This is a genomic window from Pseudomonas sp. F(2018) (assembly GCF_005508865.1).
GTDB lineage: Bacteria > Pseudomonadota > Gammaproteobacteria > Pseudomonadales > Pseudomonadaceae > Aquipseudomonas.
Genome location: NZ_SCOM01000005.1, coordinates 109485 through 163919, shown reverse-complemented (window position 1 = coordinate 163919; position 54435 = coordinate 109485). Strand labels below are relative to the sequence as shown.

58 protein-coding genes (2 of these 58 running past the window's edge) are annotated in these 54435 nt (G+C 67.6%); 26 read left to right on the top strand and 32 right to left on the bottom strand.

The window, feature by feature from the left end:
• Positions 1-921, bottom strand: partial view of an ATP-binding cassette domain-containing protein gene (locus FFS62_RS20210; protein ID WP_137974651.1) — the beginning only. Its footprint begins 993 nt before the window's first position; 921 of the gene's 1914 nt are visible here — the first part of the coding sequence; its start codon is at positions 919-921; its stop codon lies off the left edge, out of view.
• Positions 922-971: 50 nt separating this feature from the next.
• On the opposite strand from FFS62_RS20210, the gene FFS62_RS20205 reads away from it, so the two are divergent.
• On the top strand, positions 972-1415 hold the full coding sequence (locus FFS62_RS20205; protein WP_137974650.1) for a TIGR02444 family protein: 444 nt from the start codon (positions 972-974) through the stop codon (positions 1413-1415).
• Here the strand turns inward: FFS62_RS20205 and FFS62_RS20200 are convergent.
• Positions 1412-2605, bottom strand: coding sequence for an AlgP family protein (locus FFS62_RS20200; protein WP_137974649.1), 1194 nt, complete (start codon positions 2603-2605; stop codon positions 1412-1414). The two genes, FFS62_RS20205 and FFS62_RS20200, sit on opposite strands and share 4 nt — an antisense overlap.
• 116 nt (positions 2606-2721) lie before the next feature.
• Here FFS62_RS20200 and FFS62_RS20195 point away from each other — a divergent pair, with 116 nt between their 5' ends.
• Positions 2722-3360, top strand: a complete 639-nt coding sequence (locus tag FFS62_RS20195) for an FKBP-type peptidyl-prolyl cis-trans isomerase (protein ID WP_137974648.1) — start codon at positions 2722-2724, stop codon at positions 3358-3360.
• A gap of 63 nt (positions 3361-3423) precedes the next feature.
• Here the strand turns inward: FFS62_RS20195 and rsd are convergent, their stop codons facing one another.
• The 8 genes from rsd to FFS62_RS20155 form a co-directional block, all read right to left on the bottom strand.
• Complete coding sequence (gene rsd, locus FFS62_RS20190; RefSeq protein WP_137974647.1) at positions 3424-3900, bottom strand: sigma D regulator; 477 nt, start codon at positions 3898-3900, stop codon at positions 3424-3426.
• Between the two features lie 185 nt (positions 3901-4085).
• A complete protein-coding gene (locus FFS62_RS20185) occupies positions 4086-4577 on the bottom strand; it encodes a disulfide bond formation protein B (protein ID WP_137974646.1) in 492 nt (163 codons plus the stop codon).
• A gap of 121 nt (positions 4578-4698) precedes the next feature.
• Positions 4699-5931: a heme biosynthesis HemY N-terminal domain-containing protein gene (locus FFS62_RS20180; RefSeq protein ID WP_137974645.1), complete on the bottom strand. Its 1233-nt coding sequence runs from the start codon at positions 5929-5931 to the stop codon at positions 4699-4701.
• Positions 5928-7073: a uroporphyrinogen-III C-methyltransferase gene (locus FFS62_RS20175; RefSeq protein ID WP_256662315.1), complete on the bottom strand. Its 1146-nt coding sequence runs from the start codon at positions 7071-7073 to the stop codon at positions 5928-5930. Before FFS62_RS20175 ends, FFS62_RS20180 begins: the two co-directional genes overlap by 4 nt.
• Positions 7074-7087: 14 nt before the next feature.
• Positions 7088-7870: a uroporphyrinogen-III synthase gene (locus FFS62_RS20170; RefSeq protein WP_137974644.1), complete on the bottom strand. Its 783-nt coding sequence runs from the start codon at positions 7868-7870 to the stop codon at positions 7088-7090.
• Positions 7867-8799, bottom strand: coding sequence for a hydroxymethylbilane synthase (gene hemC / locus FFS62_RS20165; RefSeq protein ID WP_137974643.1), 933 nt, complete (start codon positions 8797-8799; stop codon positions 7867-7869). Before hemC ends, FFS62_RS20170 begins: the two co-directional genes overlap by 4 nt.
• Positions 8800-8891: 92 nt before the next feature.
• Complete coding sequence (locus FFS62_RS20160) at positions 8892-9641, bottom strand: LytTR family DNA-binding domain-containing protein (protein ID WP_137974642.1); 750 nt, start codon at positions 9639-9641, stop codon at positions 8892-8894.
• The gene (locus tag FFS62_RS20155; RefSeq protein ID WP_137974641.1) at positions 9638-10720 is read right to left on the bottom strand and encodes a sensor histidine kinase; all 1083 of its coding nucleotides are present in this window, start codon (positions 10718-10720) and stop codon (positions 9638-9640) included. Before FFS62_RS20155 ends, FFS62_RS20160 begins: the two co-directional genes overlap by 4 nt.
• A gap of 207 nt (positions 10721-10927) precedes the next feature.
• On the opposite strand from FFS62_RS20155, the gene argH reads away from it, so the two are divergent.
• Genes argH through FFS62_RS20140 form a run of 3 tightly spaced genes read left to right on the top strand, consistent with a single transcriptional unit; the run spans position 10928 to position 13107 of the window.
• Positions 10928-12322, top strand: a complete 1395-nt coding sequence (gene argH, locus FFS62_RS20150) for an argininosuccinate lyase (RefSeq protein WP_137974640.1) — start codon at positions 10928-10930, stop codon at positions 12320-12322.
• Positions 12323-12347: 25 nt separating this feature from the next.
• Positions 12348-12608: a hypothetical protein gene (locus FFS62_RS20145; RefSeq protein WP_256662314.1), complete on the top strand. Its 261-nt coding sequence runs from the start codon at positions 12348-12350 to the stop codon at positions 12606-12608.
• 19 nt (positions 12609-12627) lie between these two features.
• Positions 12628-13107: a GNAT family N-acetyltransferase gene (locus FFS62_RS20140; RefSeq protein ID WP_137974855.1), complete on the top strand. Its 480-nt coding sequence runs from the start codon at positions 12628-12630 to the stop codon at positions 13105-13107.
• Between the two features lie 22 nt (positions 13108-13129).
• Here FFS62_RS20140 and FFS62_RS20135 read toward each other — a convergent pair whose 3' ends face one another.
• Positions 13130-13789 (bottom strand): glutathione S-transferase, encoded by a 660-nt coding sequence (locus tag FFS62_RS20135; protein ID WP_137974639.1) that lies wholly within the window; start codon positions 13787-13789, stop codon positions 13130-13132.
• A gap of 130 nt (positions 13790-13919) precedes the next feature.
• Here FFS62_RS20135 and FFS62_RS20130 point away from each other — a divergent pair, with 130 nt between their 5' ends.
• The 4 genes from FFS62_RS20130 to FFS62_RS20115 all read left to right on the top strand — a co-directional run bounded on the left by FFS62_RS20130 (position 13920) and on the right by FFS62_RS20115 (position 18249).
• The gene (locus tag FFS62_RS20130) at positions 13920-14204 is read left to right on the top strand and encodes a hypothetical protein (protein WP_137974638.1); all 285 of its coding nucleotides are present in this window, start codon (positions 13920-13922) and stop codon (positions 14202-14204) included.
• An 81-nt stretch (positions 14205-14285) separates the two neighbouring features.
• Entirely contained in the window at positions 14286-14528 is a 243-nt protein-coding gene (locus FFS62_RS20125; protein WP_137974637.1) for a TIGR02647 family protein, read from the top strand.
• 147 nt (positions 14529-14675) lie between these two features.
• A complete protein-coding gene (locus FFS62_RS20120) occupies positions 14676-17540 on the top strand; it encodes a class I adenylate cyclase (RefSeq protein ID WP_137974636.1) in 2865 nt (954 codons plus the stop codon).
• 16 nt (positions 17541-17556) lie between these two features.
• A complete protein-coding gene (locus tag FFS62_RS20115; RefSeq protein ID WP_137974635.1) occupies positions 17557-18249 on the top strand; it encodes a hypothetical protein in 693 nt (230 codons plus the stop codon).
• Positions 18250-18259: 10 nt separating this feature from the next.
• On the opposite strand, the gene FFS62_RS20110 is transcribed toward FFS62_RS20115, so the two are convergent.
• On the bottom strand, positions 18260-19063 hold the full coding sequence (locus FFS62_RS20110) for a lipase family protein (RefSeq protein WP_137974634.1): 804 nt from the start codon (positions 19061-19063) through the stop codon (positions 18260-18262).
• Positions 19064-19248: 185 nt separating this feature from the next.
• Between FFS62_RS20110 and FFS62_RS20105 the strand changes: the two genes are divergently transcribed.
• Entirely contained in the window at positions 19249-19434 is a 186-nt protein-coding gene (locus FFS62_RS20105) for a hypothetical protein (RefSeq protein ID WP_137974633.1), read from the top strand.
• 3 nt (positions 19435-19437) lie between these two features.
• On the top strand, positions 19438-19668 hold the full coding sequence (locus FFS62_RS20100) for a hypothetical protein (RefSeq protein ID WP_137974632.1): 231 nt from the start codon (positions 19438-19440) through the stop codon (positions 19666-19668).
• On the opposite strand, the gene rnk is transcribed toward FFS62_RS20100, so the two are convergent.
• From rnk to FFS62_RS20080, 4 genes are all read right to left on the bottom strand, one after another.
• Positions 19665-20072, bottom strand: a complete 408-nt coding sequence (rnk, locus tag FFS62_RS20095) for a nucleoside diphosphate kinase regulator (RefSeq protein ID WP_137974631.1) — start codon at positions 20070-20072, stop codon at positions 19665-19667. The two genes, FFS62_RS20100 and rnk, sit on opposite strands and share 4 nt — an antisense overlap.
• A gap of 120 nt (positions 20073-20192) precedes the next feature.
• A complete protein-coding gene (locus tag FFS62_RS20090) occupies positions 20193-20396 on the bottom strand; it encodes a DUF1289 domain-containing protein (protein WP_137974630.1) in 204 nt (67 codons plus the stop codon).
• Positions 20368-20700, bottom strand: coding sequence for an iron donor protein CyaY (gene cyaY / locus FFS62_RS20085; protein WP_137974629.1), 333 nt, complete (start codon positions 20698-20700; stop codon positions 20368-20370). The genes FFS62_RS20090 and cyaY overlap by 29 nt, the downstream gene beginning before the upstream one ends.
• A gap of 10 nt (positions 20701-20710) precedes the next feature.
• Complete coding sequence (locus FFS62_RS20080) at positions 20711-21763, bottom strand: AraC family transcriptional regulator (protein ID WP_137974628.1); 1053 nt, start codon at positions 21761-21763, stop codon at positions 20711-20713.
• A 163-nt stretch (positions 21764-21926) separates the two neighbouring features.
• On the opposite strand from FFS62_RS20080, the gene FFS62_RS20075 reads away from it, so the two are divergent.
• The 6 genes from FFS62_RS20075 to FFS62_RS20050 are packed head-to-tail and all read left to right on the top strand — an operon-like array spanning position 21927 to position 26496.
• Entirely contained in the window at positions 21927-22064 is a 138-nt protein-coding gene (locus FFS62_RS20075; protein ID WP_021700061.1) for a lipoprotein, read from the top strand.
• A gap of 9 nt (positions 22065-22073) precedes the next feature.
• Positions 22074-23321 (top strand): diaminopimelate decarboxylase, encoded by a 1248-nt coding sequence (lysA, locus tag FFS62_RS20070; protein WP_137974627.1) that lies wholly within the window; start codon positions 22074-22076, stop codon positions 23319-23321.
• 10 nt (positions 23322-23331) lie between these two features.
• On the top strand, positions 23332-24162 hold the full coding sequence (gene dapF / locus FFS62_RS20065; protein ID WP_137974626.1) for a diaminopimelate epimerase: 831 nt from the start codon (positions 23332-23334) through the stop codon (positions 24160-24162).
• A complete protein-coding gene (locus FFS62_RS20060) occupies positions 24159-24854 on the top strand; it encodes a DUF484 family protein (protein WP_137974625.1) in 696 nt (231 codons plus the stop codon). The genes dapF and FFS62_RS20060 overlap by 4 nt, the downstream gene beginning before the upstream one ends.
• Positions 24855-24898: 44 nt before the next feature.
• Positions 24899-25792, top strand: coding sequence for a tyrosine recombinase XerC (gene xerC / locus FFS62_RS20055; RefSeq protein WP_137974624.1), 894 nt, complete (start codon positions 24899-24901; stop codon positions 25790-25792).
• On the top strand, positions 25789-26496 hold the full coding sequence (locus tag FFS62_RS20050; RefSeq protein ID WP_137974623.1) for an HAD family hydrolase: 708 nt from the start codon (positions 25789-25791) through the stop codon (positions 26494-26496). The genes xerC and FFS62_RS20050 overlap by 4 nt, the downstream gene beginning before the upstream one ends.
• Before the next feature lie 128 nt (positions 26497-26624).
• Here the strand turns inward: FFS62_RS20050 and sutA are convergent, their stop codons facing one another.
• The 5 genes from sutA to glnK all read right to left on the bottom strand — a co-directional run bounded on the left by sutA (position 26625) and on the right by glnK (position 30666).
• Positions 26625-26951: a transcriptional regulator SutA gene (sutA, locus tag FFS62_RS20045; RefSeq protein WP_137974622.1), complete on the bottom strand. Its 327-nt coding sequence runs from the start codon at positions 26949-26951 to the stop codon at positions 26625-26627.
• Positions 26952-27029: 78 nt separating this feature from the next.
• A complete protein-coding gene (locus FFS62_RS20040; protein ID WP_137974621.1) occupies positions 27030-27473 on the bottom strand; it encodes a secondary thiamine-phosphate synthase enzyme YjbQ in 444 nt (147 codons plus the stop codon).
• A gap of 155 nt (positions 27474-27628) precedes the next feature.
• Entirely contained in the window at positions 27629-28879 is a 1251-nt protein-coding gene (locus FFS62_RS20035) for an ammonium transporter (protein WP_137974620.1), read from the bottom strand.
• A gap of 96 nt (positions 28880-28975) precedes the next feature.
• Positions 28976-30292 (bottom strand): ammonium transporter, encoded by a 1317-nt coding sequence (locus FFS62_RS20030; protein ID WP_137974619.1) that lies wholly within the window; start codon positions 30290-30292, stop codon positions 28976-28978.
• Between the two features lie 35 nt (positions 30293-30327).
• Positions 30328-30666: a P-II family nitrogen regulator gene (gene glnK / locus FFS62_RS20025; protein ID WP_021700071.1), complete on the bottom strand. Its 339-nt coding sequence runs from the start codon at positions 30664-30666 to the stop codon at positions 30328-30330.
• A gap of 412 nt (positions 30667-31078) precedes the next feature.
• On the opposite strand from glnK, the gene FFS62_RS20020 reads away from it, so the two are divergent.
• Positions 31079-31339, top strand: a complete 261-nt coding sequence (locus FFS62_RS20020; RefSeq protein WP_137974618.1) for an accessory factor UbiK family protein — start codon at positions 31079-31081, stop codon at positions 31337-31339.
• 34 nt (positions 31340-31373) lie between these two features.
• Positions 31374-32867, top strand: coding sequence for a YifB family Mg chelatase-like AAA ATPase (locus tag FFS62_RS20015; RefSeq protein ID WP_137974617.1), 1494 nt, complete (start codon positions 31374-31376; stop codon positions 32865-32867).
• A 50-nt stretch (positions 32868-32917) separates the two neighbouring features.
• On the opposite strand, the gene FFS62_RS20010 is transcribed toward FFS62_RS20015, so the two are convergent.
• Together FFS62_RS20010 and FFS62_RS20005 are read right to left on the bottom strand one after the other, a co-directional pair.
• Positions 32918-33715: a gamma-glutamyl-gamma-aminobutyrate hydrolase family protein gene (locus FFS62_RS20010; protein WP_137974616.1), complete on the bottom strand. Its 798-nt coding sequence runs from the start codon at positions 33713-33715 to the stop codon at positions 32918-32920.
• 372 nt (positions 33716-34087) lie between these two features.
• Complete coding sequence (locus tag FFS62_RS20005; protein ID WP_137974615.1) at positions 34088-35014, bottom strand: LysR substrate-binding domain-containing protein; 927 nt, start codon at positions 35012-35014, stop codon at positions 34088-34090.
• Positions 35015-35152: 138 nt separating this feature from the next.
• On the opposite strand from FFS62_RS20005, the gene FFS62_RS20000 reads away from it, so the two are divergent.
• Positions 35153-36541 carry a NorM family multidrug efflux MATE transporter gene (locus FFS62_RS20000; RefSeq protein ID WP_137974614.1) on the top strand — a complete coding sequence of 463 codons (1389 nt, stop codon included), beginning with the start codon at positions 35153-35155 and terminating at the stop codon, positions 36539-36541.
• A 129-nt stretch (positions 36542-36670) separates the two neighbouring features.
• On the opposite strand, the gene FFS62_RS19995 is transcribed toward FFS62_RS20000, so the two are convergent.
• Positions 36671-38344 (bottom strand): bifunctional diguanylate cyclase/phosphodiesterase, encoded by a 1674-nt coding sequence (locus FFS62_RS19995; protein WP_137974613.1) that lies wholly within the window; start codon positions 38342-38344, stop codon positions 36671-36673.
• A gap of 294 nt (positions 38345-38638) precedes the next feature.
• On the opposite strand from FFS62_RS19995, the gene rep reads away from it, so the two are divergent.
• Together rep and FFS62_RS19985 are read left to right on the top strand one after the other, a co-directional pair.
• Positions 38639-40648, top strand: a complete 2010-nt coding sequence (rep, locus tag FFS62_RS19990) for a DNA helicase Rep (protein ID WP_137974612.1) — start codon at positions 38639-38641, stop codon at positions 40646-40648.
• Positions 40649-40719: 71 nt separating this feature from the next.
• Positions 40720-43284: an SEL1-like repeat protein gene (locus tag FFS62_RS19985; protein WP_137974611.1), complete on the top strand. Its 2565-nt coding sequence runs from the start codon at positions 40720-40722 to the stop codon at positions 43282-43284.
• A 61-nt stretch (positions 43285-43345) separates the two neighbouring features.
• Here the strand turns inward: FFS62_RS19985 and FFS62_RS19980 are convergent, their stop codons facing one another.
• From FFS62_RS19980 to dadA, 5 genes are all read right to left on the bottom strand, one after another.
• A complete protein-coding gene (locus FFS62_RS19980; RefSeq protein ID WP_137974610.1) occupies positions 43346-43768 on the bottom strand; it encodes a cytochrome c5 family protein in 423 nt (140 codons plus the stop codon).
• A 120-nt stretch (positions 43769-43888) separates the two neighbouring features.
• Positions 43889-44437: a cupin domain-containing protein gene (locus tag FFS62_RS19975; RefSeq protein WP_137974609.1), complete on the bottom strand. Its 549-nt coding sequence runs from the start codon at positions 44435-44437 to the stop codon at positions 43889-43891.
• Between the two features lie 103 nt (positions 44438-44540).
• The gene (gene alr, locus FFS62_RS19970) at positions 44541-45614 is read right to left on the bottom strand and encodes an alanine racemase (RefSeq protein ID WP_137974608.1); all 1074 of its coding nucleotides are present in this window, start codon (positions 45612-45614) and stop codon (positions 44541-44543) included.
• A gap of 58 nt (positions 45615-45672) precedes the next feature.
• Entirely contained in the window at positions 45673-46026 is a 354-nt protein-coding gene (locus FFS62_RS19965; RefSeq protein ID WP_137974607.1) for a RidA family protein, read from the bottom strand.
• Positions 46001-47299: a D-amino acid dehydrogenase gene (gene dadA / locus FFS62_RS19960; protein WP_137974606.1), complete on the bottom strand. Its 1299-nt coding sequence runs from the start codon at positions 47297-47299 to the stop codon at positions 46001-46003. Before dadA ends, FFS62_RS19965 begins: the two co-directional genes overlap by 26 nt.
• A 219-nt stretch (positions 47300-47518) precedes the next feature.
• Here dadA and dadR point away from each other — a divergent pair, with 219 nt between their 5' ends.
• Both dadR and FFS62_RS19950 read left to right on the top strand, forming a co-directional pair.
• The gene (gene dadR, locus FFS62_RS19955; RefSeq protein ID WP_137974605.1) at positions 47519-48007 is read left to right on the top strand and encodes a transcriptional regulator DadR; all 489 of its coding nucleotides are present in this window, start codon (positions 47519-47521) and stop codon (positions 48005-48007) included.
• A gap of 102 nt (positions 48008-48109) precedes the next feature.
• Positions 48110-49444 (top strand): FAD-binding oxidoreductase, encoded by a 1335-nt coding sequence (locus tag FFS62_RS19950; RefSeq protein ID WP_137974604.1) that lies wholly within the window; start codon positions 48110-48112, stop codon positions 49442-49444.
• A gap of 118 nt (positions 49445-49562) precedes the next feature.
• Here FFS62_RS19950 and FFS62_RS19945 read toward each other — a convergent pair whose 3' ends face one another.
• Entirely contained in the window at positions 49563-49787 is a 225-nt protein-coding gene (locus FFS62_RS19945; RefSeq protein WP_137974603.1) for a DUF1127 domain-containing protein, read from the bottom strand.
• Positions 49788-49965: 178 nt separating this feature from the next.
• Here FFS62_RS19945 and FFS62_RS19940 point away from each other — a divergent pair, with 178 nt between their 5' ends.
• Together FFS62_RS19940 and FFS62_RS19935 are read left to right on the top strand one after the other, a co-directional pair.
• Positions 49966-51390, top strand: a complete 1425-nt coding sequence (locus tag FFS62_RS19940) for a PLP-dependent aminotransferase family protein (protein ID WP_137974602.1) — start codon at positions 49966-49968, stop codon at positions 51388-51390.
• A 58-nt stretch (positions 51391-51448) separates the two neighbouring features.
• Entirely contained in the window at positions 51449-52999 is a 1551-nt protein-coding gene (locus FFS62_RS19935; RefSeq protein ID WP_171016383.1) for a phospholipase D family protein, read from the top strand.
• Between the two features lie 5 nt (positions 53000-53004).
• Here FFS62_RS19935 and FFS62_RS19930 read toward each other — a convergent pair whose 3' ends face one another.
• Complete coding sequence (locus FFS62_RS19930) at positions 53005-54156, bottom strand: MFS transporter (protein WP_137974601.1); 1152 nt, start codon at positions 54154-54156, stop codon at positions 53005-53007.
• A 135-nt stretch (positions 54157-54291) separates the two neighbouring features.
• Positions 54292-54435 carry the 3' portion of an aldehyde dehydrogenase gene (locus tag FFS62_RS19925; RefSeq protein WP_137974600.1) on the bottom strand. The gene runs 1350 nt beyond the window's last position, so 144 of the gene's 1494 nt are visible here — the last part of the coding sequence; its start codon lies beyond the right edge, outside the window; it ends in the stop codon at positions 54292-54294.

Below are 54435 nucleotides of genomic sequence, written 5' to 3'. Positions count from 1 at the left end.
CTTGTCCGCCTCGCGGAAGACGAAGTCGAACGGCGAATCGACATGCGCCGGCGCCAGCTCTTCCAGGCGTTCCAGGGCCTTGATCCGGCTCTGCGCCTGGCGTGCCTTGGTGGCCTGGGCCTTGAAGCGGGCGATGTACTTTTCCATGTGCGCGCGCTGCGCCTGCTGCTTCTCGTAGGCCTGCTGCTGCTGGGCCAGGCGTTCGGCGCGGGTGCGCTCGAAGGCCGAGTAGCCGCCGCGATAGAGGGTCAGCTTCTGCTGCTCCAGATGCGCCACATGGTCGACCACCGCATCGAGGAAGTCGCGGTCGTGGGAGATCAGCAGCAGGGTGCCGGGGTAGCTCTTCAGCCACTCTTCCAGCCAGAGGATGGCGTCGAGGTCCAGGTGGTTGGTCGGCTCGTCGAGCAGCAGCAGCTCGGATGGGCACATCAGCGCCTGGGCCAGGTTGAGGCGCATGCGCCAGCCACCGGAGAAGTCGCCGACACGCTTGTCCATCTGTTCGGCGGTGAAGCCCAGTCCGGCCAGCAGCTTGCGGGCACGGGCATCGGCCGTGTAGCCCTGAGCATTATCCAGCTCGGTGTGCAGACGGGCGATGGCGCTGCCGTCATGCGCTGCCTCGGCCTTGCTCAGCTCGGCCTGAATGGCGCGCAGCTGGACGTCGCCATCGAGCACATAGTCCGTGGCCAGGCGTTCGAGGTTGTCCACCTCCTGGCGCATATGGGCGATGCGCCAGTCGGCCGGCAGCAGGCAGTCGCCGGCGTCAGGGCCGAGCTCACCGCGCAGCAGGGCGAACAGGCTGGATTTGCCGGCGCCGTTGGCACCGATGAGGCCGACCTTCTGGCCGGCGTGCAGGGTCAGCTCGGCGCCTTCGAGCAGGCGTTGCGGACCACGTTGCAGAGTAAGATTGAGCAGTCGAATCATGATGGCGGCGGAGTCTACCAGCTTCGCCCCACCATAGCCCGGAGAGCCGCATGCCGTCTGACCTGTGGAGTTTTGCCAGTTATTGCTACGCGCGCCCCGGCGTGGAACGGACCTGTCTGCGCCTGCAGGACGAAGGTGCCGATGTCTGCCTGCTGCTCTGCGCGCTATGGCTGGAGCGGCGACGAGTCGCCTGCGACGCGCAGCTCCTCGAACAGCTGCGCGGTATCGCCGATCCCTGGCAGCGCCAGGTGGTGCAGCCACTGCGCGAACTCCGGCGTGGCTGGAAGACCGACAGCGTGAGCGACCCGGCCCAGGCGCGGCTGCGCGAGCAGGTCAAGGCACTGGAGCTGGAGGCCGAGCAGGAGCTGCTCAGGCGGCTGGAAGGGGTAGCGCAGAAATGGCAGGCCACGGACGAAGCCGTGGCCTGGTTGGAGCAGCTGGTCAGCGACCGCGACGCGCGCGAACTGCTGCGCGCCGCGGCCAACCCGGCTTAGACGCCGGGCGGGGTGGTGCCGTTGCCGGCGACCGGTGCGACAGGCGCCGGAGTCGGCGTGGCTGCGCTGGCCGGTGCGGCCGGTTTCGCCGCTGCAGGCTTGGCCGCCGGTTTGGCTACCGGCTTGGCGGCAGGTTTGGCGGCCGCCGGCTTGGCTGCGACCGGCTTCTTCACAGCGGGTTTCGCCGCAGGTTTTGCAGCCGGTTTGGCGGCAGGCTTCGCCGCGGCTTTCACTGCCGGCTTGGCCGCAGGTTTGGCCGCCGCTGGCTTGGCAGCGGGTTTCGCCGCAGCCTTGGCCGCCGGTTTGGCTGCGGGCTTCGCGGCCGGCTTGGCGGCAGCGGCCTTGGCCGGAGCCTTGGCAGCAGCAGCTTTGGCCGGGGCCTTGGCGGCCGGTTTAGCGGCGGGTTTGGCCGCTGGCTTGGCTGCCGGTTTTGCGGCGGCCTTCGCAGCAGGCTTGGCCGCAGGTTTGGCGGCGCTCTTCGCAGCAGGTTTGGCAGCGGGCTTAGCGGCTGGTTTGGCTGCAGGCTTGGCGGCGGGTTTGGCTGCACTGGCGGCCTTTTGCGCGACCGGCTTGGCAGCCGGTTTTGCCGCAGTCTTGGCAGCAGGTTTGGCGGCGGCTTTGCTGGCCGGTTTGGCCGCGGCTTTTGCAGCAGGCTTAGCGGCCGACTTCGCAGCAGGTTTTGCAGCGGCCTTGGCGGCAGATTTGGCTGCAGCCTTGGCGACGGGCTTGGCGGGGGCTTTCTTCGCCGCCGGTTTGGCTGCCGGCTTCACCACAGTCCTGGCGACGGCGCGGCTGCTGAGTGCCTTGTTCGCCGCCTCACGTACCTTGCCCACACCCTGGGCGAGCTTCAGGCTCTCCTGGGCATCGCGCTTGAGCTGCACGATGTAGGCGCGGGTCTCGGCCTGACGGGTCTTGAGGCTGGCGAGCAGGTCTTCCAGTTCGGCCACGGCGGCCTTGGCCTTGTCCTGCGCCTTGGCCTTGCCGGCCTTGGCAGCGTCCTGCAGTTTGGTGCGAGTGTCGTGGAGTTTTTCTTGCGCCTTGCCGCGCTGCTTTTCCAGTTTGGTGAGCAGTTCTTCGGCGTCGACCAGAGCTTGCGCGCAGGCCTTTTCCAAATGTTCGAGCAGGCTGTGGGAGAGTTGCTGAAGCAGATGCAAAGGGGTGCTGACGGACTTCTTATTGTTGGTCGGCATGGCGTGCCTCCTAACGGACGTTGGTGCTCCCCATACTAGACGGCTGACTCGCCGGTCGCTAGCACCCGCTTCGGCAACAGGCATAATCGCCGACAAATTCTGCGGAGACTCCCACCATGTTGCGTCATTCGTTGTTGCTGTTGTGCCTGCTTCCCGCCCTGTCGCCGGCCGCGAATCAGGACGAGGATCTGGCCTACAGCCTGGGTGCGCGACTGGGCGAAAGACTGCACGGCGAAGTACCGGATCTACCGCTGGATGCCCTGCTCCAGGGCCTGCGCCAGGCCTATCGCGGCGAGGCTCTGCGCCTGCCGCCGGAGCGCATCGACGCCCTGCTCGAGGCCCACGAACAACGCATGGCGCAGAGCCGCGAAGAGCAGACGCGAATGGCCGAAGGGCGCTTCTTCGCCAAGGAAAAATCCCAGTACGGCGTACGCGAGCTGGAGGGTGGCGTACTGGTGCGCGAGCTACGCGTGGGCAGCGGACGCAAGCCATCGGCGAACAGTCGGGTGAAGGTGAATTACCGCGGCGAGCTGGCCGACGGCAGCCTGTTCGACCAGAGCGAAGGCGCGCAATGGTTCCGTCTCAGCGCCCTGATTCCCGGTTGGCAAACGGCGCTGCGGCAGATGCCGATCGGCGCGCGCTGGCGTGTGGTGATTCCCGCCGCGCAGGCCTATGGCGAGGAAGGCGCCGGCGATCTGATTCCGCCGAATGCGCCCCTGGTGTTCGAGGTGGAACTGCTGGATGTGGCCGAATGATGGTGATCGCCCGACCATGAAAAAGCCGCCTGAAGAGGCGGCTTTTTTTGTGCGGCTCGCTATTCAGAGCGGAGTCGCAGTGACCTGGTGTTGATGGGAGTTGTGCAGCACTTCGATCAGGCAATCTTCCAGTTCGAAGCGCTCGTGCAGCAACTGCCCGAGGCGTTTCAGTTCGGCATTGAGGGAGGCGGCGTCGCGGCAGTCGCCGTTGTCACAGCGATCATTGAAGGCCAGCGCCACTTCGGTGATGGCTTCGATGCGCGGGTAGATCTGCTTGGCCAGTTCCAGGCCACGCTGATCACCGAAGGCCTTGGCCTCGACGGTGAGCTGCTCGTAGACCTCGAAGTGCCCGGCGGAGACATAGTCCACCAGAATCTCGCAGAAGCGCTGCACGTCCTGGGTGTTGTTGGCGACGCCCTGAGGTTTGTCGCAGAGCCCACCGAAAGCGCTCACCAGCTCATGACGTTCCTGCAGCCAGCGGTCGATCAGCTGGTGTACACCGCCCCAGCGTTCCTGGGCGTTCTGGCAGCTCTCGAGCATGATGTCCTCACTTCCCTTACTGGTGAATGCTGAATACGCCAGCCCCGAGACATTTTATTGTCAGCTCGCGGGTTCTCGGAGAACGCCTCGCCGAAAACGGCGGATTACTGGCGAGGCGTAGGGCCAGAGTATGCCCACTCGACGCGGGCATCAAGTCATGCCGATCGGAAAAACTCAGACGCGCTTCAGCGACGACGCAGCAGCTGGAACAGCGCGAACAGGATCATGCCGATGAAGGCCAGCAGGCTCCACTCCGGCACGCTCAGGCCGAACAGGGTCCAGGTCACTTCGGCGCAATCGGCGGTGCCATGGAACACCAGGCGCACGATCTCCTGCAGCGGCAGGGCCTCCATCATGAACTCCAGGCTCGGCAGGCAGGCCTCCAGCTGATCGGCCGGCACGTTCTGCAGCCACACCTGGCGCGCCGCGGTACCGGCACCGCCGGCGGCGAACAGCAGGGCCAGCACGGCGTACACGCGCTGCCCGGTGCGTGCCGGACCATGGATGGCGGCGATCAGGCAGACCAGGGCGAAGAGGATGACGAACACGCGCTGGACGATGCACATCGGGCAGGGGTTCAGGCCGACCGCATGCTCCAGATAGAGAGCTCCGCCCATCAGGGCCAGGCAGCCGAGGAAGGCGAGCAGGAACAGGGAACGCGGGGTGGCCAGCGCCATGGGAACTCCGATGCGGGGCGAGAAAGGCGCCTACGGTAGAGGAAAGCTGACTGGCCTTTCAAGGCACCGACAGGCGCCCCGTCAGCGACAGGGCGCCGCACGTCAGCCGGGCGGCGGTAGGCTAGTGTGCGGGTTGCGGCAGCTGCGGCAAGCGCTGGCCCTGCAGCACGAGCATCTCCTGCAGCAGGCGATTGCTGCCCTCGACGTCGCCCTGGCTGGCCAGCAGGCGCGCCAGCTCGGCACAGGTCTCGGCGCTGCGGGAAAACTCCAGGCTGATCTCGAAATACTCGCGGGCCTTGCCCCACAGGCCGTTCTGCAGGCACAGGCGGCCCAGGCTGAGCAGCAGCAGCGGGTCCTGCGGATGCTGCTTGAGCAGCCCCTCGGCCGTCTGCAGCTGACGCGCCGGATCGCGCCCGCGCAGCTGGCCGTAGAGGCGCATCAGGCGCGCGTCGTAGCCCTGCTTGAGGGCTTTGCGCAGCACCTCCTCGGCCTCTTCCTGAGCCCCCAGTGCACGCAGCTGACCGGCGTAGGCCAGGAGCAGTTCCACATCCTGACGCTGCGCCGAGGACAGCTGCTGCCAGGCTGCGGTGAGCGGCTGCAGGGCGACCTCGCCCTGGTTCAGCCCTTGTTCACCGGCGGCATGCAGACGGGCGATCCACACCTTGTGCTCCAGCTCGGCCAGCGCCTCGCCTTCCAGCACCTTGGCCTTGCGCAGCTCCGGCAGCAGGTCGAGCAGCGCCGCCCAGTCACCGCGTTCGAGCAGGGTGCGCTGCAGCTGCTCCAGCACCAGATGGTGACGCGGATGGCGCTCGCGCATGGCCTGCAGGGTGTCCAGCGCGCCCTGCAGATTGCCCTGCTCGCGCTGCAGCTCGGCATGGGTCAGGGCGATCGCCAGCTCGGCCTGGGGCTGGCGCTGCAGGGCGTGCTCCAGCAGCTCCTCGCTTTCTTCCACACGGCCCAGCTTGTGCGCCGCGCGTGCCGCCCCCAGGTAGTACATCAGCGGCTGGCGCTCGCCTTCGGCGGCCAGGCGCAGATGGCGCACGGCGCGCTCCCAGCGGCCCTCGATCAGGTCGAGCAGACCCTTGTCGGCGGCCAGTTGCTGACGGCGGCCGCGCTGGCGGCGCGACCAGGGATTGACCAGCCCGCCGGACACCAGCAGCAGGCGCACCAGCCAGCGCAGCGTCCACAGCAGCAGCACGCCAACCACGATCAGCAGCAGGAACACCCACAGGCTCGACTCGTAGCGCAGGCCTTTCCAGGCAATCAGCACATAGCCGCTGTGTTCGACGATGGCCAGGCCGAGCGCGGTGGCGGCGGCCACCACCAGAATCAGCAGCAGAGCGGCGCGAATCATTGCCCGCCCTCCTCGATCGCCTCGATATCGGGTTCGAGCGCGGGCTCGGCTTGGGCCTCGGGCATCAGCTCGGCGGCTTCGCGACGCTTGAGGTAGGCCTGCAGGCCGGTCAGGGCGTCATCCAGCTTGGGCATGCTGGCGACCACCTTCTGCCCGCTCAGCTCGCCGATGCGTTTCTGCATGGCCTGCACGGCCTGGTTGTCGCGATCGAAGTAGCTGTCCAGCACCTCGCTGGCGGAGGCCAGGGCCTGGCGATAGACCTCCTGCTCGCCATTCAGCGCACCCCACTGGGCCTGTTCCAGGGCCAGCGCCAGGGTCAGGCGCACCTGCGCCAGGCTCTGCCCGGCCAGCTGTGGGCGCACGTCCTGGTCGGCATGCAGATCGATGCGCACATAGCGCGACAATTCCTCCCACAGCGCCTCCCAGCGGCTGCTGTCGCTGGCGTTGACGCTGCTCTGCACTTCCGTTGGCAGGATGTATTCGGGGGCCAGCATCTGCAGCTGGGCGACCTGGCCGCGCAGGGCGGCCAGTTGCAGGAACAGACCGCTGCGGTCCACCTGGGGCAGGCTGCGCAGCGCCTCCAGCACCTTGATCAGCTCGCCACGGGCGGCGAAGGCCTGCGGATCGTTCTGCGCACGCAGAATATCGTCGGCGCCCTGCACCAGGGCCACGGCGCTATCCACGTCCTGCAACGCGCTGAGGCGCAGCATGGCCAGGCGCAGCAGGTGCTCGGCCTCGGCCAGGCGCCAGTCCTCGCGGCTCTTGCCGAGCAGGCCGGAGAGGCTATGGGCCAGGCGCTGCTGCTCGCCCTGCAGGCTCACCAGCAGGTCGCGCTGGGTGGCCAGTTCGGCCGCCGTCGGCAGGCCGGCCAGGCGTTTGGCGACGTGCTCTTCGCTGGCCTTAACCCGCTCCTGGGCGGCCTCGCCGGCTTGCCGGAGCTGCGCCAGCTGCTGCGCGGCTTGGCCCTGTTGCTGATACAGCTGCCAGGCACTCCAGCCACCCGCGCCGAGGGCGGCCAGGCCAACCAGCAGCGCCAGCCAGGCCGGACCGCGGCCCTTGGTCTTGGGCGCGACGGCCTGCGGCGGCTGATCGGCCTGGATTTGCGGGGTCTGTTCGCTGATCTGCGGGGCTGTTTCGCTCACGTGTCCTTCCTTTGCTAGTGGGCCGGCGCCGGAGTAGCGCGCAGGGCCGCCAGAACAGCCGCAGCACTGGCGCCGCGACAATCGATGACCTGCCGTGCCCCCGCCGCGCGGGCCATCTCGGCCACCCGCGGACTGGGCACCAGCAAGGGTAGCCGAGCCAGCTCCGCCCAGGCATCGGCGGCCAGCTGGCGAAGGTTGTCCAGGCCTTGCGCGCTGCTGACCAGCAGGGCGTTCAGCTGCGACTCCTCAATCACTCGCGCCAGCGTACCGGCAGGGTATTGAGGCCGTATACGGCGATAGAGTTCCAGATAGTCCACGGCCACGCCACGCTGGCGCAGGGTTTCGGCGATCAGTTCACGCCCCCCCTCGCCACGCATGATCAGTACCCGCGGGTTCGGCACCCGCAACGCCTCGTCCAGCTGCGGCAGCGCCAGCAGCGCCTCGCTGTCGTCGCCCGCGCTCGGGCAACTGGCTTGCAGGCCGTGGGGCTGCAGGTATTGGTCGAGAAGCTGTGCGGTGGCGGCGCCGACGCTGAACCAGCGCGGGCCGCTTGGCAGCTGCGCGCGATAGCGGGCAAGCAGATCGAGGCCCAGGCGTGCCGCCGGCTTGCTGACCACGATAATCGCGCCGTAGCGCTGCAGATCGAGGATGGTGGCGCGCTGCGCGGGCGTCTCGGCCAGCGCCTCGGTTTCCAGCAGCGGCAGGCTGCGGCTGAACACACCCGCCTCGGCCAGGGTTGCGGCCAGGGCCTCGCACTCGGCGGCCGGGCGGGTCAGCAGCAGGCGCCAGCCCGTCACTCGCCAGCGGCCTCGCCGTAGACCGCCTTGAGGATGGTTTCCGCGCCTTGGGCCAACAGTTGCTCGGCCACCTGCACGCCGAGCACTTCGGCGTCTGTACCACGGCCTTCGGCGCGCAGCAGCAGGCCGCCATCGGGCTGGCCGACCAAGCCGCGCAGCCAGATCTGCTCGCCTTCGAGCAGCGCATAGCAGGCGATGGGCACCTGGCAGCCGCCGTTGAGGCGCTTGTTCAGCGCGCGCTCGGCGATTACGCGGGTGGCGGTCTCGGCGTGGTGCAGCGGCGCCAGCAGGGCATGGATCTCGCTGTCGGCGCTGCGGCATTCGATGCCCACCGCGCCCTGGCCACCGGCCGGCAGGCTGTCGTCGACGCTGATCGAGGAGCGGATACGCGCTTCGAAACCGAGGCGGATCAGGCCGGCGGCGGCGAGGATGATGGCGTCGTACTCGCCGGCATCCAGCTTGGCCAGGCGGGTATTCACGTTGCCACGCAGGAACTGGATCTTCAGGTCCGGACGGCGCGCCAGCAGCTGGGCCTGGCGGCGCAGGCTGGAAGTGCCGACCACGCTGCCGGCCGGCAGGGCGTCGAGGCTGTCGTAGGTATTGGAGACGAAGGCGTCGCGCGGGTCCTCGCGCTCGCAGATGCAGAACAGGCCGAGGCCTTCGGGGAAGTCCATCGGCACGTCCTTCATGGAGTGCACGGCGATGTCCGCCTCGTGCTCCAGCAGGGCGGTCTCCAGCTCCTTGACGAACAGGCCCTTGCCGCCGATTTTCGCCAGGGGCGCGTCGAGCAGCTTGTCGCCGCGACTGACCATGGGCACCAGGCTGACTCTCAGCCCCGGATGGGCTTGTTCCAGGCGGGCTTTGACGTATTCGGCCTGCCACAGGGCCAGGGCGCTCTTACGGGTGGCGATGCGGATTTCGCGGGACATGGGCAATTCCAGGAAGCGGACTGCCGCGGATGATAACAGGATGACCAGCGCACGCCCGCAGGCACAATCGCCGCAGGCGTTGGCGCACAGTGCTACAGGCTGTGCATCAGCTTGCGCACGCCGGCCACGTGGCGTCGGCTGACGGTCAGGGCATCCGGACCGAGGCCCTTGAGGTAGAGCTGGAAATGCCCCAGCGGCGTGCGCTGCAGGCGCTCGATGCGCTCGCGGGCGACCAGGGCGTTGCGGTGGATGCGCACGAAGCGCTCACCAAACTCGTCCTCCAGCGCCTTCAACGGCTCGTCCAGCAGCACCTCGCCACCTTCGTGGCGCAGGGTCACGTACTTGTGATCGGCGATAAAGAAGATCACCTGCTCCAGCGGAATCAGCTCGATGCCCTTGCGGGTGCGCGCGCTGATATGACTGCGCGGACCGGCGCCGTTGTCGCCACCGGACGGGCGAGTGAGGGCGGCGAGCTGCACCCGGTTGGGTCGCTCGGCCTTCTTCAGCGCGGCGGCCAGCGCCTCCGGCCGCACCGGCTTGACCAGATAGCCGACGGCGCTGACGTCGAAGGCCTCCAGGGCGAATTCATCATGGGCGGTGCAAAAGATCACCGCCGGCGGCGCCTCGCGCTCGCACAGCTTGGCCGCTACCTGCAGGCCGTCGAGGCCGGGCATGCGGATATCCAGCAGGACCACGTCCGGCCGCAAGCTGTCGATCAGCGTCAGAGCCTCTTCACCATTGCTGGCCGAGGGCTCGAGGACACGGTAGCCATCGAGTTCACCGACCATGCGGGCCAGTCGCTCGCGGGCAAGGGGTTCGTCATCGACGATCAGCACATTCATATTGCTCGGGCTTCCTGCATGAGTCTCGAACAAGGATAGCGTAGACAGGTGAAGTGTCGCCCGTCACGGCGATCCACGCTGAGACTCGCGCCGGGGCCGAAAAGTGCCGCCAGACGCGCGTCGATATTCACCAGTGCCTGGTGGGTGCCGCGCGACGGCTGCTGTTCGGCGCTTTCCTGGTAGGGGTTGCTCACACAGAGCTGGAACACCCCATCCTGGTAATCCGCCTCGATCCGTACCAGACCGCCCTCGATACGCGGCTGAATGCCATAGATAAGGGCATTCTCCAGCAGCGGTTGCAGAGTCAGCTGGGGGATCGGCAAGTCCGTCGGCACGTTTTCCACCTGCCAATCCAACTGTAGCCGGTCGCCGAGCCGATAGTGCTCGATCGACAGATATCTCTTCGCCAATTCCAGCTCATCGCCCCAGGCCACCAGGGTGCCGGGCTTGGCCAGACTGGCGCGGAACAGGTCGGACAGATCGAGCACGGCCTGCTCGGCCTTGAGCGGGTCGATGGCCACCAGGCTGGCGATGCTGTTCAGGCTGTTGAACAAGAAATGCGGGCGGATGCGCGCCTGCAGCGACTCGATCCGCGCCTTCAGCTCCGCCTGCTGCTGCTTGCGCCACTGGCTCTGCAGGTAGAAATAGCGCAGCAGCAGGGCTGACATGATCAGGCTGATCAGCGCATGACGCAGGTACAGGTTGACCTCGCCGTCGCGCGGCAGCGGTCCGCCCAGCTCGTAGTAGTCGGCCACCGCCGTACAGGCCAGCGCCAGCCCCACCACCAGGGCGCAGCACAAAGTGCCGGCCAGCGCCGCACGCAGCCGCGCCAGCAGCGGGCGCAGGCGGCACAGCAGGGCGGCGGAGAGCAGCACGATCCACTGCACGAACAGCGAGGTCAGCGCCAGGCGCACCCAGTTGAAGCCCGGCTGCATCGGCTCGGACAGCACCAGCACCAGCACCAGCAGCTCGGCCAGCAACACCAGGCTGAGCAGAGCCTCGGGCTCGCACAGCTCCGGCAGGAAGAAATCGTCGTCCGGGGCGAGGGTGCGCCCGTTGTTGAACCAGTGGATTTTCATCCGCGCAGTTTCCTTGTGTGCCCCTGGGGCGGCAAGCCAGAGCGCTCCGGCCGGGCTAAAACGGGTGCCCAAATGCCGCCTCGCGCTGAAAACTGTGACGCGCCCTGCAGATCGGCACGGCCTCGGTTTTCCCGGCAAGGCTGTTATTATCGGCACACTTTGTCCGTTTCGCAGGCGCCGCGCCTGCCCAGTCCCGCGAGTTCTGCCATGAGCCTTGAGAAGACCAACCAGTCCTGGGGCGGCCGCTTCAGCGAGCCCGTCGACGCCTTCGTCGCCCGCTTCACCGCCTCCGTCGACTTCGACAAGCGCCTCTACCGCCACGACATCATGGGCTCCATCGCCCACGCGACCATGCTGGCCAAGGTCGGCGTGCTGACCGCGGACGAGCGCGACGCCATCGAGGCCGGCCTCAAGCAGATCCAGAGCGAGATCGAAGCCGGCCAGTTCGACTGGCGCGTCGATCTGGAAGACGTGCACATGAACATCGAGGCGCGCCTGACAGACCGCATCGGCGTCACCGGCAAGAAACTGCACACCGGCCGCTCGCGCAACGACCAGGTGGCCACCGATATCCGCCTGTGGCTGCGCGACGAGATCGACCTGATCCTTGCCGAAATCACCCGCCTGCAGCAGGGCCTGCTGGGTCTGGCCGAGGCCGAAGCCGACACCATCATGCCCGGCTTCACCCACCTGCAGACCGCGCAGCCAGTCACCTTCGGCCATCACTTGCTGGCCTGGTTCGAGATGCTGTCGCGCGACCATGAGCGCCTGGTCGACTGCCGCAAGCGGGTCAATCGCATGCCGCTGGGCTCGGCCGCGCTGGCCGGCACCACCTACCCGATCGCCCGGGAGATCACCGCCGAGCTGCTGGGCTTCGACCAGGTCGGCGGCAACTCACTGGACGGCGTGTCTGATCGCGACTTCGCCATCGAATTCTGCGCCGCCGCCTCCCTGGCGATGATGCACCTGTCGCGCTTCTCCGAAGAGCTGGTGCTGTGGACTTCGGCGCAGTTCCAGTTCATCGACCTGCCGGATCGTTTCTGCACCGGCTCCTCGATCATGCCGCAGAAGAAGAACCCGGACGTGCCGGAGCTGGTGCGCGGCAAGACCGGCCGCGTGTTCGGCGCCCTGACCGGCCTGCTGACCCTGATGAAGGGCCAGCCGCTGGCCTACAACAAGGACAACCAGGAAGACAAGGAACCGCTGTTCGACGCCGCCGACACCCTGCGTGACAGTCTGCGCGCCTTCGCCGACATGGTCCCGGCGATCAAGCCCAAGCGCGAGATCATGCGCGAGGCGGCCCGCCGCGGCTTCTCCACCGCCACCGATCTGGCCGACTACCTGGTGCGCAAGGGCCTGCCGTTCCGCGACTGCCACGAGATCGTCGGCCACGCCGTGAAATACGGCGTCGACAGCGGCAAGGACCTGGCCGAGATGAGCCTGGACGAACTGCGCCAGTTCAGCGACCAGATCGGCGACGACGTGTTCGCCGTGCTGACCCTGGAAGGCTCGGTCAACGCCCGCGACCATATCGGCGGCACCGCGCCGAACCAGGTCCGCGCCGCCGTGGCCCGTGGCAAGGAACTGCTGGCGACGCGCTGATCGCCACACCGGAAAGGGAATTCCGATGGATGCACTGCTGCATGGCCTGGTCGCGCTGCTCAGGTGGCTGGTCCTTGGACTGATCCAGGGGCTGCTCGAATGGCTCTTTCTCCAGCTCTGCTATGCCCTGGGCTGGCTTGCCCTGCGCCTGCTGACCCTGGGCCGCCATCCGCGCCAGCCGCTGCACCAGGCCGATCCGGATGCACCGCGCAACGTCTGGATCATCGCCCTCGGTTTTATCTGTCTGGCCGGCCTGGTGGCCGGTCTGATCATTCGCAATGGCTGAACACTTCGAGAACCTGTCCATGAGCCTGCATATCCGCCCCGCCACCGCCGACGACGCCGCTCTGATCCTGCGCTTCATCACCGACCTGGCCATCTTCGACAACGCCGAGCATGAGGTGAAAACCGATGCGGCTGGCCTGCGCGACAACCTGTTCGGCGCAAACTCGACCACTTACGCCCTGATCTGCGAGAAAGACGGCCAGCCGATTGGCTACGCAGTGTATTTCTTCAACTTCTCCACCTGGCTGGGCAAGCATGGCCTGTATCTGGACGACCTCTACGTCGCACCAGAGCACCGCGGCTGTGGCGCTGGCAAGGCACTGCTGCAACACCTGGCGCGCCTCGCAGTCAGTCGCGACTGCGGCCGTTTCGAGTGGTTGGTATTGGACTGGAACCGGCCGGCGATGGACTTCTACCAATCCTTCGGCGCCCGTCCGCTGGACGACTGCATTCCCTACCGCCTGACCGGCCAGGCCCTGCTCGACTTCGCCGCCGGCTGAGCCGGCAGCGGGCACACGGCCCTCAAGCCTTGCTCTTGAGGAAGGCCATGAAGCCGGGCATGCCGGCTTCCTTCTGGGCGGCGATCATCTGCACGTGCGGGTTCTGCTGCAGCCGCTCCAGCAGCGCGCGGGCGGCCGGGAAGTCTGCCAGCAGGTCCAGGCCGAACACCTTCTGCCCCACCGCCGCCGCCAGGTCGATGCTATAGAGGAAGTACAGGTCGGCCAGGCTGAACTGCTCGCCGGCCACATAGGGCGCGAAGCGGCCGTGGCGCTTGAGCGTGGCGATGCCGGCCAGCAGCTCGCCGCGCGCCTTGTCCTTGATCGCCGGGTCCACCGGGTTGCGGAAGAACGCCTCCGGGTAGCAACTGCGCGCCGGCAGCTCGATATACAGCTCGATCTCCTTCACTAGCGCCCGCACCTGGGCCCGCGCATAGGGCTCGGCCGGCAGCAGCGGGCGGCCTTCGCCGAGCTCTTCCAGGTAGTCGAGGATGGCGCTGGTCTCGCTGATGTAGCCGTGCTCGGTCTGCAGCACCGGCACCTTGCCCCGGGGACTCATGGCGAGGAAGGCCTCGTCCTGACAGCCGTAGACGGTGGCGGTATCGAACGCCAGGCCCTTCTCCAGCAAAGCCAGATGAACCATGTTGTAGTAGTTGCTGACGGCAAATCCGTGGAGTCTGAGCATGGGTCGCTACCGGGCAGGAAAAAACCAGTTATAGCCGGCCGCGGCGCCAGAGGAAGCTTCATCAGACGGCTGAATGGCGCAGCAACGGGCAGGCCGTGGCACACTGCCGATCAGCAACCGAGGAGTCGCCATGAGCGAGCACGACGATAACGACGAAGAAGCCTTCGCCGAAGCAACCCTGACCCAGGCCATCGAGAACCAGCTGGAGACCGGCAACCCGCCGGCGGCCAAGGCGGTCTACAACAAGCTGACCCTGGTGGGTTACCCGCGCGAGGAGATCCTCGAGCTGATGGCCCTGGTGCTGGCCCACGAGATCGACGCCATGCTGCGCGACGACCGCCCCTTCGACGGCGCCTGGTACGAACAGGCCCTGCGCGCCCTGCCCGATCTTCCCGAGCAGGCGGACCAGGACTGAACGGCGGACTACACTGGCAGGACCGATTCTCCCGCCGTGCTGCCACGCAGGGCGTACTTACAACAACAAGCCGGAGTCGCCATGGCCTACACCCCCGAACTGATCGCCGAACTGGAAATCCTCGCCCTGTACAACCTGGACAACCACCAGGAAGGGCTCAAGGTGCACAACAACGCCTCCAACCGCGCCCAGATGGCCATCACCCGTCTGCACGAGAAGGGCCTGGTGACCCAGGCTGACGGCGGCTACCTGACCAGCCTGGGGCTGGATGCCGCCGAGCATGCCCAAGCGCTGCTGACCATTCTCTGCCCCCAGCCGGCCTGAGAACCTGCATCGGAGCCGGGGGCGGCGCGGCCCCCGGACTTCTCCCTACAGTCGCGGCCGGCAGCCGCCGATACACTGGGCAGGAATGGCTGCCAGGCACCGCTCGGCGCTGGTAGTCTTGCTGCCACCATCGCTTTCGAGCAGTACATGACGCGCACCCAGGAAATCCGTCCGGATATCAACGAAGGCATCGACCGCAAGGTCCTGGCGCAGCTGCGCGCGCGTTTCCTGAAGATCAACACCGGGCGCCTGGGCCGCGCCATGCAGGCGCTGTCGACGCGCCAGCAGCTGGTGCTCAAGCTGCTGCCGCTGCTGTTCCATGTGAACCATCCGCTGCTGCCGGGCTATGTCTCGGCCGCCACCCCGGCCGGGCTGTCCGGCTTCGAGCCGAGCGACGAGATCCTCGCCGAGGCCCAGCGCCTGACCCGCTCCTTCACCTACAAGCCCCGCCGCAGCAGTCCCCTGGCCGGCAAGCGGCCGGCACCGATCCACGGCCTGTTCCTGATGGGCAGCCTGGGCACGGTAGCCCAGGCCGAGCAGAGCGACATGGACCTGTGGGTATGCCACGACCCGGAGATGGACGCCCGCGCCCTGGCCGAGCTGCGCCGCAAGTGCGATCTGCTGGAGGCCTGGGCCGCCACCCAGGGCGCCGAGGTGCACTGCTTCCTGATCGACCCGGCGCGCTTCACCGTCGGCGACCGCGAGGCGCAACTGACCTCGGACGACTGCGGTACCACCCAGCACTACCTGCTGCTCGACGAGTTCTACCGCACCGCCATCTGGCTCGGCGGGCGCACCCCGCTGTGGTGGCTGGTGCCGGTGTACGAAGAGGCCAACTACCGCGGTTACACCCACGCCCTGCTGAGCAAGCGCTTCGTGCGCGCCGAAGAGGTGCTCGACCTCGGCAACCTGGCGCGCATCCCGCCGGGCGAGTTCATCGGCGCCGGCATGTGGCAGCTGTTCAAGGGTATCGACTCGCCTTACAAGTCGGTGCTCAAGCTGCTGCTCACCGAGGTCTACGCCAGCGAGCACCCGCGGGTGGAATGCCTGAGCCTGCGCTTCAAGCAGGCGGTGTACGCCAATCGCCTGGAGCTGGACGAGCTGGACCCCTACATCGTGGTGTACCGCCGCCTGGAGGAATACCTCACCGACCGCGGCGAGCTGGAGCGCCTGGAGCTGATCCGCCGCTGCCTGTACCTCAAGGTCGGCAAGAAGCTCAGCGTGCCGCCGCGCCAGCGCGCCAAGAGCTGGCAGCGCCTGCTGTTCGAGCGCCTCACCGGAGAGTGGCACTGGAGCCAGCGCGAGCTGGCCAACCTCGACAGCCGCAGCCAGTGGAAGGTGCGCCAGGTCAGCGCCGAACGCCGCGCGCTGGTCAACGAGCTGACCTACAGCTACCGCTTCCTCTCGCAGTTCGCCCGCAGCGAGCAGGCCGCCATGCCGCTCAACAGCCGCGACCTCGGCGTGCTCGGCCGGCGTTTGTACGCCGCCTTCGAGCGCAAGGCCGGCAAGATCGAGTTCATCAACCCCGGCATCGCCCCGGACCTGGCCGAGGACACCCTGACCCTGGTGCAGAGTCCCAGCCCGGAGGCCGACGGCGAGACCCAGTGGGCGCTCTACCCCGGCAGCCTGAACGGCCAGGAGTGGCCAGACTTCGCCCCGCTCAAGCGCGCCCGCCAGCTGATCGAGCTGCTCGCCTGGTGCCACCGCAACGGCGTGATCGACAGCAGCACGCGGCTGTCGCTGCACCCGGGCAGCAGCGACCTCGGCGAGTTCGAGCTGTCCAGCCTGCTAAGCAGTCTGCAGCAGAGCGTGCCGCTGCCGCTGCCGGCGGTGAACGAGGACTCCCTGCTGCTCGCCGCCGAGCCGGCCGAGGTGCTGTTGCTGGTCAACGTCGGCATCGACCCGCTCAAGTCGCACAGCCAGCTCAATGTGCACCTGACCACCGGGCGCACCGACTCGCTGGGCTACTCCGGCGTGCGCGAGAACCTGGTACTGACCCTCGACCAGGTCAGCCTGAACAGCTGGAACGAGCTGATGGTCAGCCGCTACGACGGCCCGCACGCCCTGCTCGACTGCCTGCGCGACTACCTCAACGCCCTGCCCGCCAATGGCCGCCGCCCCAGCCTCAAGGTGCGCTGCTTCTGCCGCAACCGCGCCCAGGCGATTGCCCAGCGCGTCGAGGAGCTGTTCCGCGACGCCCTGGCCAGCCTCAGCGGCGGCGCCAACAGCCGCTACCTGCTGCAGGTGCAGCAGCACTACCACGTGCTGGAGCTGCAGCCGGGCCAGGTCAGCCACGCCGCCCTGGCCGACCTGCCGAGCCTGATCGAGCATCTGGGCGAGGAACAGTCGTCCTACAGCCCGCTGCACCTGGACCGCTACGCCCTGGAGGGCGAGGAGCTGGCGCTGATCCTGCCGCTGGGCCGGCCCCAGTGCATCCAGGTGTTCTACCGGGTCGACGGCGAGCAGGCCGAGCTCTCGGTGCTGGACGAATACAACGCGCTGTGGCGCCAGCGCCTGCCGTTCCGCGACGAGCAGAGCCTGCTCACCCCGCTGCAGCGCTTCCTGCAGTCGGTGCTGTACCGGCGCAACGCCCTGCTGCCGCTGGACAGCCCGCTGCCGCCGGCGGCGCTGGATATCCTGTACTACGAGGTGCTGCCCGCGCCACCGCAGCGCGCCAGGCATCTGGAACGCCGCGCCCCACCGCAGGCGCCTGTGAGCCATTCGTTCTACGACGTGCAGGCCATCATCGAGCCGGCCGAGCACGGCCGGGTGCATGTCACCCTGTACTGCAACCACCGTGAGTTCTCCGAGCTGGAGTACGGCGCCGAGCTGTTCGGCGCCGTGGCCCGGCATATCCTGGCCCAGCGCCGCGGCGCCGAGCGCTATCCCTGCTACATCACCGACCTTGATCTGTCGCGCATTCTCGGCGACGGCCAGGCGCAGACCATCCACTACCTGCGCTATAAGGCCGAGCTGGAAGCAGCGCTCAACAGCGCGCTGCAGAACGCCTGACCGACAAGGACGCCCCATGCTCCTCACCAGCGCAATCATCGGCGCCACCGCCTTCGGCATCTTCCGCTGGCGCCGGCATCGCCAGCGCCTGCTGCGCGAACAGTTTATCGCCGGCTTCGAATTCCCCGAGCAGCTGCGCAGCAGGCTGACCAAGCACTACCCGCAGCTCACGCCAACCCAGACCGGCCAGGTGCTGCGTGGCCTGCGCGAATACTTCCAGCTGTGTCGCCTGGCCGAGCAGCGCATGGTGGCCATGCCGTCGCAGGCGGTGGACATGGCCTGGCACGAGTTCATCCTCTATACCCGCCAGTACCGCCAGTTCTGCAGCCAGGGGCTCGGGCGCTTCCTGCACCATACCCCGCACGACGTCATGCCCAACCCCAACGCCGCCGGCGAAGGCATCCGCCGCGCCTGGCGCCTGGCCTGCAACCGCGAGGGCATCGACCCGCAACTGCCGGCGCGTCTGCCGTTGCTGTTCGCCCTGGACGCCGAGCTGGGCATCGCCGATGGCTTTCGCTACAGCCTGAACTGCGGCGCCCACCCGGGCAGCTACCGCAACGGCGATGCCTACTGCGCCAGTCATATCGGCTGCGGCTCGGGCTGCTCCGGTGGTTCGGGGTCGAACAACGACAGCAGCGGCGATGCTGGCTCCGATGCCGGCTCCGACGGCGGCGGTTGCGGTGGCGGATGTGGCGGGGGCGGCGACTGAGCCGCCAGGCTCAGCCGTTCATCGGCGCCTGGGGATGCTCCAGGGCATACAGATACGAGCCTTCCAGGCTGTGGTTGGCCTCCACGCTGGCGTAACTGGCGGTGAAGGTGACCGCCAGGCCCAGGTGCTGGTACAGCAGGGTATCGGTCACCGCCGGCGGGATTTCCGGCACCAGGTCACTGTCGTTGACCACCCGGAAGGTGGTGATACCCAGCGCGTTGTAGCTGGCGGCGAAGTCCGGCGCGGCCAGGCGCGGACTGGCGAAGTTGTAGTGCTGCAGGGCCTGGTCCGGCCAGCGCTCGTGCAGGTCAAGCACCGCCATGCTGCTCAGCGCGCAGCCCAGGCTGTGCCCACAGACCCATAGCGGGCCGGTCGGCTGCAGGCTGTCCAGCGCCGCCAGGGCCAGGTCGCGCAGGGAGCCGTAGAGCTTGAGGAAACCGGCATGCACATGGCCCTGGCCGCCGTCCTGCCAGGGCCATGCGGCCTGCTCCACATCCAGGTCGTCGAGCCAGTCCTGCGCCGAGTCGGTGCCACGCAGCACCAGGTAGGTCTCGCCCTGGTCATTGGCCGCGGCGAAACCGAAGGGCTCGGACTCGTTGATGAAGTGCAGGTCGCTGAGGATGCTCCAGATCGGCTGGGAGAAGCGCCAGCCGGGCAGCTGCGGTGGCGTCCAGACGAAATCCTGGGGGCGGCGCGGGCGGTCCTGGGTCTGCCACTGGCGGTATTGCGCGTAGGCCTGGTCGACCAGTTGCGCGCAGAGCAGCGCGCGGTCCAGGGAGAAGCCTTGGGGAAAGTACAGGGGCAGGCTAGACATGGCGGCCTCCTTGCCGGCGGTGGGTTAAAACACTCTAGTCCAGTGACAGGCGCGCACGGGGTGAGTTCCCGACCCTCGGAGCAACAATCAATCCAGCTGATACTTACTACGCAGAAGCAGCATTATTCAATCGAATCTCCTTGAGCGAATCTGGCGCCATTCCAGCATTCCCTCGGGAGAACGACATGCCCAGACTCCTTCGCCAGCACGCGGAAAGCGGCGCCCTCGCCGGCTTCGGCCTGTTAGCCATCGCGGCCAGCGTGCTGCTGAGCATGGCCCTGGGGCTGGGCGACGAGCGGGCACTGAGCGGCGGGACAAGCCTGCCCGATGCGCTGCACGCCTTGCTCGCGGCGATCCGGGTGGGAGGCTAGGACATGCAGCTCACCCCGCCCAAGGCCATGCTGCTCGCCCTGCTGCTGGCGCTGATCAACGGCCCGGCGCTGGCCGGCAGCGGCAAGGTGGCCGGCGGTGGCGTGGCGCGCACCATCGAGTGCAACCACAACATGGCGCGCAATCTGGAACTGGACGAGCAGCTCAAGCGGCGTAGCGATACGCCGCCCTGCCGGGAGCTCGCGGGGCTGTCCGCGCGCTTTCTGCTGGCCTAGCGCTGGTACTCGCCGGCGGCCTCGGGCTGGTATTCCACGGCCAGCAGAGTGAGCCGCAGTGGCTTGCCACCCGGGCCCGGCCAATCGATCTGCTGACCGACGGAGAGACCGAGCAGGGCGCAGCCCACCGGCGCGAGGATCGAGACGCGGCCTTCACCGCCGGCGTCCTCGGGAAACACCAGGGTCAGGTGGTAATCCTTGCCGCTGCCTTCCTCGCGGCAGTGCACCCGCGAGTTCATCGTCACCACCCCAGCCGGCACCTCGTCGTGACCCACCACCTGGGCGCGCGCCAGCTCCGTTTCCAGGGCCTTGGCGGTCGGGCCGAAGTCCTCCAGGCTGTCGAGCAGACGCTCCAGGCGTTGCAGGTCGAGGCGGGTGATGGTGATTGCGGGGGTGCTGCTCATGGCGAGGGTCTTCCTCCTTGGGCCAGATAAAGCAAAACCCCGCCCTGAGGCGGGGTTTTGATCGGTTAGTCAGCTTTGGCTGACCCTACCACAAGCCCGGCAAGAAGCAAGACCGCCCGGTCAGCCCCAGCTCGGTGGCGGCCGCAGGCGCTGTTGCGCGGCCTGGCAGATCTGCCGGCGGCGGCCGTTGTCGGCCTTGCCCCACTCGAGTATCTCGGCCAGGCTGCGCCCGCAGCCCAGGCATACGTCCTGGTCGTCCAGGCAGCACTGGCGCCGGCAGGGCGAGTCGACGACCTCAGAGCTCGTCGAATTCGATGTCTTCACCGGCCTGCTCACGGGTCACCCGGTTCAGCAGCTCGCCCAGCGGCTCCTCGCTGGTGTCGCAGATCCACAGCGCCTGGGCCTCGTCGTAGTCGAAGTGGAAACCACCGGAGCGCGCCGCCACCCACAGCTGGCGCAAGGGCTCCTGGCGACTGAGGATCACCTGGGTGCCGTTCTCGAAACGCACGGTCAGCACACCGGCGGAGTTTTCCAGGTCGAGATCCAGATCGCTGTCGTCGAAAATGTCTTCCACGGCCTGCTGGGCGGCATCGACCAGATCGTGGAAACGGGCTTCGCTCAAACTCATAACAGCGTCCTCAAGGTTGGGGCGGCGAGTCTATCAGGCTCTGCCGGTAGGCGCCGGGGCTCTGTCCGGTCCAGCGGCGGAAGGCCCGGGCCAGCGAGCCGGCCTCGCTGAAGCCGACCAGGAAGGCGATTTCCGCCAGCTCCAGCGCCGGGTCGCGCAGGTAATGCAGCACCAGCTGGTGACGGGTCTCGTCGAGCAGGCCACTGAACGATAGACCCGCTTCGCGCAGGCGCCGTTGCAGGGTGCGGGCGCTGAGGTCGAGGCTCTGCGCCAGGCGCTCCAGGTCGGCGCCCTCCTCCGGCAACTGGCGGGCCAGCTCGCGGCGCGCGCGATCCAGCACGCTGTGGCCGAGGTTGAGCTGGCCGAGCAGGCGATCGGCGTGGGCATCGAGCAGCTGGCGCAGCTGGGCATCGGCCTGGCCCAGCGGCGTGCTCAACAGGCGCTTGGGGAACACCAGGGCGTTGTCGGCCTGGCCGAAGAGTACCGGGCAACCGAAGATGCGTTGGTGTTCGGAGGTATCGGCCGGCGCCGGGTGCTGGAAGCGCACCTCGGTGGGCGGGATCTGCAGGCCGGTGATCCAGCGGCCGAAGGTCAGCCAGCCGGCCAGGGTCTCCTCGCTGTGCTGGCGCTGCTGCTCGCGCACCAGCGGTTGCCAGCCATGCGCCACCTGCGGCTCCAGGCCCTCGCGCGGCGGCTCGTCGTCCAGATCGACGCGGCCCAGGTTGCCCACCAGCGCGGCATAGCGCGCCTGGCGGTGCAGCGCGTCGGCCAGGGTCGCGCAGCTCATGATCAGGTAACCGAGCACGCCGTAGTAGCCGGGACGCATGGCCTCGCCCAGGTGCAGGCCGAGGTTGGCGTCGCCGGTCAGGCGCACTCCTTCGCCCAGCAGTTCGAGGTAGGTGCTGACGGCGATGCGCTGGTCGCGCTGGGCGAGAATCGCCGGGCTCAGCTGCACCTTGGCCAGCAGCGCTTCGCTGGCAAAACCCTGGCGGGCGAGATAGTCCAGCAGGCCCTGCAGGTAGGCGACCGAGACCGAGCTGGCGAGTGTGGCGGGGGCGTCCATCGGGGCTCCGTTTTTTCCGCCCATGCTAGCCGCAAAAGCCCGGTCGTGGGCAAGCCCGAGACGCCAGCGCAACGGTCCTGACAGGCCCGCCGGGCGTACATAGGCAAGGCGGCGGGGGGTCGGTATACTCCGAGCCATTCTCGATTTTGCAAAGGACTCCACCATGAAGCGCCTGCTGCTGCCCTTCATCGCGCTCGCCGTGTTCACCGCCGCTCTCGCCGGCTGTGGCCAGAAAGGCCCGCTGTACCTGCCCGACGACGACAAGACCGTCAAAGAACGCGACAAAGACGTCTTCCTCTAAGGGGGTTCCATGCAAGCCTTTACCAGCCGCGACGGGCAACTGTTCGCGGAAGGCGTGGCCCTGTCCGCCATCGCCGAGCGCTTCGGCACGCCCACCTACGTGTACTCCCGCGCCCATATCGAGGCCCAGTACCGCGCCTATGCCGACGCCCTGGCCGGCATGCCGCACCTGGTCTGCTTCGCGGTCAAGGCCAACTCCAACCTGGGCGTGCTGAACGTCCTGGCGCGCCTCGGCGCCGGCTTCGACATCGTCTCCCGTGGCGAACTGGAGCGGGTGCTGGCCGCCGGTGGCGAGCCCGCCAAGATCGTGTTCTCCGGCGTCGGCAAGACTCGTGACGACATGCGCCGCGCCCTGGAAGTGGGCGTGCACTGCTTCAACGTCGAATCGGTGGACGAGCTGGAGCGCCTGCAGCTGGTCGCCGCCGAGCTGGGCAAGACCGCAGCCATCTCGCTGCGGGTCAACCCGGACGTGGACGCCGGCACCCACCCGTACATCTCCACCGGCCTGAAGGAAAACAAGTTCGGCATCGACATTGAGCAGGCACCGGCCGTGTACGCCCGCGCCGCCGCCCTGCCGAACCTGCAGGTGGTCGGTGTCGACTGCCACATCGGTTCGCAGCTGACCACGCTGCCGCCCTTCCTCGACGCCCTCGACCGCCTGCTGGCGCTGATCGATCAGCTCGCGAGCCAGGGCATCCAGATCAAGCATCTGGACCTCGGCGGCGGCCTCGGCGTGCAGTACCGCGACGAGCAGCCGCCGCTGGCCGGCGACTACATCAAGGCCGTGCGCGAGCGCATTGCCGGGCGCGACCTGGCCCTGGTGTTCGAACCGGGCCGCTACATCGTGGCCAACGCCGGCGTGCTGCTGACTCGCGTGGAATACCTCAAGCACACCACGCACAAGGACTTCGCCATCATCGATGCGGCGATGAACGACCTGATCCGCCCGGCCCTGTACCAGGCGTGGATGGACGTCACCCCGGTGCAGCCACGCGACGGCGAGGCGCGCAGCTACGATCTGGTCGGGCCGATCTGCGAGACCGGCGACTTCCTGGCCAAGGGCCGCGAGCTGGTGCTGGCCGAGGGCGACCTGCTGGCCGTGCGTTCGGCCGGCGCCTACGGCTTCGTCATGAGTTCCAACTACAACACCCGCGGCCGCGCCGCCGAGGTGCTGGTGGATGGCGAGCAGGCCCATGAAGTGCGCCGCCGCGAGACCCTGGCCGAACTCTACGCCGGCGAAAGCCTGCTGCCGCAGTGAGGGCGCGATCATGCTATTGCGCTTCACCAAGATGCACGGCCTCGGCAACGACTTCATGGTCCTCGACCTGATCAGCCAGCACGCGCATATCCAGCCCAAGCACGCCAAGGCGTGGGGCGACCGCCACACCGGCGTGGGCTTCGACCAACTGCTGCTGGTTGAGGCGCCGACCACCCCGGACGTGGACTTCCGCTACCGCATCTTCAACTCCGACGGTTCGGAAGTGGAGCAGTGCGGCAACGGCGCGCGCTGCTTCGCCCGCTTCGTGGTGGACAAGCGCCTGACCGTGAAGAAGCAGATCCGCGTCGAGACCAAGGGCGGCATCATCGAGCTCAACCTGCGCCCCGATGGCCAGGTAATCGTCGACATGGGCGCGCCCAGACTCGCGCCGACGCAGATTCCCTTCCAGGCCGAGGCCGAGGCGCTCAGCTATGCGGTCGAGGTGGACGGGCAGAGCGTGCAGCTGGCCGCCCTGTCCATGGGCAACCCGCATGCGGTACTGCGCGTCGATGACGTCGACAGCGCGCCGGTGCACAGCCTGGGACCGAAGCTGGAGCACCACCCGCGCTTCCCGCAGCGGGTCAATGTCGGCTTCCTGCAGATCGTCGACCGCAAGCAGGCGCGCCTGCGCGTGTGGGAACGCGGCGCCGGCGAGACCCAGGCCTGCGGCACCGGCGCCTGCGCCGCCGCCGTGGCCGCCATCCGCCAGGGCTGGATGGACTCGCCGCTGCAGCTGGAGCTGCCGGGCGGCAAGTTGTCCATCGAGTGGGCAGGGCCCGGCCAGCCGGTTATGATGACCGGACCCGCCGTTCGCGTGTACGAAGGACAGGTTCGTCTATGAGTGACCAGGATCAGCTCGTGAAACTCGACTCCGAGAGCGTCGCCGCCTATCTGCGGCAGCACCCGGAATTCTTCGTCGACCACGAGGAGCTGATCCCCGAGCTGCGCATTCCGCACCAGCGCGGCGAGGCCGTGTCGCTGGTGGAGCGCCAGGTCAAGCTGCTGCGCGAGCGCAACATCGAGATGCGCCATCGCCTGTCGCAGCTGATGGACGTGGCCCGCGACAACGACCGTCTATTCGACAAGACCCGTCGCCTGGTGCTCGACCTGCTCGACGCCACCAGCCTGGAAGAAGTGATCGGCGCGGTGGAAGACAGCCTGCGCCACGAGTTCCAGGTGCCCTTCGTCAGCCTGATCCTGTTCAGCGAGACGCCGCTGGGCGTCGGCCGTTCGGTCAGCTCGGCCGAGGCCCACCAGGCCATCGGCGGCCTGCTCGGCGGCGGCAAGACCACCTGCGGCGTACTGCGCCCCAACGAGCTGGAGTTCCTCTTCGGCGCTGACGAGTTCGCCCAGGTCGGCTCCGCCGCCGTGGTCAGCCTCAGCCACCAGGGCCTGCACGGCGTACTCGCCATCGGCAGCCCGGACCCGCAGCACTACAAGAGCAGCCTCGGCACCCTGTTCCTCGGCTACGTGGCCGAAGTGCTGGCCCGCGTACTGCCACGCTTCGCCGCGCCCCTACGCTCGGTACGCTGATCCCGGGCCGCTGGCGGCCCACCCCGTCGTCTGCCGGAGTCGCCATGCAGAGCAGCCTCGACGCCTACCTCGAACACCTGCGCAGCGAGCGCCAGGTCTCCGCGCACACCCTCGACGGCTACCGCCGCGACCTGCTGAAAGTGCTCGCCCTGTGCGAGAAGCACGCCGTCACCAGCTGGGACGCCCTCGACACCCGCACCCTGCGCGCCATGGTCGCCCGCCTGCACGGCCTGGGTCAGTCCAGCCGCTCCCTGGCCCGCCTGCTCTCGGCGGTGCGCGGCTTCTATCAATACCTCGGCCGCGAAGGCCTGTGCCGGCATGATCCGGCCGGCGGGCTGACCGCGCCCAAGGGCGAGCGCCGCCTGCCGCGCGCGCTGGACACCGACCGCACGGCCCAGCTGCTGGATGGTGGCGTGGAGGACGACTTCATCGCCCGCCGCGACCAGGCCATGCTCGAGCTGTTCTATTCCTCGGGCCTGCGCCTGTCCGAGCTGGTCGGCCTGGATCTCGACGGCCTCGACCTGCCCGCCGGCCTGGTGCGCGTGCGCGGCAAGGGCAACAAGGCTCGCGAGCTGCCGGTCGGGCGCAAGGCACGTGAGGCCATGGAGGCCTGGCTGCCGCTGCGCGCCATGACCAGCCCGCAGGACGGAGCGGTGTTCGTCGGCCGCCAGGGCAAGCGCCTGACCCCGCGCGCCATCCAGCTGCGGGTGCGCCAGGCCGGCGTGCGCGAGCTGGGTCAGCACCTGCATCCGCACATGCTCAGGCACAGCTTCGCCAGCCACATGCTGGAGTCCAGCCAGGACCTGCGCGCCGTGCAGGAGCTGCTCGGTCACGCCGATATCGCCACCACGCAGATTTACACCCACCTGGACTTCCAGCACCTGGCCAAGGTCTACGACGGCGCCCACCCACGGGCCAAACGCAAGAGCGAATCCTGATGAGCATCCGCCTGATCACCTTCGACCTCGACGACACCCTGTGGGACGTGGCGCCGGTCATGCACAGCGCCGAGGCGGCGCTGCGCGACTGGCTGGCCGCCGAGGCGCCGCGCCTGGGGCCGGTGCCGATCGAGCACCTGTGGGCGATTCGGGCGCACCTGCTGCAGGCCGACCCCGGCCTCAAGCATCGCCTCAGCGAACTGCGCCGACGCATCCTGCTGCATGCCCTGCTCGACGCCGGCTATGCCCAGGGCGAGGCCGATGACCTGGCCGAGCTGGGCTTCCAGGTGTTCCTCGCCGCGCGTCATCAGGTGCAGCTGTTCCCCGAGGTGCATCCGACCCTGGAGCGCCTGGCCCTGCGCTACACCCTCGGCGTGATCACCAACGGCAACGCCGACGTGCGCCGCCTGGGCCTGGCCGACTACTTCCGCTTCGCCCTGTGCGCCGAGGAACTGGGCATCGGCAAGCCCGACCCGCACCCGTTCCAGACCGCCCTGCAACATGCCGGGGTGACGGCCGAACAGGCCGTGCATATCGGCGACCACCCCAGCGACGATATCGCCGGCGCCCGCGCCGCCGGGATGCGCGCCATCTGGTTCAATCCTCAGGGCAAGGCCTGGGAAGGCGAGCAGGCACCGGACGCACAGATCCGCAGCCTGGCCGAGCTGCCGGCACTGCTGGCAAGCTGGGAGCAGATTCCGTAGGAGCGAGCTCTGCTCGCGAACCCGGCGTAACGAGGCTATTCGCGAGCAGAGCTCGCTCCTACGCCGCATCAGAAGCGCCCATGAAAAAGCCCGCCGATTGGCGGGCTCTTTCATGCCGGCGGCAGTCCTCAGATGGGACGGCTGCCGTACTTGCTGTCCGGCTTCTTGGGCGGGTCGGCCACCACGTTGGGCTCGATCTCCTGCACCGAGCCGCCACGCGAGAGGAACTCCTCCATGGCCTTGGCCAGGGCGTCGCGCTCCTTCTGCTTGGCTTCTACGCTGGGCAGCTCCTCGATTTCCTCGGCAGCCTTGGCCTTCTTGCCGGGCTTGCTGCCGGGCTCGGCAGCGTCGCTGCCGTCGTCGCCGTCATCGCCGGCGTCGGCCGCTTCCAGCTCATCGCCCTCGTCCTCGTCGGCGCCTTCCAGGTCGTCCTGTTCCAGTTCTTCGTCGCTCATGTTCTACCTCATGACTTGCGCAGAGCAGGTTACTTATAGCCCAGCGGCACGCATTGCAAAAATGCCGCTGGAAAAATTTTATCGGCGGGTCGCGCCTTCGCGCAGCTCGCCTTGCAGGGTCGCCAGCACCCGACGGGAGCCGCCATGGTCGCGGTGCTCGCCGAGATAGATGCCCTGCCAGGTGCCGAGGTTCAATCGACCTTCGCTGACCGGCAGACTCAGCTGACAGCCCAGCAGGCTGGACTTGAAATGCGCCGGCAGATCGTCCGGCCCTTCGTAGTCGTGCTCGTAGCCTTGCGCACCCTGGGGCACAAGACGGTTGAAGAAGCGCTCGAAGTCACGTCGCACCGCACCATCGGCATTCTCGTTGATGGTCAGCGAGGCGGACGTGTGCTGCAGCCACAGATGCAGAAGCCCCACCCGGTAATCGGCCAGCTCCGGCAGTGCCTGCAGGAGCTCGTCGCTCACCAGATGAAAACCACGCGCCCGGGCACGCAGACTGATCAGCCGTTGTTGCCACATTTTCCAGCACCTGCAGCATCTACTGGCGGCGCATTTTAGAGCCTGTCCGCGGCCTTTTCACCTGGCCGACGCGGGAAATTTCCAATCCGTCGATGAGCTCGCAGCGGACAAAACGAAGGGCGCCGCAGCGCCCTTGGTTTGACCCGCGGCCGACGTCACTTGCGGGTGAACTCCGGATAGGCCTCCATGCCGCACTCGGCGATGTCGACGCCCTCGTATTCGTCCTCCTCGCTGACGCGCAGGCCCATGATCAGCTTGATCAGGCCCCACACCAGCAGGCTGGCGACGAACACCCAGGCGAAGATGCAGGCCGCACCGAGCATCTGCACGCTGAGGCTGGCGCCGCTGTTGGTCAGCGGCACCACCAGCAGGCCCCAGATGCCACTGGTGCCGTGCACCGAGATGGCGCCTACCGGATCGTCGATGCGCAGGCGCTCCAGCATGAGGATGCTGAACACCACCAGCACGCCGCCCACCGCACCGATCAGCGCCGCCTGCACCGCGCTCGGCGTGGACGGCTCGGCGGTGATCGACACCAGGCCGGCCAGCGCACCGTTGAGGATCATGGTCAGGTCGGCCTTGCCGAACAGCACCCGCGCCACCACCAGCGCCGCCAGCAGGCCACCGGCCGCGGCCAGGTTGGTGTTGACGAAGACCGTGGCCACCACGTTGGCGTCCTCGATGCTGCTGACCTTGAGCTGCGAGCCACCGTTGAAGCCGAACCAGCCGAACCAGAGGATCAGCGTGCCCAGTGTCGCCAGCGGCAGGTTGGCGCCGGGAATGGCGTTGATCTGCCCGTGGCTGCCGTACTTGCCCTTGCGCGCGCCGAGCAGGATGACGCCGGCCAGGGCCGCCGAGGCGCCCGCCAGGTGGACGATGCCGGAGCCGGCGAAGTCCTTGAAGCCGAGTTGCTTGAGGAAGCCGCCGCCCCAGGTCCAGTAACCCTCGATCGGGTAGATCAGGCCGCACATGACCACGGCGAAGGCGAGGAACGCCCACAGCTTCATGCGCTCGGCCACGGCGCCGGAGACGATGGACATGCAGGTGGCGGTGAATACCACCTGGAAGAAGAAGTCGGCGCGCTTGGCATAGCCCGGTGCGCCCTCGCCGCCCGCCGCGACCAGATCCACCGCGTGCTCGTCGCCGATCAGAAAGCCGAAGTTGGGCAGCACGCCGCCGTGGGCACCGCCATACATCAGGTAGTAGCCGACCAGCAGGTACATCACGCAGGCCAGGGCATAGAGCACGATGTTCTTGGTGAGGATCTCGGCAGTGTTCTTGGCGCGCACCAGGCCGGATTCGAGCATGGCGAAGCCCGCCGCCATCCACATCACCAGGGCGCCACAGATCAGCAGGTAGAAAGTGTCCAGCGCATACTGCAGGGGAATCAGAGCCGTGCTTTCCATCGAGTACTCCGTTGTACTGGTTGCACAGTGCCGCGCCGCCGTTGGCGCGCAATGAAAAACGCCCGGCGGACCGGGCGTTTGGTATTGCTGAGGGGCTTACAGGTTGTAGCCGCGCTCGTTGTGCTCGGAGAGGTCGAGGCCGACGGTCTCTTGCTCCTCGGTCACGCGCAGGCCCATCACCAGGTCCAGCACCTTGAGGATCACGAAGGTGACGATGGCGGTGTAGACCACGGTGAAGGCGACACCCTTGAACTGGACGAACAGCTGGGCGCCGATGTCTTCCACGGTGCCGAAGCCACCCAGGGCCGGCGCGGCGAACACGCCGGTCAGCAGGGCGCCGACGATACCGCCGATGCCGTGTACGCCGAAGGCGTCCAGGGAGTCGTCGTAGCCCAGCTTGCGCTTCAGGCTGGTGGCGCAGAAGAAGCAGATCACGCCGGCGGACAGACCGATGACGATGGCCCCCATCGGGCCGGCGGTGCCGGCGGCCGGAGTGATGGCGACCAGGCCGGCGACCACGCCGGAGGCGATGCCCAGGGCGCTCGGCTTACCGTGGGTGATCCACTCGGCGAACATCCAGCCCAGGGCGGCGGCGGCGGTGGCGATCTGGGTCACCAGCATGGCCATGCCGGCGGTGCCGTTGGCGGCGATGGCCGAGCCGGCGTTGAAGCCGAACCAGCCGACCCACAGCATGGCGGCGCCGACCAGGGTGTAGCCCAGGTTGTGCGGAGCCATGGCGGTGGTCGGGAAGCCCTTGCGCTTGCCCAGTACCAGGCAGGCCACCAGACCGGCGATACCGGCGTTGATGTGCACCACGGTGCCGCCGGCGAAGTCCAGCACGCCCCAGTCCCACATCAGGCCGCCGTTACCGGACCAGACCATGTGTGCAATCGGTGCGTAGACCAGGGTGAACCACACGCCCATGAAGATCAGCATGGCGGAGAACTTCATGCGCTCGGCGAAGGCGCCGACGATCAGGGCCGGGGTGATGATGGCGAAGGTCATCTGGAAGAAGATGAACACGCTTTCCGGGAAGGCACCGATCAGGCTGCTGGTGTTCAGGCCGCTGAGGAAGGCCTTGGACAGGCCGCCGACGAAGGAGTTGAGGTTGACGACCCCTTGCTCCATGCCGGTGGTGTCGAACGCGATGCTGTAGCCGTAGATCACCCAGAGGATGCTGATCAGGCCGGTGATGGCAAAGCACTGCATCATCACCGAGAGCACGTTCTTCGAACGCACCATGCCGGCGTAGAACAGCGCCAGGCCCGGGATGGTCATGAGCAGCACCAGCAGGCTGGCGGTCATCATCCAGGCGGTGTCGCCGGAGTTGAGTACGACCTCGTCAGCCATGGCCAGGCCAGGGGTTACGAGGGACAAAAGGGCTCCTAGCCCTGCGATCTTACGCAGAGTCATGTGTTTTTCTCCTGGGGCGTGTTGGGTTCTGAGGCTTAAACTGCGTCGGTGCCGGTTTCGCCGGTACGGATGCGGATGGCCTGTTCCAGATTGACGACGAAGATCTTGCCGTCACCGATCTTGCCGGTGTTGGCCGCCTTGGTGATCGCCTCGATGACCCGGTCCAGCTGGTCGTCGGCGATGGCCACGTCGATCTTCACCTTGGGCAGGAAATCGACCACATATTCCGCGCCGCGATACAGCTCGGTGTGGCCCTTCTGCCGACCGAAGCCTTTGACTTCGGTCACGGTGATGCCCTGCACGCCGATCTCCGACAGTGACTCGCGCACGTCGTCCAGCTTGAACGGCTTGATGATGGCAGTGACTAGCTTCATGAAACTTTCTCCCGTTTTGATGGACTCGCCCCAGGAAAACGAACCCGGCTCAAGTCTAAGCGCAGTGTCTGGCTTTTGAAACGCATCGCCCGCCCGTAGCCAGCCGATTCGATGCCCACCAACCGCCTCCGGTGAGGCACTCCCCCGCCTCATCCTGCACACCGGAACTGCATCGGTGCACGCGTCATGGGGTGTTAAGCAGAAAGCTTGCCAGCTATGCCAAAAGGCCACTTTTTCATGCAGTTAGTGCCGCGCTGCGGTGATTCGAGGAAATTGACTGGCAGGTCATTGCACAGCATTGGTGCGCAGCAGCTCCCGGTGATGATCAAAAATCGTGCACTGACCGTCCAACCCTGGCCGGCGCGGGCTGCGTGCTACACTGCCGGCCGTTTGCTCACGGAATAAACCGCCCATGCTGCCGCCCAAAGCCATTCTCGATACCCTCGCCAGCCATGCCTCGCGCCTGTTCAGCGGTGAGAATCCACTGCCGCGCAGCGAGTTCGAGGCGCAGCTCAAGGCCCTGCTGCAGAGCGCCTTCGGCAAGCTGGATCTGGTCAGCCGCGAGGAATTCGACAGTCAGATGGCCGTGCTGGCTCGCACCCGCGCCCGCCTGGAAGCACTGGAAGCCAAGCTGGCGGAGCTGGAAGCCCAACAGAAACCACCCGCCGAGTAAGCCCATCGGCGGGCATGCGATCAAGGAGTGATCCATGTCCCTGGCCATCGTCCACAGCCGCGCCCAGGTCGGCGTCGAAGCCCCGCCTGTCACCGTCGAGGCGCACCTGGCCAACGGCTTGCCGAGCATGGCCCTGGTTGGCCTGCCGGAGGCCGCGGTCAAGGAAAGCAAGGACCGCGTGCGCAGCGCCATCCAGAACTCCGGCTTCGAATTCCCCGCGCGGCGCATCACTCTCAACCTCGCCCCTGCCGACCTGCCCAAGGACGGTGGCCGCTTCGACCTGGCCATCGCCCTCGGCGTGCTGGCCGCCAGCGGCCAGGTACCGGTGGACAGCCTGGCCGAGCTGGAATGCCTCGGCGAACTGGCGCTATCCGGCGCCCTGCGGCCGGTACAGGGCGTGCTGCCGGCGGCCTTGGCTGCCCGCGCCGCCGGACGCACCCTGGTGGTGCCCAGCGCCAATGCCGAGGAGGCCTGCCTGGCTTCCGGCCTGAAGGTGCTGGCAGTCGACCACCTGCTGCAGATCGCCGCCCACCTCAACGGCCATACGCCGCTGGCGCCGCACCAGGCCAACGGCCTGCTGCGCGAGGTGCCGGCCTATCCGGACCTGGCCGAAGTGCAGGGCCAGCTGGCGGCCAAGCGCGCTCTGCTGATCGCCGCCAGCGGCGGCCACAATCTGTTGTTCAGCGGACCGCCCGGCACCGGCAAGACCCTGCTCGCCAGCCGCCTGCCCGGCCTGCTCCCGCCGCTGTCCGAGGAGGAGGCGCTGGAAGTGGCCTCCATCCACTCGGTGGCCAGCCTGGCGCCGCTGGCGGCCTGGCCGCAGCGTCCGTTCAGGCAACCGCACCACTCTGCTTCCGGACCGGCGCTGGTCGGTGGCGGCAGTCGCCCGCAACCCGGGGAAATCACCCTGGCCCATCAGGGCGTGCTGTTCCTCGATGAATTGCCGGAGTTCGACAGAAAGGTATTGGAAGTCTTGCGCGAGCCGCTGGAGAGCGGACAGATCGTTATCGCCCGGGCCCGCGACAAGGTGCGTTTCCCCGCCCGCTTTCAGCTGGTGGCGGCGATGAACCCCTGCCCCTGCGGTTACCTGGGCGACCCCGGCGGGCGTTGCCGCTGCTCGCCGGACCAGGTGCAGCGCTACCGCGCCAAGCTATCCGGGCCGCTGCTCGACCGCATCGACCTGCACCTCACCGTGGCGCGCGAGAGCACCAGCCTGCAGGCACCGGCGCAACCGGGCGAAGACAGCGCCAGCGTCGCCGGCCGGGTCGCCCTGGCGCGGCAACGGCAGCTCAAGCGTCAGGGTTGCGCCAATGCCTTTCTCGACCTGCCCGGCCTGCGCCGGCATTGCCCACTGGCCGAGCAGGACCAGCACTGGCTGGAACAGGCCTGCGAACGCCTCAACCTGTCGCTGCGCGCCGCCCACCGCCTGCTCAAGGTGGCCCGCACCCTGGCCGACCTGGAGCAGGTCGAGCACATTGCCCGCCCCCACCTGGCCGAGGCCCTGCAATACCGGCCGGTCCAGGCCTGAATGAAAAAGCCCGGCACAGGCCGGGCTTCTTAATTGAGCGATGCGCAGGGTCAGGCGGCGCTCGACCAGCTACGCGCCTGGCGCTGGCGGCAGGCTTCGCCGAAGGCCTCGAAGATCTTCACCGAATCCGGGTTCTGCGCGGCCTGCCATTCCGGGTGCCACTGCACGGCGAACAGGAAGGGCGACAGGCTCGGCGCATGGAACGCCTCGACCAGGCCGTCTTCGGCGCGAGCCAGCGGCTCCAGGCCCTTGCCCAGGGTCTTCACCCCCTGACCATGCAGGGAGTTGACGCCGATCTCCTCGCCGCCCAGCACCTTGGCCAGCCAGCTGCCGGACTCGATGCGCACCTTGTGCGCCTCGGCGTACTGCACGGCCACCGGGTCGTCGGTGTTCTCGCGATGGTCGTTGAAGCCCGGCTCGGCGTAGAGCTTCTGGTACATGTCGCCGCCCAGGGCCACGTTGATTTCCTGCATGCCGCGGCAGATACCGAAGATCGGCAGGCCGCGGGCGATGGCGGCCTTGATCAGCGGCAGGTCGAACAGGTCGCGGTCACGATCCTGGCTCTTCTCCGGGGTGAGGTTCTCCTGGCCGTAGAGGGTCGGATCGATGTTCGAGCCGGCGCCGGTGAGGTACACCCCGTCGGCCATGTCGAGGTACTGCTCGAGGTCTTCGGTACCGCAGCAGGTGGGCACCAGCACAGGCACGCAGCCGGCGATCTCCACCAGCGGCACGATGTATTTGTGGGTCATCACCTGATAGTCGTGGCCCTTGCGCTCCTGGGCGCCCATGGACATCAACACGACGGGTTTACGTTTGGCAGAAGTGGTCTTTGCGCTGTTGTTGGACATACGTCACCTTGGGGCAGGTCGGCCTGCCGTTGCTGTGCAGGTGGGTCGGGAGATCGACGCGCTACCTGTTTGGCACGGTTCCGTCTGTCGGCGGCGTAGCTGGGGCCTCGCCTGGAGGCATGGGAGTGGGAGGTAACGAACCTTCCGCGACGGCCGCATAACAGACGAACCGCCAGCACAGTCTCTCCAGGCCCGTAAAATATGTCAAACAAATCTTATCGAGAACGTTTAAGAATCAGATCGGTATATCGGCCAGAAAGCGCCATTATTCGGCGCATAAGGCCATGAGCGCTCTGCGCCACGCCCGGTAAAAGTCCATTATTTTTTACGCAACCCGATCGAAATCCTGCAAGGCCACGGGCCCGGGCGGCATCAGGCCTTGATCCACTGCACCGGGGGCAGGCGCATCTGCGCCACCTCGCCGAGGAGGAAATCGCGCAGGCGCCACAGGCGTTCCTCGCCGCGCCGGCCACGCGGCCAGACCAGGTGATAGCTGTCGCCACTGGCCACCGCGCTGGGCCAGGGCAGGCCGAGGCGGCCCTGCTCGACATCCTCGGCGACCATCACCAGATCGCCGATGGACACCCCGTAGCCGCGCGCCGCCGCCACTATGCCCAGCTCCAGGGTATCGAACACCTGGCCGCCCCTGAGCGGTACCCGCTCCTCCAGGCCCATGGCCTGCACCCAGCGCCGCCAGTCGCGGCGGTCCGGCGTCGGATGCAGCAGCTCCGTGGCCTGCAGGCGCTCCAGCTCCCAAGGCCCATCGGCGGCCGCCTCCGGCGCGCAGACCGGGATCAGCCATTCGGCGAACAGCTCGACGCTCTCCCACTCGGCGGGGAAGGCACCGCCGCTGCTGAGCAGCACGGCGCAGTCGAAGGGCTCCTGGTGGAAGTCGACCTTGTCCACGTCCATCCAGGCACTGGTCAGCTGCACCTCGATATCGGCGTTGCGCTGGCGGAAGCGCGACAGCCGCGCCAGCAGCCAGCGCATGGTCAGGGTCGAGGGCGCCTTCAGGCGCAGGGTGGCGTCGTCGGCGCTCAGCGCGGTGCAGGCCCGCTCCAGCGCATCGAAGCCATCGCGCACGCCCGGCAGCAGCAGGCGCGCACTCTCGCTCAGACGCAGGTGGCGGCCGGCGCGCTCGAACAGGCGGCAGCCGAAGTGCTCCTCCAGGGTGCGGATATGCCGGCTCACCGCGCTCTGGGTGATGGCCAGTTCCTCGGCGGCGCGGGTGAAGGAGGCATGCCGGGCGGCGGCCTCGAAGGCGCGCAGGGCATAGAGCGGGGGCAGGCGGCGGCCCATGGCGATTACCTATGAGTATTAGTCATGCCAGGCATCGCTTTTTTCCCTTTGTGCGACGGCGGCTGGCTCCGGAGAATTGCAGCATTCTCGGCTCGCCCGATTCCAGCGGGCAAGCCCTTTCACTGAGCCAGACTCATCATGCCGCACGCCGTACGCGACGAACTCACCGCCCTCTTCCGCCTCGCCGGCCCGTTGATCGCCGCGCAGCTGGCCCACGTGCTGATGGTGTTCACCGACACCCTGATGATGGGCAAGCTGGGCCCGGCCGAGCTGGCCGCTGGCGGCCTGGGCGCAGCCAGCTATTCATTCATCTCGATCTTCTGCGTCGGCGTGCTGGCCGCAGTGGGCAACCTGATCGCCATCCGCCACGGCGCCGGCGACACCGCCGGGGTCACCCGCCTGGCGCAGAACGGCCTGTGGCTGGCCTGGGGCCTGGCCCTGGCCTGCGGCCTGCTGTTGTGGAACCTCGGCCCACTGCTGGCCTATTTCGGTCAAGAGCCGCACAACATCGAAGGCGCCATGCAGTTTCTCTCCACCCTGGTGTTCGCCCTGCCCGGCTACCTCGGCTTCATGGCCCTGCGCGGCTTCCCGGCGGCCATCGGCCGGCCGGGCCCGGTGATGGCCATCAGCATCGGCGGCGCGCTGGCCAACTTCGTCCTCAACTATGTGCTGATCCACGGCTGGTTCGGCCTGCCCAGGCTGGGCCTGGCCGGCATCGGCCTGGTCACCGCAGTGGTGGCCAATGTGATGACCCTGCTGCTGTTCCTGCATCTGCTGCGCCATCCGGCCTACGCCGCCTATCCACTGCGCCAGGGCCTGCTGCAACCGCGCCTGGCCGAGCTGAAGGAGCTGCTGCGCCTGGGCCTGCCAATCGGCGGCACCTATGCGGTGGAGTCCGGCATGTTCGCCTTCGCCGCCCTGTGCATGGGCGCCATCGGCAGCCATGCGCTGGCCGCACATCAGGTGGCGATCATGTCGGTGTACGTGGCCTTCATGGTGCCGGTGGGGATTTCCTACGCCACCACCTTCCGCATCGGCCAGCACTACGGCGCCGGCCGCCTGCTCGAGGCGCGCCGCGCCGGGCGCCTGGGCATCGGCAGTGGCGCCGTGCTGATGCTCGGCTTCGCCGTGCTGTTCTGGCTGCTGCCGGAGCAGGTGGTGGGCCTGTTCCTCGACCGCCACGACCCGCAGTTCGCTGCCGTGGTGGCCATGGCCGTGAGCCTGCTGGCGGTAGCCGCGGTGTTCGAGCTGTTCGACGGCATCCAGACCATCGCCATGGGCGCGATCCGTGGCCTCAAGGATGGCAAGACCACCCTGCTGGTGGGCATCGGCTGCTACTGGGTGATCGGCATTCCGCTGGCCTGGGCGCTGGCCTTCCCGCTGGGCTGGGGCGCCGAGGGCGTGTGGTGGGGCCTGGCCGGCGGCCTGGCCTGCGCGGCGGTGGGCCTGACCCTGGGCTTCGAATGGAAGATGGGGCGCATGCTGCGGCCGCAGCCGGTCGCGGACGCCGAGGCCTGCCTGTCGTAGACAGAATCAAGAGCCCGGCACGCGCTTGAGAACCTAGCCCGGATGCCATCCGGGAAACAGGCCACTCCGCCCCCGGGTTGCATCCGGGCTACCCCTCGATTCAGCCATGCGGCGTCGGGTTGATCCGCTCTAAGACGGCATGCCGGCCAGCAGCGGCTGGCGCATGCCGAACACCAGGAAGCGCGCCAGGTCGGCCAGCGGCAGCGGCTTGCTGATCAGGTAGCCCTGCACCTGGTCGCAGCCGAACTGGCGCAGCAGGGCCAACTGCTCGGCGTTCTCCACGCCCTCGGCCACCACTTCCAGGTGGAGGTTGTGCGCCAGGTTGATCATGGCCCGCACCAGCTGGCGATTCTCCGCGCGCTCACCCATGCCGCCGACGAAGCTCTTGTCGATCTTCAGCAGGGTGATCGGCAGGTTGTTGAGGTGCACGAAGGAGGAGAAGCCGGTGCCGAAGTCATCCAGCGAGAAGCGCACGCCGAGCCGGCCGAGGGCCTGCATGGTCTGCTGCACCTGCTCGCTACGGCGCATCACGGCCGTCTCGGTCAGCTCGAACTCCAGCCACTGGGCGTCCACCCCGCGCTCTTCGATCAGGCGGCTGAGGGTCGACAGCAGCTGGCTATCCTGGAACTGGCGGAACGACAGATTGACCGCCATATGCAGCGCCGGCAGGCCGCGCCCACGCAGCCACTGCATGTCGCGCAGGGCGCGGGAGATCACCCAGTAGCCGAGCGGCACGATCAGCCCGCTCTCCTCGGCCAGCGGCACGAACTCGTCCGGGCCGAGCAGGCCGCGTTCGGTGTGACGCCAGCGCACCAGCGCCTCGAGGCCGACGATGCGCCCGCTCTGCAGGCACAGGCGCGGCTGGTAGTGCAGCTCCAGCTCGTCGCGGCGCAGGGCGCGGCGCAGCTCGGTCTCCAGATCGGCCATGCTGCGCGCGCCGCGATGGATGCGTTCGTCGTACAGATGATGGGTACAGCCCTGAGCCGCCTTGGCCTGCTGCATGGCGATATGCGCGTGCCACATCAGCGGGTCGGCGCCGGCGTCGGCGCGGGCATGGGCCAGGCCCAGGCTGCAGCCGAGCAGCAGGCTCTCGCCGTCGACCCAGTAGGGCTCGGACAGGGCCTCGGTGATGCGTTCGGCCAGGCGCTCGGCGCGGGCCGGATCGCGGCGGGTGTCGACCAGCAGGGCGAACTCGTCGCTGCCCAGGCGCGCCAGGGCGTCACCGGCCTCCAGCTGCGCCTTGAGGCGCGCCACCACCTGCAGGATCAGGCGGTCGCCGGCCTGGTAGCCGAGGGCGTCGTTGACGTGCTTGAAGTTGTCCAGGTCCAGGTGGCCGAGCGTCAGCCCACGCCCTTGGTATTCCGCCAGGCGCGCCGCCAGCAGGGTCTGGAAGCCCTGGCGGTTGGCGATGCCGGTCAGCGGGTCCTGCTCGGCCAGGCACTGCAGGGTGTTCTGCAGGCGCGAACGCTCACCGGCGTAGCGCAGGCAGCGGCGCAGCAGATCGACGCTGAGGCTGCTATGCACCAGCCAGTCGTAGACATCCGTCGGCGCCTCGGCGGGCTCCTCGTCGAGCAACAGTACGGTGGGCAGCGAGCAACGGCCGGGGGCCGGGCGACAGGCGGGAGTGGTCAGCAGCAGGCCGCAGCCGCCGTCGTCGAACAGGCTGCTGGCGGCCTCCCAGGAGGGTGCGGTGATCAGCGGGTAGGCCCCGGCGATGACTTCGAGCCGCGCGCGCAGCAAGGACGCCCACTCCGGCCTTTCGGCGAGCAGGACCAAGCGCATGGGTTCGACGAGCGCGGACAAACGACCTCCCCAAGGCCAAGCGAGACAGACTTACCCCGTCTGCGTGCACCGTTTTTCGGCGTTCTCTTTCTGCCGTCCTGTGCAGATTTCTGCGCATCCTCCCGGAAAGGCATAGCAGCGGCAACCGGGTGCGGGTGGTACAACCGTACATGATCTTAAAAAATAGTGACTTAGCACACAATCCTTAAGCTTTTTATGCGGAACTCGGCCCGCCCGGCGGCTGTCTGCACTCGTCCCGCCACGGCGTGGCGGCTGCTAGAATGCCGCCTCTTTTTTGCAGACCGAATGCCCTCCATGTCCCGACTCAATCCTCGGCAGCAGGAAGCCGTGAACTACGTCGGCGGCCCTCTATTGGTGCTCGCCGGCGCCGGCTCCGGCAAGACCAGCGTGATCACCCGCAAGATCGCCCACCTGGTGCAGCACTGCGGCATCCAGGCCCGCCACATCGTCGCCATGACCTTCACCAACAAGGCCGCGCGCGAAATGAAGGAGCGCGTCGGCACCCTGCTCAAGGGCGCCGAGGCCCGCGGCCTGACCGTATCGACCTTCCACAACCTGGGCATGAACATCATCCGCAAGGAATACGCAGCGCTGGGCTACAAGCCGGGCTTCTCGATCTTCGACGATGGCGACATCAAGGCCCTGCTGACCGACATCATGCAGAAGGAATACGCCGGCGATGACGGCGCCGACGAGGTCAAGAACTACATCGACAGCTGGAAGAACGACCTGATCCTGCCGGACCAGGCGCTGGCCAATGCGCGCAACCCCAAGGAGCAGACCGCGGCGGTCGTCTACCTGCATTACCAGCGCACGCTCAAGGCGTACAACGCGGTGGACTTCAACGACCTGATCCTGCTGCCAGTGAAGCTGTTCCAGGAACACAAGGACATCCTGGAGAAGTGGCAGAACCGCATCCGCTACCTGCTGGTCGACGAATACCAGGACACCAACTCCAGCCAGTACCTGCTGGTGAAGCTGCTGGTGGGCATGCGCAACCAGATCACCGTGGTCGGCGACGACGACCAGTCGATCTACGCCTGGCGCGGCGCGCGCCCGGAAAACCTGATGCTGCTGAAAGAGGACTACCCGTCGCTGAAGGTGGTGATGCTGGAGCAGAACTACCGCTCCACCAGCCGCATCCTCAAATGCGCCAACACCCTGATCGCCAACAACCCGCACGCCTTCGAGAAGCAGCTGTGGTCGGAGATGGGCATGGGCGACGAGATCCGCGTGATCCGCACCCGCAACGAAGACGCCGAGTGCGAGCGGGTGGCCCTGGAGATCCTCACCGAGCATCTGCGCACCGAGCGGCCGTACAGCGACTTCGCCATCCTCTACCGCGGCAACTACCAGGCCAAGCTGATGGAGCTGAAGCTGCAGCACCATCAGATCCCCTATCGCCTGTCCGGCGGCACCAGCTTCTTCGCCCGCCAGGAGGTGAAGGACCTGATGAGCTACTTCCGCCTGCTGGTCAACCCGGACGACGACAACGCCTACCTGCGGGTGATCAACGTGCCGCGCCGGGAGATCGGCTCCACCACCCTGGAGAAGCTCGGCAACTACGCCAGCGAGCGCAAGATCAGCATGTACACCGCCAGTGACGAGCTGGGCCTGGCCGAGCACCTGGACAGCCGCTACACCGAGCGCCTCTCCCGCTTCAAACGCTACATGGACAAGATCCGCGAGCAGTGCGCCGGCAACGACCCGATCGGCGCCATCCGCAGCATGGTGATGGACATCGACTACGAGAGCTGGCTGCGCCAGAACGCCTCCAGCGACAAGGTCGCCGAGGCGCGCATGGGCAACGTCTGGTTCCTCGTCGAGGCGTTGAAGAACACCCTGGACAAGGACGAAGACGGCGACATGACCGTCGAGGACGCCATCGGCAAGCTGGTGCTGCGCGACATGCTGGAGCGCCAGCAGGAAGAGGAAGAAGGCGCCGAGGGCGTGCAGATGATGACCATGCACGCCTCCAAGGGCCTGGAATTCCCCTCGGTGTACATCATCGGCTTCGAGGAGGAGATCCTCCCCCACCGCTCCAGCATCGAGGCCGACACCATCGAGGAAGAGCGGCGCCTGGCCTACGTCGGCATCACCCGCGCCAAGCGCAACCTGGCGCTGACCTTCGCCGCCAAGCGCAAGCAGTACGGCGAGATCATCGACTGCACGCCGAGCCGCTTCCTCGACGAACTGCCGCCGGAAGACCTGGTCTGGGAAGGCCAGGAAGACACCCCGGTGGAGGTCAAGGCGGCGCGCGGCAACGACGCCCTGGCCAACATGCGCGCGATGCTCAAGCGCTGACCGCGCGCACAGTTGCCGCCGGCCGGCTTGGCTAGACTGCGTGCTTCCGCCGTATCGCAAGGAAGCGCGCCGTGTCCCACCGCATGTACCTGTACAACAAGGCCGAGATCGGCAGCAGCGCGGACGCCTGCCTGCCGCTGATGGAATGGGGCTACGAACTGCCCCTGCTGCTGCAACCGCTGTTCGCCCAGGCCCCCTGCGTCGGGCGCAACTGCTACAACGACCCCGACAGCGAGGAAGGCCTGTACGCCGAGGCCCCCGGCGGCATCGCCGCGTTGCGCGCCTTCTACGACTTCGTCGAGCGGCATGCCGGCGCGCTGCTGGAGAACGTCGAGGCGTTCCGCGAGGCGCGGCGCAAGATCTTCCAGTTGCTCGACGAACAGGCCGCCCACGCCTGGTTCCACCTGGACGCCTGGGACGTGTTCAACATGAGCGAAGACGACAGGCGTGCCCAGGCCGAGGCGCTGCTGGGCGAGATCGAGGCGGCCAACGCCTGCATCCGCGAGGCCATCGCCAACGACAATCCGCTGCTGCTCGACGCCTGTCCGGGCGTCGACGCGCCCTGGGCCGGTAGCTTTCGCACCCTGCTCAACCTGGACAGCTACGACTATGGCTGGGCGCCACTCAGCTCGCTGCTGCCCCACCAGGACGAGGACGAACCGCAGATCTTCTGCCAGAACGACCTGTTCGGCCTGCGCGGCGCGGACGGCAAGGTACTGATCGAACCGCGCTACCAGGCCTTCTACGACTTCGACTGGGACAGCGGCCTGGCCTGCGTACAGCAAGGCGGGCGCTTCGGCTATGTGGATCGCCAGGGCCAGGAAGTCATCGCCTGCCAGTTCGAGGATGCCTACGACTTCAGCGGCGCCCATGCACTGATCGCCGAAGGCGGCAAGTTCGGCCTGATCGACCGCCAGGGCCAGGTCACCGTGCCCTGCCAGTTCGACGGCGGCGATCCGCTGGACCACGACGGCACCTGCTGGAGCGTGCAGCAGGGTGAGCTGTGGGGCGTGATCGACCCGGCCGGCCACTGGCTGCTGCCGGCCGAGTACCGCCAGATCCAGAGCCACGGCGGCTGCTATTCCGCCAAGCCGGTGAAGGGACCGCAGCAACTGTTCACCAGCCGCTTCCACGCCCTCGGCGCCATCGGCCTGGACAACGTGGACATCGTCTACCTGAGCCAAGCCGAGAACGCCTATGTGATCCGCCGCCGCGACGGCAAGCAATGGCTGTATCGCGCCGTCGACGAACTCGGCCAGCCGCTGCTGCCCGGCGAATACCAGTCGCTCAAGTACCACCACGACCTGCAGGCCTGGCTGGTGCGCGACAAGCGCATGTACGGCCTCTACCGCCACACCGACCGGCAATGGCTGCTGCCCTGCACCCACTCCCGACTGGTGCCCCAGGACAACACCAGCCGCGAAGAGGACGGCAACGCCTACTGCGCAGTGCAGGACCAGCGAGGCTGGGGCCTGTACCGCGGCGGTGATCGGCCCGGCTGGATTTTCGAGCCACGCTTCGAGCACCTGGAGCATCTCAACCAGCGCTTCTTCAACGCCTGCCTGGATGGCCGCTGGGGCCTCCTCGACACCGGTGGCGGGTGGCTGCGCCAGCCCCTCGACCAGGCGCGGGCAGACTTCCGCTTCGTCCGTGACGGCGCGGTGGCACTGGTGTTCCACGACGACCGCGTCTGGTCCCTGCAGGCCGATGGCGAATGCCGGCCGCTGGCCGCCGAGCGCGCCCTGGAGATAGTCGACCGCTACGCCCAGTTCGGCCTCGACGACGTGCAGCAGGCCTGCCTGCAAGCCAGCGCCGGCGACCTCTGGCAGGCGCTGGACTGCCACCGCCGCGGTCTGGCCGCCTACGAGGCCGAGGATTACGCAACGGCCCGCCCGCTGCTGCTGCGCGCCGTCGAGCTGGGCAACGACGACGCCCTCAACGACCTGGGCTGCCTGCTGCAGAACGCCGACCAGGATGACCACGGCGCCCTCGCCTACTTCCAGCGTGCCTGCGACGCCGGCTCGGCGCTGGCCGCGCGCAACCTGGGCTACTGCTACCAGCACGGCCAGGGCACCGAGGCGGACCTGGTCAAGGCCCGCGACTATTTCCTGCTGGCCACCGAGCGCGGCCATCGCCCGGCGCACCTGGAGCTGGCCGCGCTGCTGCTCGACCACCAGCCGGAACTGGGCGACCTCGACCTGACCCTGGAGCACTACCTGGCGGCCTGGCGCCACGGCGACAAGGACGAGAGCGCCAGCTGCCTGGGCTGGCTGTACGAGCAGCGCGAGGACTATGCCCAGGCCCAGCGCTACTACCTGCATGCGGCCGCCCATGGTGACGCCTATGCCGACTGGCGGCTGGGCCGTCAGCATCGGTACGGTCTGGGCATGCCGGCCAATCCACCCAAGGCACTGGAATATCTGCGCCGCGCCAGCGAGCAGGAGTGCGAGCACGCCTACCTGGACCTGGCCGAACTGCTGCTGGACGAGGAAGCCACCCAGGAAGAAGGCCTGGGCTGGCTGCAGAAGGCGGTGGATGCCGAAGTGGCCGGCGCTCGCGAGCTGGCCGAGCAGTTGCTGAAACAGCGCAATGGCTCCGGCCTGCTGGGGCGCCTACTCGGCCGTCTGCGACAATAGGCCGCAGAGAGAAGACGTAAAAAAGCCGCCCGCAGGCGGCTTTTTTCTCGCTGTCGCAGCCTTACAGGCCGGACATCTTCTGGATCGCGCCTTTCAGCTCGTCGTCCGAGCAGGTGGCGCAGGTGCCTTTCGGCGGCATCGCGTTGATGCCGGAGATGGCCTTGGCCAGCAGGCCGTCGAGACCACCTTCCTTGTCGGCGCGGACCTTCCAGGCGGCGGTGTCGCCGACTTTCGGCGCGCCCAGCACGCCAGCGCTGTGGCAGGCGCCACAGTGGGCGGCGATCACGTCGTCGGGCGACTTGGCGCCACCACCGGCGGACACGGCTACGGCGCCGACGCCCTTGCATTCTTCACCCTGGATGCAGACCTCGCCGACCGGCTTGATGCGCTCGGCGATCTCGTCGTTGGTCGCAGCCTGAGCGCTCACTGCCCACAGGGCCAATACGGCAGCTTGGGCCGCCAGCATTTTCTTGATCAGGTTCACGGTACACCCTCATTGGCTAGACACGCTCGCGGCCACGGTTTCGCGAGCGGGCGCAGTATAACGGTTAGGCCTGTCGGCCGGAACAACCCAACTTGTCGCAGGGGCATTGCCCCCGCCCTTTTAGAAGTTAGCCGGGGTCGTCGCACTGATCAGGCGAGCCGGCCTGTCGAACGGATTACGGAAGCGGTGCGGCTTGGTGCTGTCGAAGTAGTAGCTGTCGCCCGGCTCGAGGACAAATACCTCGGCGCCGACGGTCAGTTCGAGACGCCCGTCCACCAGCATGCCGGCCTCTTCGCCGTCGTGGTTGAGCATTTCCTCGCCGGTGTCGGTACCCGGCGGGTAGATCTCGTCGAGGAAGGTGATGGTCCGATTGGGATGCGCCTTGCCGATCAGCTTCATCGTCACGGCACCGCTGGAAAGGTCGGTCAGTTCGTTGGCCCGGTACACCACCTGGGTGTGGCTGTCCTGCTCCATATCCAGGGAGAAGAACTCCACCAGCGACATGGGAATCCCGCCGAGCACCTTCTTCAACGAGCTGATCGAGGGGCTCACGCTGTTCTTCTCGATCATCGAAATGGTGCTGTTGGTGACGCCCGCACGTTTGGCGAGTTCACGCTGGGAAAGGCCTTTGAGTTTGCGGATAGATTGCAGTCGAACACCGACGTCCAATGCGGGGGTCCTCCTTGGGAGCAAGGCATATGGGTGGCCGTATCATGGCGCCAGTGTTCAGTATTTACAACACTGCCGCCGCAATTGCTCCGCTGCCCGGCCGCTAGCCCCCGGAATAGAGCCTCGGTACCCGCTTGAGATTGCAGAACAACTGGTACGGAATGCTGCCGCAACCGTAGGCCACCGCGCTGGCCGAGACGTTGCGGCCCCACAATTCGACCCGACTACCGAGGCCGGCGCCGGGCAGATCGGTGAGGTCGACGGTGAGCATGTCCATCGATACCCGGCCGATCAGGCGGGTGGCCTGGCCATCGACCATGACCGGCGTGCCGGTCGCCGCATGCCGCGGGTAGCCGTCGGCATAGCCCATGGCGACCACGCCGACGCGGGTCGGCCGTTCGCTGACGAAGCGCGCGCCGTAACCCACCGGCTCGCCGGCCGGCAGCTCGCGCACGCTGATGATCTTCGACTCCAGGGTCATCACCGGCTTGAGCCGCGCGGCCTGGGCCTGCTCCTGTTCGAACGGGGTGGCGCCGTAGAGCATGATGCCGGGGCGCACCCAGTCGCTGGGAATGCTCGGCCAGCCGAGAATGGCCGGCGAGTTGCGCAGGCTGATCTCCGCCTGCAGGCCGCCACGGGCCTCGTGGAACAGGGCCAGCTGCTCGGCGCTGCGCGGGCTGTCGAGCTCGTCGGCGCGGGCGAAATGGCTCATCAGCACGATCTTCTCGACCTTGCCGCTGGCCAGCAGGCGCGCGTGAGCGTCACGGTACTCGGCCGGGTGCAGGCCGACCCGGTGCATGCCCGAGTCGACCTTCAGCCACACCTGCAACGGTCGCGCCAGGCGCGCCCGCTCGATGGCCTCGACCTGCCAGGACGAGTGGACCACGCACCACAGCTGGTGCTGGTCGATCAGGCTCAGCTCGCTCTCCTCGAAGAAGCCCTCGAGCAGCAGGATCGGCTTGCGGATGCCGGCATAGCGCAGCTCCAGCGCCTCCTCGATGCAGGCCACGGCGAAGCCGTCGGCCTCCGTCTCCAGCGCCGCCGCGCAGCGCGTGGCGCCGTGGCCGTAGGCGTCGGCCTTGACCACCGCCAGGGCTTTTGCCCCGCTGATCTCGCGGGCGAGACGGTAGTTGTGACGCAGGGCTTCGAGGTCGATCAGGGCACGGGCGGGGCGCATTTCGGCTACTTCGTTCGGTTAAAAAAAGCCCGGCGGGGGTGCCGGGCGAAAGGGATGTTCAGTTTTGTGCGGCGACGACCATCATCTCCACCAGCACACGCGGGTCGTACAGCTTGCCCTCGACGCAGGCGCGGGCCGGGGCGGCGCCTTCGGCGACCCAGGCGTCCCACACTTGGTTGAGGCCGGCGTAGTCGGCGGCCATGTCCTTGAGGTAGATGGTCACCGAGAGAATCTTCGACTTGTCGCTGCCGGCCTCGGCCAGGGCGCTGTCGATGTTGGCCAGGGTCTGCCGGGTCTGCTCAGCGATGTCGCCGCTGTAGTCGTCGGCCAGCTGGCCCGCGAGGTAGACGGTGCCGTTATGGATGACGATGTCGCTGTAGCGTTTCTCAATGCGCAGGCGCTGGATGGACATGCTTGTGGGTCTCCTTGGTGTTGCCGTAGCGGGAAATATCCAGGCCTTCTGCGCTGATCTGCGGACGCTTCTTCGCCATCAGATCGGCGAGCAGGCGACCGGAGCCGCAGGCCATGGTCCAGCCAAGGGTACCGTGTCCGGTGTTGAGGAACAGGTTGCGATAGGCGGTGCCGCCCACGATCGGCGTGCCATCCGGGGTGGCCGGGCGCAGGCCGGTCCAGAAGGTCGCCTGGCTGACATCGCCGCCCTGCGGATACAGATCGTTGGTGATCATCTCCAGGGTCGCGCGGCGCGCGGGATTGAGGCTCAGGTCGAACCCGGCGATCTCGGCCATGCCGCCCACACGGATGCGGTTGTCGAAGCGGGTGATGGCGACCTTGTAGGTCTCGTCGAGGATGGTCGAGGACGGCGCCATGTCCGGGTTGCTGATCGGCACGGTCAGTGAGTAGCCCTTGAGCGGATACACCGGCGCCTTGATGCCCAGCGGCTTGAGCAGCTGCGGGCTGTAGCTGCCGAGGGCGAGCACGTAGCGGTCGGCGGTCTCCAGCTTGCCGTCGATCCACACGCCGTTGATGCGGTCGCCGGCGTGGTCGAGGCGCTCGATGTTGCAGCCGAAGCGGAATTCCACGCCCAGGGCCTTGGCCATGTCCGCCAGCTTGGTGGTGAACATCTGGCAATCGCCGGTCTGGTCGTTGGGCAGGCGCAGGGCGCCGGCCAGCTTGTCGGTGACGCCGGCCAGGGCCGGTTCGACGCGGGCGATGCCGGCGCGGTCGAGCAATTCGTAGGGCACGCCGGACTGCTGCAGCACGGCGATGTCCTTGGCCGCGTTGTCCAGCTGGGCCTGGGTGCGGAACAGCTGGGTGGTGCCGAGCTGACGGCCTTCGTAGCCGATGCCGGTCTCGGCACGCAGCTCGTCGAGGCAGTCGCGGCTGTACTCGGACAGGCGCACCATGCGCTCCTTGTTCACCGCATAGCGGGACGCGGTGCAGTTGCGCAGCATCTGCGCCATCCACAGGTACTGGTCGATATCGGCGGTGGCCTTGATCGCCAGCGGCGCGTGCTTCTGCAGCAGCCACTTGATGGCCTTCAGCGGTACGCCCGGGGCGGCCCAGGGCGAGGCGTAGCCGGGGGAGACTTGCCCTGCGTTGGCGAAGCTGGTTTCCAGGGCCGGGCCGTTCTGGCGGTCGACCACCACCACTTCGAAGCCGGCGCGGGCCAGATAGTAGGCGCTGGCGGTACCGATCACACCGCTGCCAAGAACCAGAACGCGCATTGTGGCCTCCATCAGGCGTTTGTTTTGCTGAGCGTTATGGCCGGCAGTATAGGAAGGCTTGAGCAGCGATAATCACTGTTTATCAAGCGGCATTTGGCGTTATCTCGCGGCGTGGAGCACTTTTACAGGAAGGCATACAGGCGATATGGCTGGACTTGCGCCACACTGCCAGTGAATTATCGCGTTCTGTTATTCCACACACGCCGACCGGAGTCCGCCATGCGTACCCAGCACCAGAGCCGCCGCGAACTGGACAAGATCGACCGCAACATCCTGCGCATCCTCCAGGAGGACGGCCGCATCAGCTTCACCGAGCTGGGCGAGCGGGTCGGCCTGTCCACCACGCCCTGCACCGAGCGGGTGCGCCGCCTGGAGCGCGAAGGGATCATCATGGGCTACCACGCCCGCCTCAACCCGCAGCAGCTCAAGGCCAGCCTGCTGGTGTTCGTCGAGATCAGCCTGGACTACAAGTCCGGCGACACGTTCGAGGACTTCCGCCGCGCCGTGCTCAAGCTGCCCCACGTGCTGGAGTGCCACCTGGTCAGTGGCGACTTCGACTACCTGGTGAAGGCGCGCATCAACGAGATGGCCAGCTACCGCAAGCTGCTCGGCGACATCCTGCTCAAGCTGCCGCACGTGCGCGAATCCAAGTCGTACATCGTCATGGAAGAGGTGAAGGAGTCGCTGACCCTGCCGGTGCCCGACTGACGCGGCGGAAAAACAGTTTTTCCCGCGCCCCTCTTGGCGAGTCGCGCGGGCCGCGCTTATCCTGCGTCAAATTTTAACAACACATCACTCAGGATTTCGCACATGAACGCCCGCGTTCACCAGCCGCACCAGCCAGCCGTGCACAGCGACCAGCACGCACCCTCCTACTACGCCGCCACTGCCAACCTGCAGCTGGCCTATCCGCCGCTGGCGGGTGAGGAGCTGGCCGATGTGTGCATTGTCGGTGGCGGGTTCTCCGGTCTGAACACCGCCATCGAGCTGGCCCAGAAGGGTTTCTCGGTGGTGCTGCTGGAGGCGCATCAGGTCGGCTGGGGCGCCAGCGGGCGCAACGGCGGCCAGCTGATCCGCGGCGTCGGCCACGGCGTCGAGCAGTTCGAGTCGGTGATCGGCCAGGACGGCGTGCGCAGCCTGAAGCTGATGGGCCTGGAGGCGGTGGAAATCGTCCGCCGCCGGGTCGAGCAGTTCAGCATCGCCTGCGACCTGACCTGGGGCTACTGCGACCTGGCCAACAAGCCGGCGCACCTGGACGGCTTCGCCGAGGACAAGGTCGAGCTGGAAAGCCTCGGTTACCGCCACGAGCTGCGCCTGCTGCAGCCCGAGCAGATGCACCAGGTAGTCGGCTCCGACCGCTACGCCGGCGGCATGATCGACATGGGCTCGGGCCACCTGCACCCGCTCAACCTGGCCTTGGGTGAAGCAGCAGCGGCCGCCTCGCTCGGCGTGAAGCTGTTCGAGCATTCGCCGGTCACCCGCATCGACTACGGCCCGCAGGTGACGGTGCATACCGCCAGCGGCCGGGTGCGCGCCAAGACCCTGGTACTGGCCTGCAATGCCTATCTCAACGGCCTCAACGACAAGATCGGCGGCAAGGTGCTACCAGCCGGCAGCTACGTGATCGCCACCGAGCCGCTGTCCCCGGCCCAGGCGCGCAGCCTGATTCCGCAGAACATGGCCCTGTGCGACCAGCGGGTGACGGTGGACTACTTCCGCCTGTCCGCCGACAACCGCCTGCTGTTCGGCGGCGCCTGCCACTACTCGGGCCGCGACCCGGCGGATATCGCCGCCTACATGCGACCGAAGATGCTGCAGGTGTTCCCGCACCTGAAGGACGTGAGGATCGACTACCAGTGGGGCGGCATGATCGGCATCGGCGCCAACCGCCTGCCGCAGATCGGCCGGCTCAAGGACCAGCCCAACGTGTTTTACGCCCAGGCCTACGCCGGCCACGGCGTGAACGCCACCCACCTGGCCGGCAAGCTGCTGGCCGAAGCCATCAGCGGCCAGCAGGGTGGCGGTTTCGAGCTGTTCAACCAGGTGCCGCACATGACCTTCCCCGGCGGCAAGCACCTGCGCTCGCCGCTGCTGGCGCTGGGCATGGCCTGGTATCGCCTCAAGGAGGCGGTGGGGCTGGTCTGATCCAGGCCCGCGTTAGACGCGAGCGCCTTCGCGAGCAGAGCTCGCTCCTACACAACCCACCGAGCGCAGCCCATACCCGTTGGGTTGTCGCTGCGCTTGAGTGGAAAGCGCCCGGCGATTAGCGCAGCAGCCGCCAGAACGGCCGGGTCGCCTCGGTTCGCGCCTGTTCGGCGGTGAGGCCGATGTCCTTGAGCTGCTCGGCGTCCAGCTCCAGCAACGCCCGGCGGGTGCTCAGGCGCCGCTGCAGCAGCTGCCAGCGCCGCCCCAGCTTTCGCAGCGGCAGGCGTTCGCCACATTCGCGCCGCTCCTGCAGCGCCACATACAGATCTCCGAACTCGCGCATGGTCAGCCCTCCGTTCCAGGCCTTCTCCCTTGGGTGACCATGATGACGGCGACCATACAGCCAATACAGATTCACAAATAATCTATTAACTCCATACAGATCGCTCGACTGCGCAGCTGAATGGTCTATTCTGCCGTCATCTGTATTGCTCGCTCCGAATCAGGGCAAGGCATCTGTCATGACGCTCTATCTCAACTTGGCCGAGCTGCTCGGCACCCGCATCGAACAGGGCCTGTACCGCCCCGGCGACCGCCTGCCCTCGGTACGCGCCCTCAGCCAGGAGCACGGCGTCAGCCTGAGCACCGTGCAGCAGGCCTACCGCCAGCTGGAGGACGACGGCCTGGTGGAGCCGCGGCCGAAGTCCGGCTACTTCGTGCCGCCGAGCAGACAGAAGCCGGCGCTGCCGATGGTCAGCCGTACAGCCCAGCGTCCGGTGGAAGTGTCGCAGTGGGATCAGGTGCTGGAGCTGGTCAGCACCCCGCCCTATGGCGACGTGATCCAGCTCGGCCGCGGCATTCCCGATATCGGCGCGCCGACCCTCAAGCCGCTGCTGCGCAGCCTGTCGCGCCTGAGCCGGCGCCAGGGCCTGAAGGAGCTGAGCTACGGCTGCGTGGAGGGCGACATCGGCCTGCGCGAACAGGTCGCGCGCCTGGTGCTGGACTCCGGCTGCCAGATTCCGGCCGAGGACATCGTCATCACCACCGGCTGCCACGAGGCGCTGTCCACCGCAATCCGCGCCATCTGCCAGCCCGGCGACATAGTCGCAGTCGACTCGCCGAGCTTCCACGGCGTGATGCAGGCGCTCAAGGGCTTCGGCCTCAAGGCTCTGGAGCTGCCCACCGACCCGCTCACCGGGATCAGCCTGGAGGCACTGGAAATGGCCCTGGAGCAGTGGCCGATCAAGGCCATCCAGCTCACCCCGACCTGCAACAACCCGCTCGGCTACATCATGCCGGAGGCCAACAAGCGCGCCCTGCTGGAGCTGGCCCAGCGTTACGACGTGGCGATCATCGAGGACGACATCTACGGCGAGCTGGCCTACAAGTACCCGCGCCCGCGCAGCATCAAGTCGTTCGACGAGGACGGTCGCGTGCTGCTCTGCAGCTCCTTCTCCAAGACCCTGGCGCCGGGCCTGCGCATCGGCTGGATCGCCCCCGGCCGCTACCTGCAGCGGGTGCTGCACATGAAGTACATGAGCACCGGCATGAGCGCCCAGCTGCCGCAGCTGGCACTGGCCGAGTTCATCGCTGCCGGCCAGTACGAGCCGCACCTGCGGCGCATGCGCGCCCAGTACGCGCGCGGCCGCGAGCTGATGACGGCCTGGGTCAGCCAGTATTTCCCGCCCGGCACCCGCGTCAGCCAGCCCCAGGGCGGCTTCATGCTGTGGGTGGAGATGCCCCAGGGCTTCGACAGCCAGCGTCTCAACCGCCTGCTGGCGCCGCACAAGGTGCAGGTGGCGCCGGGCAGCATCTTTTCCGCCGCCGGCAAGTACCGCAACTGCCTGCGCATGAACTTCGCCAACGTGCAGTCCGCCGGCATGGAGCAGGCCGTGCGCCGGGTGGGCGAGACGGTGGCGCAACTGCTCGGCGAACATTCAGCCTGAATCTTTACGCAGCGGCAGGCGTCCCAAGTAAACGGAGCGACGCCCACGCGGAGGCCGCATCTTGCGCCATGCCCTGTTGCTCGGCCTGCTGCTCGCCCTGGGCGCCTGCGGCAGTGCCGTTCCCATCCAGCCCAGCCAGACGCTGTCGCCGGCCGAATCGGCCTTCGGCCGCCAGCTGCAGCAGCTCGCCGGCCGGCACGAAGGCCAGTCCGGCTTCCGCCTGCTGCCGGCCAGCGACGAGGCCTTCGCCGCCCGCGCCGAGCTGATCCGCGCGGCCCGCGGCAGCCTCGACCTGCAGTACTACATCGTCCACGACGGCCTCAGCACCCGCACCCTGTTCGACGAGCTGCTCAGCGCCGCCGACCGTGGTGTGCGCGTGCGCCTGCTGCTGGACGACACCAGCAGCGACGGCCGCGACTACGAGATCGCCCTGCTCGCCGCCCACCCCAATATCCAGGTACGGGTATTCAACCCGCTGCACCTGGGCCGCTCCACCGGCGTCACCCGCCTGCTCGGCCGCGCACTCAACCTCGGCCAGCAGCACCGGCGCATGCACAACAAGCTGTGGCTGGCCGACGGCAGCGCGGCCATCGTCGGCGGGCGCAACCTGGGCGACGAATACTTCGATGCCGAGCCCAGTCGCAACTTCACCGACATCGACCTGCTGGCCGTGGGCCCAGTGGCCGAACAGCTGGGGCAGAGCTTCGACCAGTACTGGAACAGCGCGCTGAGCAAGCCGATCCAGCAGTTCCTGCGCTGGGCACCGGACCAGCGCGACCTGGCCCGGGCCCGCCAGCGCCTGCGCGGCTACCTGGCCACGGCGCGGGTCGAGCAGAAGGCATTGTCTGATCGCCTGCAGGCCTACCGCGAGGAGCCCCGCCTGCAGCGCTGGCTCGGCGAACTGATCTGGGCGCCGGGCTGGGCCCTGTGGGACGCCCCGGCCAAGGTGCTGGCCGACGGCGAACCGGATCCGCAGCTGCTGCTGGCCAGCCAGCTGGAGCCCAAGCTGGCCGCCATCGAGCACGAGCTGATCCTGGTTTCCGCCTACTTCGTGCCGGCCGAAGACGGCATGCGCTACCTCACCGGCCACGCCGACGCCGGGGTGGATATCCGCCTGCTGACCAACTCGCTGGAAGCCACCGACGTGCCGGCCGTGCATGGCGGCTACGCGCCCTACCGGCGCGAGCTGCTGGAGCACGGCGTGCGCCTGTTCGAGCTGCGCCGCCAGCCCGACGGCAGCGGCTCCGGCGGCAGCGGGCCGTACAGCTTCAGCGGCGCCTCCGACTCCAGCCTGCACAGCAAGGCGATCGTCCTCGACGGCCGCTACAGCTTCGTCGGCTCGCTGAACTTCGACCCGCGCTCGCTGCTGTGGAACACCGAGGTCGGCGTGCTGGTGGACAGCCCCCAGCTCAGCGAGCATGTGCGCCGTCTGGCCCTGGAAGGCATGCAGCCGGCGCTCAGCTACGAGGTGCGTCTGCGCGACGGCCAGCCGGTGTGGCTGACCGAGGACGACGGTCAGCCGCGCGAGCTGGCGGAGGAACCCGGCGGCGCCTGGCGCCATTTCAACGCCTGGTTCGCCGATCTGATCGGCCTCGAACGCATGCTCTGAGCGGCCTAGCCGCGCCCTTCCGCCGGCGGCGCGAGGAATGCCGTGCGCCGCCAGGCCAGGCCGACGAACACCAGCGCACCGACGGCCATCAGCATCGGCAGCGCGTGGCCACTCAGCCACTGGCTGGCCGCGCCGGTGGACAGCGGCCCGAGCAGGCAACCGACACCCCACAGCAGGGCGATGTGCGAGTTGGCGCGTACCAGCGCGTCGTCGCGGTAGAACTGCCCGACCAGGATCAGCGACAGGGTGTAGAGCCCGCCGGCGGCGGCGCCGAACAGTACCAGCAGCGGCCAGATCAGCGGCGTGTGCAGCAGGAACGGAATGGCCAGGCTGGACAGCAGCAGGCCCACGCCACAGGCGCGGAACAGCAGGCCGCGCGAGACCCGGTCGGCGAGCAGGCCGATCGGCAGCTGCAGCAGCGCATCGCCAACCACCACCACGCTGGCCATCAGCAGCGCCGTCTCCTGGGCGAAGCCCTCGCGCAGCAGGTAGATCGGCAGCAGGGTCAGCACCATCGCCTCGAAGGCGGCGAACAGCACCACGGCCCAGGCGATCGCCGGCAGGCGCCGACAGAACGCCAGCAGGCCGCGGCCCGAGACGCTGTGCGCATCGACCCTGGGCGCCCCGCCATGACCGAACAGCACCAGGCTACCGCCGACCAGCAGGCAGGCCGAGAGCCAGAAGCCCAGGTCGCTGGCGCTGCCGATCACGCTCAGCGCCAGCGGCCCGGCCAGCTGGCTGAGGGCGAAGCCGGTGCCGTACAACGCCACCAGACGCCCACGCAGATGTTCCTCGACCAGCTGGTTGATCCAGCTCTCGCCCAGCACGAAGACCACGGTCAGGGAGATCCCGATCAGCAGACGCAGCAGCAGCCACAGCGGGTAGTACGGCAGCACGGCCAGCAGTCCCACCGAGACGGCGCTGGCCAGCAAGCACAGGCGCAGGGTCAGCGGCGTGCCGAACCAGCCGGCCAGGCGCCCGGTCAGGCGCGCGCCGAGCAGCACGCCGATGGCCGGCATGCCCGCCATCACCCCGATGGCGAACGGCCCGTAGCCCCAGCCCTCCAGGCGCAGCGAGACCAGCGGCAGGGTCACGCCCAGGGCCAGGCCGACGATGATCACCGCCGACGTGACGGCGAAATAGGTACCCCAACGCATAGCCATGTCCTTGTCATTTGGCCGTGCCGAAAGCACAACGGCCGGGTTCCCAAGGAAACCCGGCCGCAGGTGTGGCTCGCGAGAGCCGGCCCCGAGGGGCGGACCTTCAGGCGCGCGAGGCGCCCATCAATCGAATTACAACTTGATCCAGGTCGACTTGATCTCGGTGTACTTGTCGAAGGCATGCAGCGACTTGTCGCGGCCGTTGCCGGACTGCTTGAAGCCGCCGAACGGCGCGGTCATGTCGCCCATGTCGTACTGGTTGATCCACACGCTGCC

Bases quoted from the DNA above. Each gene is read 5' to 3' on its own strand.
- FFS62_RS20180 (WP_137974645.1), bottom strand. From the start codon at position 5,931: ATGATTCGCGCCGCTCTGCTGCTGATTCTGGTGGTGGCCGCCGCCACC.
- lysA (WP_137974627.1), top strand. From the start codon at position 22,074: ATGCAAGCCTTTACCAGCCGCGACGGGCAACTGTTCGCGGAAGGCGTG.
- rsd (WP_137974647.1), bottom strand. From the start codon at position 3,900: ATGCTCGAGAGCTGCCAGAACGCCCAGGAACGCTGGGGCGGTGTACAC.
- FFS62_RS20110 (WP_137974634.1), bottom strand. From the start codon at position 19,063: ATGTCTAGCCTGCCCCTGTACTTTCCCCAAGGCTTCTCCCTGGACCGC.
- FFS62_RS20135 (WP_137974639.1), bottom strand. From the start codon at position 13,789: ATGCTCAGACTCCACGGATTTGCCGTCAGCAACTACTACAACATGGTT.
- argH (WP_137974640.1), top strand. From the start codon at position 10,928: ATGAGCCTTGAGAAGACCAACCAGTCCTGGGGCGGCCGCTTCAGCGAG.
- FFS62_RS20200 (WP_137974649.1), bottom strand. From the start codon at position 2,605: ATGCCGACCAACAATAAGAAGTCCGTCAGCACCCCTTTGCATCTGCTT.
- FFS62_RS20010 (WP_137974616.1), bottom strand. From the start codon at position 33,715: ATGTCCAACAACAGCGCAAAGACCACTTCTGCCAAACGTAAACCCGTC.
- FFS62_RS20020 (WP_137974618.1), top strand. From the start codon at position 31,079: ATGCTGCCGCCCAAAGCCATTCTCGATACCCTCGCCAGCCATGCCTCG.
- FFS62_RS19940 (WP_137974602.1), top strand. From the start codon at position 49,966: ATGACGCTCTATCTCAACTTGGCCGAGCTGCTCGGCACCCGCATCGAA.
- glnK (WP_021700071.1), bottom strand. From the start codon at position 30,666: ATGAAGCTAGTCACTGCCATCATCAAGCCGTTCAAGCTGGACGACGTG.
- FFS62_RS19945 (WP_137974603.1), bottom strand. From the start codon at position 49,787: ATGCGCGAGTTCGGAGATCTGTATGTGGCGCTGCAGGAGCGGCGCGAA.
- dadR (WP_137974605.1), top strand. From the start codon at position 47,519: ATGCGTACCCAGCACCAGAGCCGCCGCGAACTGGACAAGATCGACCGC.
- FFS62_RS20195 (WP_137974648.1), top strand. From the start codon at position 2,722: ATGTTGCGTCATTCGTTGTTGCTGTTGTGCCTGCTTCCCGCCCTGTCG.
- FFS62_RS20000 (WP_137974614.1), top strand. From the start codon at position 35,153: ATGCCGCACGCCGTACGCGACGAACTCACCGCCCTCTTCCGCCTCGCC.
- FFS62_RS19950 (WP_137974604.1), top strand. From the start codon at position 48,110: ATGAACGCCCGCGTTCACCAGCCGCACCAGCCAGCCGTGCACAGCGAC.
- FFS62_RS20005 (WP_137974615.1), bottom strand. From the start codon at position 35,014: ATGGGCCGCCGCCTGCCCCCGCTCTATGCCCTGCGCGCCTTCGAGGCC.
- xerC (WP_137974624.1), top strand. From the start codon at position 24,899: ATGCAGAGCAGCCTCGACGCCTACCTCGAACACCTGCGCAGCGAGCGC.
- alr (WP_137974608.1), bottom strand. From the start codon at position 45,614: ATGCGCCCCGCCCGTGCCCTGATCGACCTCGAAGCCCTGCGTCACAAC.
- dadA (WP_137974606.1), bottom strand. From the start codon at position 47,299: ATGCGCGTTCTGGTTCTTGGCAGCGGTGTGATCGGTACCGCCAGCGCC.
- FFS62_RS20060 (WP_137974625.1), top strand. From the start codon at position 24,159: ATGAGTGACCAGGATCAGCTCGTGAAACTCGACTCCGAGAGCGTCGCC.
- FFS62_RS20145 (WP_256662314.1), top strand. From the start codon at position 12,348: ATGGATGCACTGCTGCATGGCCTGGTCGCGCTGCTCAGGTGGCTGGTC.
- hemC (WP_137974643.1), bottom strand. From the start codon at position 8,799: ATGTCCCGCGAAATCCGCATCGCCACCCGTAAGAGCGCCCTGGCCCTG.
- FFS62_RS20185 (WP_137974646.1), bottom strand. From the start codon at position 4,577: ATGGCGCTGGCCACCCCGCGTTCCCTGTTCCTGCTCGCCTTCCTCGGC.
- FFS62_RS19930 (WP_137974601.1), bottom strand. From the start codon at position 54,156: ATGCGTTGGGGTACCTATTTCGCCGTCACGTCGGCGGTGATCATCGTC.
- FFS62_RS20100 (WP_137974632.1), top strand. From the start codon at position 19,438: ATGCAGCTCACCCCGCCCAAGGCCATGCTGCTCGCCCTGCTGCTGGCG.
- FFS62_RS20035 (WP_137974620.1), bottom strand. From the start codon at position 28,879: ATGGAAAGCACGGCTCTGATTCCCCTGCAGTATGCGCTGGACACTTTC.
- FFS62_RS20040 (WP_137974621.1), bottom strand. From the start codon at position 27,473: ATGTGGCAACAACGGCTGATCAGTCTGCGTGCCCGGGCGCGTGGTTTT.
- sutA (WP_137974622.1), bottom strand. From the start codon at position 26,951: ATGAGCGACGAAGAACTGGAACAGGACGACCTGGAAGGCGCCGACGAG.
- FFS62_RS20075 (WP_021700061.1), top strand. From the start codon at position 21,927: ATGAAGCGCCTGCTGCTGCCCTTCATCGCGCTCGCCGTGTTCACCGCC.
- cyaY (WP_137974629.1), bottom strand. From the start codon at position 20,700: ATGAGTTTGAGCGAAGCCCGTTTCCACGATCTGGTCGATGCCGCCCAG.
- dapF (WP_137974626.1), top strand. From the start codon at position 23,332: ATGCTATTGCGCTTCACCAAGATGCACGGCCTCGGCAACGACTTCATG.
- FFS62_RS19965 (WP_137974607.1), bottom strand. From the start codon at position 46,026: ATGTCCATCCAGCGCCTGCGCATTGAGAAACGCTACAGCGACATCGTC.
- FFS62_RS20115 (WP_137974635.1), top strand. From the start codon at position 17,557: ATGCTCCTCACCAGCGCAATCATCGGCGCCACCGCCTTCGGCATCTTC.
- FFS62_RS20080 (WP_137974628.1), bottom strand. From the start codon at position 21,763: ATGGACGCCCCCGCCACACTCGCCAGCTCGGTCTCGGTCGCCTACCTG.
- FFS62_RS20155 (WP_137974641.1), bottom strand. From the start codon at position 10,720: ATGAAAATCCACTGGTTCAACAACGGGCGCACCCTCGCCCCGGACGAC.
- FFS62_RS20205 (WP_137974650.1), top strand. From the start codon at position 972: ATGCCGTCTGACCTGTGGAGTTTTGCCAGTTATTGCTACGCGCGCCCC.
- FFS62_RS20160 (WP_137974642.1), bottom strand. From the start codon at position 9,641: ATGAATGTGCTGATCGTCGATGACGAACCCCTTGCCCGCGAGCGACTG.
- FFS62_RS20125 (WP_137974637.1), top strand. From the start codon at position 14,286: ATGGCCTACACCCCCGAACTGATCGCCGAACTGGAAATCCTCGCCCTG.
- FFS62_RS20120 (WP_137974636.1), top strand. From the start codon at position 14,676: ATGACGCGCACCCAGGAAATCCGTCCGGATATCAACGAAGGCATCGAC.
- FFS62_RS20140 (WP_137974855.1), top strand. From the start codon at position 12,628: ATGAGCCTGCATATCCGCCCCGCCACCGCCGACGACGCCGCTCTGATC.
- rep (WP_137974612.1), top strand. From the start codon at position 38,639: ATGTCCCGACTCAATCCTCGGCAGCAGGAAGCCGTGAACTACGTCGGC.
- FFS62_RS20130 (WP_137974638.1), top strand. From the start codon at position 13,920: ATGAGCGAGCACGACGATAACGACGAAGAAGCCTTCGCCGAAGCAACC.
- FFS62_RS20105 (WP_137974633.1), top strand. From the start codon at position 19,249: ATGCCCAGACTCCTTCGCCAGCACGCGGAAAGCGGCGCCCTCGCCGGC.
- FFS62_RS20015 (WP_137974617.1), top strand. From the start codon at position 31,374: ATGTCCCTGGCCATCGTCCACAGCCGCGCCCAGGTCGGCGTCGAAGCC.
- FFS62_RS20030 (WP_137974619.1), bottom strand. From the start codon at position 30,292: ATGACTCTGCGTAAGATCGCAGGGCTAGGAGCCCTTTTGTCCCTCGTA.
- rnk (WP_137974631.1), bottom strand. From the start codon at position 20,072: ATGAGCAGCACCCCCGCAATCACCATCACCCGCCTCGACCTGCAACGC.